Raw genomic sequence first — 56004 nt, 5'->3', positions numbered from 1 at the left:
TCCAGTAGGTGACCGCGTAGTCGGGCATACCAGGAGGCCCGTAGATCCCCCGCCAGTTCGACAGGGTGACGTCATAGCCCTGCTCCACCGAGGTGGGGACGTCGGGCAGTCCCTTGAGCCGCTTCTCGCCGACCACTGTCAGCGCCCTCAGCTTGCCGGACTCGATGAGCGGCAGGAACTCGCTCGTGCCGGCGATGGCCACCTTGATGTCACCGGAGAGCAGCGCGGCGCTCTGCTCGCCACCGCCGTCATAGGCGACAAAGTTGATCTTGGAGGCTTCGCCACCGGCCGCGTCGACGAGCAGGGCAAACGGCAGCTGGTCGTCCGACGCCGCCCCCACGGGCACCGACTTCGGGTCCTTGACCACGGCATCGAGCACCGACTTCAGGTCCTTGTACTTCGAGTCCGCGCTGGTGACGACCACGAAGTACTCGGACAGCAGCCGACAGATCATGGTGACGTCGTCGTAGTTGTACTTCGACTGCGCCCGCGCCTTGTTGGTCATCATCACCAGGGACGTGACCGACACCTGGTCGTCGGCCTCCTTCTTGCGTTCGACCATCTGCGCGAGCCAGACGGCCGACGCCGCGCCCGGGTGGTTCTCGATCGGCATGGGGGCATCGACGATCTTCTCCTTCTGCAGCACGTCGACGAGAGTGCGCATCGTGAGGTCGAAGCCGCTGCCGGGATCGGCACCAACACTCATCTGGACGGGTCCCTTGGGGTAGTCGTCGGTGCTGCCCTCGGCGGACGAGCTCGAGCAGCCGGAGAGCGCGAGGCCGCTCACGACCGCTGCTGCGAGGAATCGGGTCTTCAACACGGGTCATCTCCATGATCTGTGCCTGTGCCGGCACGGCTTGGTGGTGGGAGGTGGTGCGCACTGCCGAGACTCAGGAGACCTCCCTTCGCCTGCCGGTCGTGGGCATGGTCGGTCGGCGCCGGCTCTCGTAGTCGGCGATGCGGGCGGTGTGGTGCTCGGTGAGGGAGACGTCGTCCAGGCCGTGCATCAGCCGCCACCTGGCGTGGCTGTCGATCTCGAACGGCACGGCCAAGCTGGCGGCGCGAACCTGTTTGGCGCCCAGGTCGATCGTCACGGCGAGGGAGGGATCGCGCTCGATCAGCTCCCACAGAGCCTTCGTGGCCGCTTCGTCCACGGTGACCGGGAGCAAACCGTTGGACAAAGCGTTGCCGTAGAAGATGTCGCCGAATCTCGGGCTGAGCACCGCCTTGAACCCGCGGCCGGTGAGGGCCCACACTGCGGACTCGCGCGACGAACCGATGCCGAAGTCGGTGCCGGCGACCAGGATCGACGCATCGGTGAATCGGGGGTCGTTCAGCACGAAGTCGGGGTCGTCCCGCCAGTCGTTGAACAGGTTCTCCCCGTATCCGGCGATGCTGCTGCGGGTCAGGAAGCGGACCGGGAGGATCTGGTCGGTGTCGACGTTGGTCCGCCTCAACGGAACCGCGCGGCCCACGTGCACGGTGAACGGCTCCATCACGCCTCCAGGTCTTCCGGCGAACACAGCCGTCCGGCCACCGCACTGGCGGCCGCCACGGCAGGGGACACGACGTGGGTCCGGGATCCCTTGCCCTGTCTGCCTTCGAAGTTCCGGTTGTTGGTGGAGGCAGCACGTTGCCCGGCACGCAACCGGTCCTCGTTGACCGCCGCACACATCGAACAGCCGGAGTAGCGCAGCTGGATCCCGGCCTTCTCGAAGACGCGGTCCAGCCCCTCGTCCATGGCCTGCCGGCGCACCGATTCGGAGCCGGGCACCAGCACGACCTCGACGCCATCGGCGACCGAGCGTCCATCGAGCACTTCGGCAGCCGCCCGCAGGTCCTCGATCCGACCGTTGGTGCAGGAACCGATGAAGACGGCGTCGACGCCGATGTCGCGCATAGCGGTCCCGGGCGCCAGTCCCATGTAGTCCAGGGCTCGTCGAGCGGCCTGCCGGGCCGCGGGGTCATCCAGCTCCGCGGGATCGGGAACGACCCCGTCGAGGCGGACGCTCTGCGCAGGGTTGGTGCCCCAGGTGACGAAGGGGGACAACGTGCTGGCGTCGAACACCACCTCGCGGTCGAAGACAGCACCGGGATCAGTGCGGAAGGTGCGCCACTCGGCGAGCTCAACCTTCCAGTCCGCGCCGGTCGGTGCGTGCGGCCGTCCCTTCAGGTAGGCGAAGGTCGTCTCGTCCGGGGCGACCATGCCCGCGCGGGCCCCGGCCTCGACGGACATGTTGCAGACCGTCATCCGCCCCTCCATCGACAGTCCCTCGATGGCTGAGCCGCAGTACTCGATGACGTGCCCCTGTCCTCCGGCCGTGCCCACCTCGTGGATCAGGGCGAGGACGAGGTCCTTGGCGGAGACCCCAGCCGGCAACGCACCGTTCACCGTCACCCGCATGTTCTTCATCCGGCCCATGCGCAGTGTCTGCGTGGCCAGGACGTGCGCGACCTGCGACGTCCCGATGCCGAAGGCCAGCGCCCCGAAGGCTCCCTGGGTGGTGGTGTGCGAGTCGCAGCACACGATGGTCATCCCGGGTTGCGCCAGGCCGAGCTCGGGCGCGATGACGTGCACGATGCCCTGCCGCTCGTCGCCGAGTCGGTGCAACTCGATGCCGAACTGCTCGCAGTTGCTGCGCATCAGCTCGACCTGGTGCCGCGCCGCGTGGTCCTCGATGACCTTGGTGATGTCCTTGGTCGGCGTGTTGTGGTCTTCCGTGCCGAGCGTGAGGTCCGGCCGCCGGACCGTCCGCCCGGACTCACGCAGCAGGTCGAAGGCGACGGGCGTGTTGAGCTCGTGCAGCAGGTGCAGGTCGATGTAGAGGAGGTCCGGCTCACTCTCGGCCTGCCGGACGACGTGGCTGTCCCACACCTTGTCGGCGAGCGTCCTGGGCCCAGCAGAAGCCGTCACGAGGACGCTGCCTCGCGAAGGATCTGGCGCTCGGGAGCCTTGTGCAGGCGCCACGACGGGTCGGCCCTCTCGAAGGAGCTCTCCAGGCGGTGCTGGACCGCCGGCCGGACCTGGTCGCGGGCAATCCGGATCACGGCGTCGAGGTCGACACCGGTCTCGATCCCGAGGAGCGACAGCATGTGCACCAGCTCCTCGGTGGCGATGTTGCCGGTGGCGCCCGGCGCGTAGGGGCAGCCCCCCAGGCCACCGACGGAGGAGTCGAAGTCGGTGACGTCGGCAGCCAGGCCCGCGAGCACGTTGGCCATGCCGAGCCCGCGCGTATTGTGCAGGTGCAGCGTGATTCCCGTGTCTGGGAAGGCGGCTCGAAGCCGCTTCGACAGATCGAAGACGTGCGCCGGATCGGCCAGTCCGGCGGTGTCGGCGAGGGTCACGTGGTTGACACCTGCCTCGGCGAAGAGCTCGACGACCCATGCGACCCGCTCGAAGCTGGTGCGCCCCTCGAAGGGGCAGCCCAGGGCGGTCCCCATGCCGCCGACCAGCGAGATGCCATTTTCGTGACCGAGCTCGATGGCCGGTCGGAGCCGGTCCATGCACTCGGCGGTGGTGCAGTTGGCGTTGGCGAGACTGTGCGCGTCGGTGGAGGAGAGCATCAGCTCCCACACGGTCGCGTCGAACTCCAGCGCGCGTTGGGCCCCCTTCAGATTGGGGACCAGCACGGAGTAGGTGACGCCCACGGCCGGCGTGTACCGGGCCATCACCTCCGCAGCATCCGACAACTGTGGGACGGCATCGGGACGGACGAACGACGTGAGCTGCACCGCCGGGAGCCCGGCCGCTGACAGCGCGTCGATGATCGCCACCTTGTCGGAGGTCTCGATCGTCGTCGTCTCGAGCTGGAACCCGTCACGTGGTCCCACCTCCTGGATGCGCACACGCTCGGGCAGCTCGAAGGGCAGGGGGTCACGGCCCGCCGCCTCGCCGGCATACCGTTGCGCCTCGCTCAGCGTGGACATCAGACGATTCCTCTCTCGCGCAGGCTCTCGATCTCTTCCTGGGGGATTCCCAGCTCTTTGAGGACGGAGTCGGTGTGCTCTCCGAGGCCGGGCCCGGCACTCCGGACGTTGCCCGGGTTCTCGCTGAACTTGGGCACCACTCCGGGCAGCTTGATCTCGCCCAGCTGGGGATGCGTCACCTCGACGAGCATCTCCCGTGCCGCGTAGTGCGGGTCGGAGAAGATGTCCTCGGCGCTGTAGATCGGGGAGTGGGGGACGCTGAAGTCGTCCAGGACCTGCGTCAGCTCCGCCCTGGTCCGTTGCCCGGTCCACTCGGACAGGATGCGGTTCATCTCCTCGCGCCGGTCGAGCCGCGCGCGATTGGTGGAATACCGGGGGTCGGTCAGCATGTCCGCCCGGTCCATGGCCTCGGCCAGCCGACGGAAGGTGTGCTCGGTGCTCGTGACGATGACCAGCCACTGCCCGTCCTTGGTCTCGTAGATCCCGGCAGGCGAGGATGCGGCGAGCTCGTTGCCGGTGCGTTCGCGCACCTGGTGCAGCACGTCATACTCGGCCACGACGACCTCGAGCATCCGGAAGATCGACTCGTAGAGCGCGACATCCACCTCTTCAGGGGGTCCGCCGGCGACGCGCAGCTGGTAGATGGCCGCGAGCGCCCCCATCGCCGCATACATGCCGGTCAGGTAGTCGACCAAGGAGACCGAGGGCAGGACAGGGGGCCGGTCGGGGAATCCGCTGATGTGCGCATAGCCGCTGTATGCCGTTGCAGGAGTGCCGAACCCGGCCTTGCCCTTGTTGGGTCCGGTCTGTCCGTAGCCGCTCACGCGCACGATCACGAGGTCGGGGTTCGTCGACCGGAGCCGCTCGGTGGGCAGGCCCCACTTGTCTAGGGTGCCCGGGCGGAAGTTCTCGATGAGAACGTCCTGCTGGGCGAGCAACTGACAGAGGATCTCCTGGCCCGCCGGCGTCCGCAGGTCCAGGGTCATGCTGCGTTTGTTGCGCGCGGATGCCGCCCACGTCAGGGAGACGTCCCCCTTGAACGGGCCCAGGGCGCGGAGCGGGTCACCCGTGCCCGGCATCTCGACCTTCAGCACATCGGCCCCCATGTCGCCGAGCAGGGCGGCCGCGAACGGGCCGGCGAAGACGGTGGCGATGTCGAGGACCCGGAGGCCGCGGAGTGGCCCGGTCACCGTACGGTCTCCGCGGCATCGACCACTTCGTCGGAGAACCCGAGCGCGAGCGAGACTGCCGACCCACACTCGCGGGCGCGGGCGATCGCGTCGGATCGGTGCGCCTCCTCGGCGAATCGGGTCGCGGTGGACGACACGATGACAGCAGCCACAACATCACCTATTCGATCGAAGACGGGGACGGACACTGCGGACGTCTCAGGGTCGCGTTCGCCCCGGCTGAACTCCCAGCCCTGTCGGCGCACCACGCGAAGACGCCGGCGGTAGGCCTGGGGACTCCACGGGGGCCGTCCGGCGGGATGGTTCTCCTCCGAGCTTCGCCGGGCCAGCGCCATGGCCTCCTCCTCATCCATCCAGGCGAGGAGGACTCGGCTGGACGCGCCGACGTGGATCGGGAGCGGCACGCCGATCTCCCCCATGGTCCGGACGGTTCGGTGGCCCACGATCATCTCGATCGGGACGCGCGTGTAGCCGGTCCGGATCTGCAGTTCGACGGTTTCCCCTGTGGCATCGCGCAGTTCCTTCATGAAGGGCAGCGCGACCCGGCGTGCCTCGACGCCTTCGGTCGCCTTCGCACCGAGCCTGATCAGTCCGGCACCGAGTCGGTAGCCGCCTCGCCCGGGAGCGAGGAGCCGGTGTTCCGCCATCCCGGCCATGAGCCGGTAGGCCGTGGGGACCGATATCCCGAGCCGTTCAGCGATCTCGGAGGGTTCGAGCCGCGTCGTGCCGTCGGGGAAGGCAGCAAGGATCGCCATCACCTTGTCGAGGACGCCGACTCCACTCATGTTTCTCCATTATTTGGAAGGTGCTTCCAACTAGTGGAGGGGATAGTACATACTCACCTTTGCCAGCGCACCCCCTACCGGGCAGTTTCTTTGGTCCCCCCGGGAGCCGCTGCAGCGCCGGCGGCCGACAGTCACAGCCATTGCGGAGGGCGTGAGCGCCACCGCAGGAAGCGAGAAGTCCATGTCCAAGTCACACCCGCGCGAGTGGGAGATCCATCACGAGGTCCCGCGGCCTGATGCGGAGATCGTGAAACAGCTCAGCGCCTATCCGACGACGCAGATCGCCGACTCGGGAGGTCCGGTCAGCGTGCTGGGTCCCGGCATCGCCCACCGGTGCGGTGAGGTGGACGTCTGCGGGCCTGCAACCACGGTGTGGACCCGCCCGGGTGACATCCTCTTTCCGCTGAAGTCAACGGATCTCGTCCAGTCGGGAGATGTCCTGGTGATCGACGGCGGGGGGCGACTGGACGCTGCGCTGGTGGGCGACGTCGTCTCCGCCACGCTGCTCGCCGCGGGGTGTCGGGGGGTCGTCGTGGACGGCGTCATCCGCGACGTGGAGGGCATTGAGGAAGTGGGCTTGCCCGTGTATGCCCGGGGCGCCCATCCCGCGACAGGTTCGGGCGAGGGGCCGGGCGCCATCAACGTGCCCATCCAATGCGGTGGCGTCCTCGTGCGGCCTGGCGATGTGGTGCGGGCAGACCGCAGCGGAGTGGTGGTGATCCCCGGGGACAGGGTGGGGGAGGTCCTCGAGAAGACCCGAGCAGTGGACCAGCGGGAGGCGAAGTGGCGGGCCGCCATCAACGGCGGCGCCACCCTGCCCGCGGCCACGGGAATCGACGCACGGATCGCCGAGCTCCGCGATGTCACCAAGGCCCCGAGGGGCTGACGCGCCTACCGATCCCGCAGGTAGTCGAGCTGGGCGAGGACACTGAGCCGGGCGGCCGGCCAGACCTCGCGGGGCACATCGGCATACACCCGCTCCACGACGGCGTCGGCGACGTCGGGTGCCTGTGCGGCACCGGCCGCGAGCGCGTCCCGCACCTGGTCGAGTCGTTCCCGACGGTGGTCGAGGTACCACCGCACCGTGCCCGCCGCGTCCGGCACGGTGGGGCCGTGGCCCGGGGCGATCGAGGTCACCTCACCGCTGCCGGTCATCGCCTCGAGCCGCCCCAGCGACGAGAGGTATGCCGCGAGCTCGCCATCGGGGTGTGCCACCACCGTGCTCCCCCGGCCGAGCACCGTGTCACCGGTGAGCAGCAGGTTCTCCGCAGGCAACAGGAAGGACAGCGAGTCGGCGGTGTGACCCGGGGTGGCGACCACGACGATCTCCAGGCCTCCGACGCGCACCCGGTCGCCGTCGCGCAGGTCGTCGTGGCCGGCGCCGATGGCGCGCACCGGCGCCCGCGTCAGCTCGGCGAACCGGTCGGCCGACTCGGCGTGGTCCCAGTGCCAGTGGGTGAGCAGCGTCTGCACGACCCGGCCACCGCGCCCCGCCACGACCTCCAGCGTCCGTGCGAGGTGGGCCTCGTCGAGGGGGCCCGGGTCGATGATCACGTAGTTGTCGGAGCCGGGCTCGGCGAGCAGCCAGGTGTTGGTGCCGTCGAGCGTCATCGGGCCCGGGTTGGGACACAGCACACACGTGGCCCGGGTGGTGACGTCACCGCCGTGCCACGCGGCCGTCATACCGGCAACTCGCTGCGCATCATCACCACGCCGTCGACCTCGACCGGCCGGGGCATGACCGGCGCGACGGTGACTGGTGCGGCAAGGAACTCGGCCGCGGTCGGGGCAGCGGCCACCTGTTCGCAGCAGACCACGGTGGGCGGCAGGAGCAGCGCCTCCCCCTCGGCGTAGTGCCGCAGCAGCGTCATCGCCTCGGTCCAGTCGGCGTGGTCCGCCTCGGTGGTGAGGTCGTCGGGGAGCTGCCCCTCCGGCACGCGCGCGGCAAGGAAGCGCGTGTCGTAGCGGCGCGGCTCGAACTCGGGGGTGATCCAGTGCCCGCGGGCGACCAGGAGGTCGGAGCGGAGCACCAGGCCCCGGGCAATCAGCATCTGGGCGAACGACAGCTGGTGCGACAGCAACGCCTCCCGGTCGCGGGTCCAGCTCGGGTCGGAGCGCAGGTCGGCCACCACGGAGTCCTCGCCGGGCCCGGCGAGCAGCACACCGCACTCCTCGAAGACCTCGCGGACGGCAGCGATCACGAGCTCGCGGGCGGTCGCCTCGTCGGGGGCGCCGAGGGCACTCGCCCACTCGGCGGGGCTCGGTCCGGCCCAGGGCAGCTCGGGATCCGCGTCCCTGGGGTCGACGCTGCCGCCGGGAAACACCCACATCCGGGGCGCGAACTTCATCGACGCCACCCGGCGCAGCATGAAGACCTCGACTCCGTCGGCCGAGTCACGGACCAGCATCACCGTCGCGGCAGCTCGTGGCGCGGCCACGTCGGTCCAGGGCTCGGCCATCCAGGCCCTGGCTCGCTCGCTGAGTATGGCCGGCATCGGGAAGTCGCGCACCGAGCCGGCGCCGGCCTCGGCGATGGCTCAGTCCTCGACGGCGACGACGATCTCGACCTCGACGGGCGAGTCCAGCGGCAGGACAGCCACACCGACGGCCGAGCGTGCGTGGGCGCCGGCGTCGCCGAAGGCCTTGCCCAGCAGCTCGCTCGCGCCGTTGATCACTCCGGGCTGGCCGGTGAAGGTCGGGTCGCTGGCGACGAAGCCGACGACCTTGACCACTCGGGTCACCTTGTCGAGGTCTCCGACGACGCTCTTGACCGCGGCAATGGCATTGAGCGCGCAGGTCTGCGCGAGCTTCTTGGCGTCGTCGGCCGGCACCAGGCCGTGACCGTCGCCGACCTTGCCCGCCTGCACCAGCTCGCCCGACACCATGGGCAGCTGCCCCGAGGTGTGCACCAGGTTGCCCTCGCGCAGCGCCGGCACGTAGGCGGCCACCGGCGCGGTCACCTCGGGCACGGTGAGGCCCAGCTCGGACAGACGCGTCTCGACACCAGAGGTCATGGTCAGGCCTTCTCTCTCTTGAGGTATGCCACCAGGTTGGTGCTGTCGGGGCCGGTCAGGACCTGCACGAGCTCCCAACCGTCCTCGCCCCACTGGTCGAGGATCTGCTTGGTCGCGTGCACGATCAGCGGCACGGTCGCGTACTCCCACTTGGTCATGGCTCGCACTCTATCGCCGGGCTGTGGCGTCGCTCGGAGTGGTGGGTTCGGCGGCGGGGAAATGCCGGGACGTCCTGCGAACCGGCGGCCCCCACGACCACACCGCAGGACCTCACGCCAAGCCCGACCGGGACGTCCTGCGAACCGGCGGCCCCCACGACCACACCGCAGGACGTTGCGTGAGGCGGGAGCCGGGCCGTCAGCGCACGGGGTCGAAGGGGCGCAGCGCCTCCGGCACGACGCCGGTGACCATCTGCTCGGCGAGCAGCTCGCCGGTGATCGGGCCGAGCGTGACGCCCCACATGCCGTGGCCGCCGGCCACCCACACGCCGGGCGCCTTCGTGGCACCGACGAGAGGCAGCCCGTCCACCGTGACCGGGCGCGACCCGACCCAGACGTCCTTGCGGTCGTCCCAGTCGACGCCGGACAGCAGCGGCCGACCGGACTTGACGATCGCCTCGACCCGCTCGATGTGCATCGGCTCGTCGGGGCCGCGGAACTCCATCGTGCCGCCGATCCGCAGCCGGTCACCGATCGGCGTGCAGGCCACCCGCTCGAAGGGGAAGTAGACCGGGCAGGGCACCGGCGGGTTGTCGACCGAGACGCTGAACGAGTAGCCGCGGCCGGCACGCAACCTGGTGCGGACGCCATACGCCCTGGCCAGCTCGGGCAGCCACGCGCCCGTGGCGACGACCACGGCGTCGGCCCTGACCGGCGGGCCGGAGTGCATCTCGATCGTGATGCCGCCGGGGCCGTGGCGCAGGGTGCGGGCGTTGACGCCCACCTGCACGTCGCCGTCACGGTCGCGCACGGCGTCGGCGATGGCCGAGACGTACTCGCCGGGGTTGATGAAGCGCTGGCCAGCGATCCGGATCGCGGTCTCGACCTCCGGAGCGACGATCGGCAGCTCGGAGCGCAGCGCGGCGCCGTCGACGTCGGAGGTCTCCAGCTCGAGCCCCGCCTCGCGGATCAGCTCGACCTCGTGCCGCAGCCCGGCCGCGTCCTCCTCGCGCAGGAACGCCGCCATGATCGGCGCCTCGTGGCTCGTGGCCTTGACGCCCCCCGCCTCGAGCAGGTCATAACCCTCGATCGCGCGGCGGTTGACCGGCACGTAGGCGGCCATCGCCTTGCGCCACTGCCCCATCGTGCAGCGCCGGCCGAAGCCGACCAGGAACGACAGCAGCTCGGGGTCCGGCTTGACCGGCACGTAGAGCGGTGAGTCGGGGTCGAGCATCGCCTTGACGCCGTACTTGATGACCGACGGCTCGGCCAGCGGGATCGCGAGTCCCGGCGAGACCCATCCCGCGTTGCCCCACGAGGAACCGGCGGCAATCCCGTTGCGGTCGAGCACCGTCACGCGGACCCCGCGCTCCTGCAGGAACCAGGCCGTGGACAAGCCCACCATCCCGGCTCCGATGACGACGACGTGTGCGGGTCCCTGTCCCGACTCGGGACGAACTGGCGTGGCCATGAGCAGCGCTTCCCATCTCCGACGACTTCGATGTCGTAGTTCTGCTCCGGACGCTATCAGCCGACCCGCTACCGTCGACGGCGATGGTCACCAACGAGGCAGCACCGGTCCCCGCCGAGGCCGGGCCCGAGCACCCGATCCTCACGCGCGTCGCCCCACCGCCGGATCTCACCGGCCGCTACGGCACGGGGCCCGACCACCTGTATGACGTCCGCCTGCCGCCCGCACGCGAGCGCGGCACCACCGTGGTCATCCTGCACGGCGGGTTCTGGCGGGACCGGGTCGACCGCGCCCACGCCGGCTGCCAGGCGCAGGCCTACGCAAACGACGGGTTCCACGTGGCGGTGCCGGAGTACCGCCGCACGGGGTCGCCCGGGGGCGGCTGGCCCGGGACCTTCGAGGACGTGCGCAGTGCGCTCGGCGCGATCCGGGCCGACCCGCAGCTGCCCGAGGTGGTCGTCCTGGCGGGGCACTCCGCCGGGGGGCACCTCGCGGTCTGGCTGCTGAGCCAGCCGGAGGGTGCCGGCGTGCGCGGAGCGGTGGCGCTCGCCGGGTGCGTCGACCTCGGCCGCACCGCCCGGGACGGACTCGGCAACGGCGCCGCCGTCGACCTGATGGGCGGCCGCCCGGACGACCTCGACGACCGATACGCCAGAGCCGACCCCGCCCGGCTGGTGCCCGCACCGGCGCCGGTCCACCTGGTCCACGGGGAGGACGACACCGTCGTGCCGCTGTCGATCTCGCAGTCCTACCAACGGATCTCGGCCGCAGCCGGCCGCTCGGTGACTTTGGACGTCATACCGGGGGCCGGGCACTTCGAGCTCATCGACCCGGACGACCCCGCCTTCGCGGCAGGACTCGCGGCCGTGCGGGACCTGGCCGGGGCTGGTTAGGCTCCGTGGCATGAGCCCAGGGCAGGCAGCGGAGTGGGACGGCGTGCGGCTGCACGTGGTCACCGGCAAGGGCGGCACGGGCAAGACCACCGTCGCGGCCGCGCTCGCGCTGGCCCTGGCCGCCGGCGGCCGACGGGTGCTGCTCGCCGAGGTCGAGGGACGCCAGGGCATCAGCCAGGTGCTGGACGTGCCGCCGCTGTCCGACAAGGAGTCGCGGGTCGCCCACGCCGCGGGCGGCGGCGAGGTGTGGGGGCTGGCGGTCGACGCGAAGGCCGCGCTGCTCGAATACCTCCAGCTGTTCTACAAGCTCGGCCGGGCCGGCGGGGTGCTCGAACGGTTCGGCGCCATCGACTTCGCCACCACGATCGCCCCCGGGGTGCGCGACGTGCTGCTCATCGGCAAGGTCTACGAGGCCGTCCGGCGCCGGCGTGACCCGAAGTCCAAGGGCCCGAACCCAGCCCGCCTCTACGACGCCGTCGTGCTCGACGCACCGCCGACCGGTCGGGTGGTGCGCTTCCTCGGGGTCAACGAGGAGGTCGCGGGGCTGGCCAGGGTCGGCCCCATCCGTTCGCAGGCCGACTCGATCACCGCCCTGCTGCGGTCGCGGCAGGCAGCCGTGCACATCGTCACACTGCTCGAGGAGATGCCGGTGCAGGAGACCGTCGACGCGGCGGCCGAGCTGCCGACAGCCGGTTTCAACCGTGGCGCCGTCGTCGTCAACCAGGTCCGGGAGGCGGACCTCGACGAGACGGCCCTCGACGCCGCGCGATCGGGTGGCCTGGACAGCGACGCGGTGGCGGACGACCTGACCGCGGCCGGCGTGAAGGCCCGGCCTGCGTTGCTGCGCGGGCTGCTCGAGGAGACCGCGGAGCACGCCGCCCGGATCGCGCTCGAGCAGGCGCAGGCCGAGCGCCTCGAAGGGCTCGGCCGCACGCTCTACCGGCTGCCTCTGATGCCCGAGGGCGTCGACGCGGGCGGTGTGCGGGTGCTGGCCCGGTTGCTCACCGAGCAGGGTATGGCGTGATGGCCGCCAAGCAGGCACGTGGCGGCGCGCGCGCGGTCGCCGATGCGCCGGCCCTGGACGCGGACGCCCTGCTGGAGGACCGAGAGGTCCGCATCGTGGTCTGCTGCGGGTCCGGTGGCGTGGGCAAGACCACGACGGCCGCTGCCCTGGCGGTCCGCGCGGCAGAGGCGGGCCGGCAGGTGGTGGTGCTCACCATCGATCCCGCCCGCCGGCTCGCGCAGGCCCTCGGGCTCGAGGAACTCGACAACACCCCACGGCCGGTCGCCGGTCTCGACCTGTCCGCCGGCGGGTCGCTCGACGCGATGATGCTCGACATGAAGCGCACCTTCGACGAGGTGGTGCAGGCCCACGCCACGCCGGAGAAGGCGGAGCAGATCCTCGCCAACCCCTTCTACCAGGCCGTCTCCAGCTCCTTCGCCGGCACGCAGGAATACATGGCGATGGAGAAGCTCGGGCAGTTGCACGCCCAGCTCAGCGCGGGAGGCGATGCGCCGCGGTGGGACCTCATCGTCGTGGACACCCCGCCCTCGCGCTCCGCGCTGGACTTCCTCGACGCGCCCAGTCGCCTGGGGTCGTTCCTCGACGGCCGGTTCATCCGGATCCTCGCCGCTCCGGCCAGGGCGGGCAGCCGCGCCTACCTCAAGGTCTTCAGCGCGGGGGTCAACGTCGTGAGCAACACGCTGAGCAAGGTGCTGGGCGCCCGGTTGCTGCGCGACGTCCAGACCTTCGTGGCCGCGCTCGACACGATGTTCGGTGGGTTCCGGGAGCGGGCCGACCAGACCTATGCCCTGCTGCAGCAGCAGGGCACCCGGTTCCTGGTGGTCGCGACGCCGGAGCGCGACGCCCTGCGCGAGGCGGCGTTCTTCGTCGACCGGCTCGACCGGGACGACATGCCGCTGGCCGGGCTCGTCATCAACCGGGTGCAGCGGACCCGGGCGAACGGGCTGAGTGCCGGGCGGGCGATGGCGGCGGCGGAGACGCTGCCCGAGGGATCGGTCACCGCCGCCATCCTGCGGCTGCACGCCGACCTCGCCGAGACGGCCGCCCGACACGAGGCCCGGGCCCGTGCGTTCACCGCGGCCTACCCGGAGACCCCGGTGGTGGCGGTGCCGGCCGCCGCGGAGGACATCCACGACCTGACCGCGCTGCGCGAGATCGGCGTGGCCCTCGCCGACGGCTGAGGCCCAGACCCCCGCTGCCTGTTGCTGGGAGAGGGCGTCACCTGTGACGCCCTCTCCCAGCAACGAGCAGGGGAGCTCAACGAGCAGGGGGCTCAGGAGGCGGTCGGGTGGTGCCGCGCTCGGTCCATCTGGAAGAGCGCCTTCCACGACTTGACGTCCGGCCGCCGCTTGAGCAGGGCGCGCCGCTCACGCTCGGTCATCCCGCCCCAGACCCCGAACTCGGTGCGGTTGTCGAGCGCGTCGGCCAGACACTCCGCGATGACCGGGCACCCGATGCAGACCTGCTTGGCCACCTGCTGGGCCGCGCCGCGGACGAACAGGGCGTCCGGCTCCGAGGTCCGGCAGGCCGCCAGGGGCGCCCACTCCTCGACCCAGGCCGCGGGCTCGTCCGAGGAACTTCCGGGCCGTCGATTCGCGATCGCTGTCACTGTCTTCCCCTGTCTTTACCAAGACCAAGCCTGCACTTAGTCAAGAGACCTTCTGCAATAGGTAAAATCTCATCCGTTGAAGGCTATGGAGTGGTGTCGTAAGGCACCATGACCCCGCAGGACCGTTTCCGGGTAGTCACAAATGACTAGTCACTGCCGGCCGGGGTGATCGCAGGTCCCGCCGCACACCACAGTTCGGGCCCGCAGGACCACCCGCCACGGCGCCTCGCGGAGTCGGGTTCGCGGGCCTGCGCGGGTTACTCTGGCCACCATGCAGCGTCAAGCCACCAAACTTGCCAACGTCCTGAGCCTGCTCGGGGCGTTCCTCGCGACGGCGGTCGTCATCGGCCTGCTCGGCGCCGGGCTGGTCATCCCGGCTGTGGGTGCCACCGGAGCCGCCACCCGCGAGGGAGTGGGACTGTTCGACGGCCTGCCCGGCAACTTCTCGGCCAACCCGCTCGCCCAACAGTCCAAGATCTACGCCGCCGACGGTTCGCTGATCGCGACCCCGGCCGACGAGGACCGCACCGTCGTCCCGTTGAAGGAGATCGCCCCGGTCATGCGCAAGGCGCAGGTGGCCATCGAGGACTCCCGCTTCTATGAGCACGGCGGCATCGACCTGCGGGGCGTGGCCCGCGCGCTGGCGTTCAACGCCGTCAACCCCACGACCCAGGGCGCTTCGACGCTGACCCAGCAGTTCGTCAAGGTCTCGCTGCAGGAGAACGCCTTGGCCTCGGGCAACGAGCAGGCTGCCCAGGAGGCCACGGCACGGCACGGCTGGGCAGGCATCGCCCGCAAGGTCCAGGAGCTGAAGTACGCCGTCACCCTCGAGAAGAAGATGACGAAGGACCAGATCCTCGAGGGTTACCTCAACCTCGTCTACTACGGCGACCAGGCGTATGGCGTGGAGGCGGCCGCCCGACACTACTTCGGCATCCACGCGAGCCAGCTCAGCCTGCCCCAGGCCGCTCTGCTGGCCGGCGTCGTGAACCAACCGGGTGTCACGGACCCGATCCACTACCCGGAGGCGGCGGTCAAGCGCCGCAACGTGGTATTGGCCAAGATGCACCAGCAGCACATGATCAGCACCAAGGCGTGGAAGCAGGCCAAGACCAGCAAGCTCCAGTTGCACGTCACCAACCGGAAGAGCAACTGCGCCGCCTCGCCACACCCCTACTTCTGCTCCTACGTCATAGCCTGGCTCAAGCAGCAGCCAGCGCTGGGCAAGACGGTCGAGGAGCGCGACCGCCTGCTCAACCGCGGTGGCCTGACGATCAAGACGACCTTGGACCCGAAGATCGAGAAGATCGCCCGTCGGGAGCTGCTCAAGGCGGTCCCGATGCACAACAAGCTCAAGCTGGGCGCGGCGGCCGCCATGATCCAGCCGGGGACCGGCCACGTCCTGGCGATCGCCCAGAACACCAAGTACTCCCTGCAGCCCGGCGATGCCAACACGACCGTCAACTACGCCATCGACGAGCGCTACGGCTCCTCCGGCGGCTTCCAGATCGGGTCCACCGCCAAGCTGTTCACCATCACGACGGCGCTCGAGTCGGGCATGCCGATCGACTCCACGATCTATGTGCGGCCTCCGACCGCGGGCCGCGCCGCAGTCTTCACCCCGCAGGACTTCCCGAAGAACAAGTGCGGCGGCGGCATGGTGACCGACTGGGAGGTCGCCAACGACATCGGCACCTTCACCGGCCGGATCTCGCTGACCAAGATGACAGCGGAGTCGCTCAACACCGCCTTCGCCGAGCTGGTGTCCAAGCTGGGCACCTGCAAGATCCAGCGGACGATGACCAGGATGGGCCTGCACCAGGGCAACGGCGAGCCGGTCGACCCCGGACCGGCCTCGATCACGCTCGGCACCAGTGGGTCATCCCCCATGTCGGTCGCCTCGGCCTTCGCGACCATCGCTGCGCACGGGAAGTACTGCACCCCCACCCCTGTCCTGTCCATCACGACCCCGGACGGCAAGAAGCTGCCGATCCCGGGCGACAGGTGCAAGCAGGTCCTCGAGCCGGACGTGGCCAACGGCGTCACCTCGATCTTCACCCACGTCCTCGACGACAACGGGACCGCGCGTGGCAACAAGCTGGCCGACAAGCGCCCGGCGGCCGGCAAGACCGGGACCACGGACGGCGGCAACGAGAGCTGGTTCACCGGGTTCACCCCGCAGCTGGCCACCTCGGTCTGGGTCGGCACGCCGAAGACCAACAACGAGAAGGTCAAGGACTTCACCCTCGCCGGCAAGTTCCACGAGGGCTGGCTGTTCGGCTCCACCATCGCCGCACCCACGTGGAAGGCGATCATGGACGCCGCCCTCCAGGGCGAGCCGATCAAGAAGTTCGAGAAGCCCAGCCCGACGATGGTGCACGGCAAGCAGATCACCGTCCCCAGCGTGACCGGCATGCCGCTGGACGAGGCGCTGAAGACGCTGAAGAACGCCGGTTTCAACGGCCGCGAGGGCCATGACGTCTACTCCGACTACCCGCAGGGCACCGTCGCGGAGATGGACCCCACGGCAGGCACCAAGATGACCGAGGGTGACACGGTCTGGGTCTACCCGTCGACCGGGTACGTCCCCGCTCCCCCGCCCCCGCCGGCACCGTCGCCGACCTCCACTCCGGCACCGTCGCCGACCTCCACACCGGCACCGTCGCCGACCTCCACACCGGCACCGACGACGACCAAGCCCAGCACGAAGAAGACCAAGCCCGGCCCGAAGAAGCCGAAATAGCGAGCGACCGGCCCCGAGCCGAAGGAGCGGAGCCGGCGGTGCAGACCGCCGGGCTCAGCCGCCGCTGAGGCGGCGCTTGACGGCGGCGGCCACCCGGCCGCCCTCGGCCCGCCCGGCCACCCGGGGCTGGACCGCCTTCATGGCCTGCCCCATCTGCGCCATCCCGGTCGCACCGGTCTCCTGCACGGCGTCGGCCACCAGGTGGTCCAGCTCGTCGTCCGTGAGCTGGGCCGGCAGGTAGCCCTCGAGCACGGTGAGCTCCGCCCGCTCCTGTTCGGCGAGCTCGGGACGGGACGCACCGTCATACGCCTCCGCGGCCTCGCGGCGCTTCTTCGCCTCCTTGGCCACGACCCTGCGCACGTCGTCGTCGGAGAGCTCGCGTGACTCCTTACCCGCGACCTCCTCGTTGGTCACGGCGGTCAGCACCATCCGCAACGTCCCGGAGCGCACCTTGTCGCGCTCGCGCATGGCCTCGGTGAGGTCGGCCCGCAGGGTGGTCTTCAGCGACTGGCTCGGCGTCATGCGTGCAGTCTGTCACCGCCCGCGTGGCGAGCCACACCCTGTTTGGGAGGATGTCCCCGATGACCTCTCTCCTGCGCAGATCCGCGCTCGGCCTGCTCGGCAGCGCCGCCACCGGACTCGCCTACGCCTCCCTCGTCGAACGCCAGGCGTATGTCGTGCGCCGCGTCAGCGTGCCCGTGCTCCCTCCGGGCACCCGGCCGCTGCGGATCCTGCACCTCACTGACCTGCACCTGGTGCCGCGCCAACGGCGCAAGATCGACTGGGTCCGCGGCCTGGCCACACTCGAGCCGGACTTCGTCGTGGACACCGGCGACAACCTGGCCGACCTGCGGGCTGTGCCCTCCGCGGTCGAGGCGCTGGCACCGCTGATGGAGTTGCCGGGCGCCTTCGTGCTCGGGTCCAACGACTACTTCGGGCCGACCGCCAAGAACCCGCTGCGGTACTTCGACCTGAGCCACCGCAAGGCCCCGGAGACGCGTGCCAGGGGTCTGCCGACCGACGACCTGGTCCGCTCCTTCACCAGCGCGGGATGGCTCGACCTGGACAACGCGCGCACCACCACGACGGTGGCCGGCGTCCGCCTCGAGCTGGTCGGGGTGAACGACCCGCACATCCAGCTCGACGACTACCCGAGCGTCTCCGGGCCGGCCGACGGGCAGGTGGCGCTGACGCTGGGAGTGGTGCACGCGCCATACCAGCGGGTGCTCGACCCCATGGTTCGCGACGGCGCGGGCCTGGTCCTGGCCGGACACACGCACGGCGGGCAGCTCTGTCTGCCGTTCGCCGGTGCGCTGGTGACCAACTGCGACCTGCCGCTCGGGCGCGCCAAGGGCGTGTCCCGGTGGTGGCCGGGTGCGGGCTCCGCCGCCTCACCCCACAGTCCGGACGACGCCGCGTGGCTGCACGTGTCGGCCGGGCTCGGCACGTCGCCCTACGCTCCAGCCCGCTTCGCCTGCCGGCCGGAGGCGACCCTGCTGACGCTGACGAGTCGCTCGGCCTGACCCGATTCGGTCCGTGGCGAGGTGCTCGGCTATTGTGTGCTGGCGCTGCCTTGTGTGGCGCCAGCCACGGGGTGTGGCGCAGCTTGGTAGCGCGCTTCGTTCGGGACGAAGAGGCCGCAGGTTCAAATCCTGTCACCCCGACAGCAGCAGGTTCGCCCGAAACAGTCGGAGCGGACCTTTGCTGTCAGGGGACAAAATCTCCTCGCCGTCCGCCCGTGCCTCGGCGGCGTGGCCGACCTCACCGGGGAGGTCCTCCTCGGGCCCCGCGGGCCAGCCGACTGGCCGCCCGCGCGGCGATCGCCATGATCGTCAGTGCGGGATTGGCGCTGCCCTGGGTGGGCAGCACGCTGCCGTCGGTGAGGTAGAGGTTGGGGATCGCGAAGCTCTGGCAGTCGCCGCTCACCACGCCCTTGTCCTCGGTGGCCGCCATCCGGGCACCACCCACCAGGTGGGCAAATCGCTGGATCGTCATGGTCTCGTCCGCACCCGCCGCGTGCAGGATCTCCTCCATCTTCTGCTGCGCGGCCTGCAACAGCTGCTGGTCATTCTCGCCCTGGGAGTAGCTGAAGTGCGCGATCGGCATCCCGTGCCGGTCCTTCTCCTCATCGAGGGTGACCCGGTTCTCGGGACGGGGCAGGAACTCGCACAGGGCACCGAAGCAGGCCCAGTGCACGTAGTCACTCATGTACTCCCGCAGCGAAGCGCCCCAGTGGCCCTGGGCGATGACGTGCTCCGACCAGGTGATCGGCAAGGGCGAGACCGTCTGGATCGAAAAGCCGCGCTGGTAGGGAGCTTTCGGGTCGGTCTCGTAGAACTGCTCGCTGCTGACCTCCGGTGGCGGCGCCTTGTACATCCGGATCTCCCGGTCGAACCGGCCGGCCGTCTGCGGCGCGCCCTGCACCATGACATAGCGGCCGACGAGATCGTGGTCGTTGCACAGCCCGTTCGGCCACCGCTCGGTGGCGGAGTTCAGCAGCAGCCGAGGGGTCTCGATCGAGTATCCCGCGACCGCCACCATGCGCGCCCGCTGGAACCGTTCCCGGCCACGGCGTACGTAGTGCACGCCGGTCGCGCGGCCGGTGCGGTCGTCGACCCCGACCCTCGTGACCATTGAGTCCGCGCGCACCTCGGCACCGTGCGCCAGCGCGTCCGGGATGTGCGTGATCAGCGGCGACGCCTTCGCGTCGACCTTGCAGCCCTGCAGGCAGAAGCCGCGGTAGATGCAGTGCGGGCGGTTGCCGAAGCGGCCGTTGCTGATCGCGACCGGGCCGACCTTCGCCGTGATGCCTACCTTGCGGGCACCCTCGAGGAAGATCTCGCCGTTCCCGCCCACGGGGTGGGGGCTGTGCGGATAGCTGTGCGGGTCGCCCCAGGGCCAGTCTTCTCCCGCGACAGGCAGCTCCTCCTCGATGTCCTGGTAGTAGGGACGCAGATCTTCGTAGGCAAAGGGCCAGTCCGCGCCCACGCCGTCTTGGCTGTAGGTCCGGAAGTCGCTGGGATGGAACCGCGGCGTGTAGCCCGCATAGTGCACCATCGAGCCACCCACGCCCCGCCCGGAGTTGTTGGATCCCAACGGAACCGGATCGGAGCCGGCGATGACGCGGGGGTCGTTCCAGTAGAGGTGGTGTGAGCCCGCCTCGTCACTGACCCAGTCCCGCTCCGGCTCCCAGAACGGCCCCGCGTCCAGGGCCACGATGCGCCAGCCCAGACGTGCCAGCCGCTGCATGAGCGTCGATCCTCCCGCTCCACAGCCGACGATCACGAGATCGACCTCGTCATCGTCCTCGAACCGGCGCATGTCGTGGCGCAGCTGGTGGTTGGTGCCCGGATGGGGCGGCATCAGCCACGCCGACTCGTTGCGCTCGCGGACGTGGTCCAGCGACCCCGGCAGCAGGCGCATCAGCTCTTCCCCCGGTCCGCGTCGCCGATCCGCGTCGGATCCACCGGCTTCGCGTCGCGCACCTCGAAGGGCTCGAGCTTGTCGACGCCGATGTTCTTGTAGCCGCGCGGAAAGGCCGGCCCGGGAAACCCGATCTCGTCCCATGCCCAAGGATGCGAATAGAAGGCGGAGCAGGCGTAGCGGGTCCAGAGGCTCCACACCCGCTTGGCGATCATGCCGTGCCACTCGCCGCTGCCCCTGTCGACGATGGCCTGGATCACTCCGCGCTGCTCGCCGAGATCGCACTCGTGGAAGGGCCGGGACCACGCCTCGCGCGAGTCCTGGTCGAGCGCCGCCAAGGACTGCTTCCACGCCTCGGCGTCCTCCGGCATGTCCTCGTAGTGCCAGCCGTCGTACTGCTTCTCGGCGAGGCGCGCGTCGATGAGGTGCACCACGGGGACGCGCGGGTCTTCCTGCTGATCGAGGAGCTGGTCACACAGGGCGTTGGCTGTCGCCTCCTCCTCCCGGGTGAAGAAGCGGATGTTCGGCGGCATACCGAGCCGTTCGGCGACCACGGCCTTGGTGGCCATGTCCCAGTACTCGGCTTGAGAGGCGGTGTCGAACCCGGGGAACCGTCCTCGCGCGTTGGGGTCCTGGAGAGGCAGCTTCTGGTTCACTTCTCGCGCCTCAGGATGGAAGCGAGCAGGCCCATGCCCCCGACCATCGTCATCAGCAGCGGCGCCAGCAACGGCGGCCCCATCTCCATGTTGTACCGGAAGTTCGACCAGCCACCGGGCTTCTGCTTGATGCCCCGTGCGTGCAGCCAGGTCCCCTGGATCCCGTTCAGGACGATCACCGACGAGGTGAGCGGAAGCATCGTCTTGGCCATCCGTTTGCTGAAGACGCCTGCGACGCCCGCCGCGAAGCCGACCGGGCCCAGCGCGATCGGCGCCCACATCCAGGGGTCTCCGAAGCTGGCCTTGTCGTGCTCGAAGAAGATCTCGGTGCTCGTGATGACCGCGCCGGCCGCCGTGAGGCCGGAGAGGCTTCGTTCGAAGCGGCCCGTCTCGACGTCGCGGAGCACCCTGTCGATGCCGTGGAGCACCTCGCCCACGGGCTCGGAGCGCCCAACCGACGACCGCATGGGGATGGCTTGCTGCAGTGCACGCATTGCCGAAAGCACGAGAGGGTCCTCCTTGTCGATGGCCTTCCTCACTTCTACCCAGCAGTGGGCTGCACAATCGCCGCACCGCGCGGGCGGTGCGTCAGGCCGGTTGCTGCACGCGCTGGCTCCACCAGGCGATCGTGCGCGCCAAACCTTCCTTCCACGGCACGCGCGCCTCCCACCCGAGCAGCTCCCGGGCCAGCGTGGTGTCCGGGCGACGGACCTTGGGGTCGTCGACGGGCCGGTCGATGTGCACGATGGTGGATGTGGAGCCGGTTGCCGCGATGACGTCCTTCGCGATCTCGAGGATCGAGCGCTCGCTCGGGTTGCCGATGTTGACCGGACCGGGATGGTCACAGGCCGCCATCGCGAGCACGCCCTCGACAAGGTCGTCGATGTAGCAGACCGAACGGGTCTGGAGGCCGTCACCGGTCACGGTGACCGGCTCACCGGCCAGGGCCTGGGAGATGAACGTGGGAATGGCACGTCCGTCATCGGGGCGCATCCGCGGACCGAAGGTGTTGAAGATGCGCACGATGGCGGCGTCGACCCCTTCGGTCCCCCTGTATGCCGTCGCGAGCGCCTCGCCGTAGCGCTTCCCCTCGTCGTACACGCCCCGTGGACCCACGGGGTTGACGTGTCCCCAGTAGTCCTCCGGCTGCGGATGGACCTGGGGGTCGCCGTAGACCTCCGAGGTGGAGGCGAGCACGAACCGCGCGCCCTTCTCCTTGGCCAGACCCAGCGCGTGCCAGGTGCCGATCGCACCGACCTTGAGGGTGTGCAGCGGGAGTCGCAGGTAGTCGCTCGGCGACGCCGGAGAGGCGAAGTGCAGGACGAGGTCCACGTCTCCGGGAACGTGCATGAAGTCGGTGACGTCGCAGCGGACCAACCGGAAGCCCGGGTTGTCCATGAGATGGGCGACATTCGCCGGGCTGCCCGTCAGGAAGTTGTCGAGGCACACCACCTCGGCACCACGACGCAGCAGCTCCTCACACAGGTGGCTGCCCACGAAACCGGCGCCTCCTGTCACGACCGCTCGACGCGTGCGGAGCTCGGGTTGGCTGGTCCTCGGCATGCTTCCTCCTCATGCGATGGCGGTGCCCGGTGATGCTGTCCGGCCACGCTCGGAATCGTTCCTACCCGTGAAGTGCAGCGACAAACCGGTCCCCCGAACAGCCCACGAGAGCGCGCGGCAGCCGCGAGAAGCGCACCGGCCAAGGTCGAGCGACGGCCCTTCGGGAGAAGTGGTTCGAGAAGTGGTTCGAAGCGGTTCTGCTGGGTAGAGGGGGGCCATGCGGGTGCTCGGAGTCAACGCGCTCTTCCACGATCCTTCGGCCGCTCTCGTGGTCGACGGACGGATCGTCGCTGCCGCGGAGGAGGAGCGGTTCAGCCGGCGCAAGCACGGCAAGCGACCGGTGCCGTTCTCGGCGTGGGAACTGCCCGAACTGGCCATGCGCTGGTGCCTGGACGAGGCCGGGCTCTCCGCCGAGGATCTCGACGCGGTCGCCTACTCCTACGACCCACGTCTGGCCCGTCCTGCCGCGGAACTCGGCCTGCCGGACCCGTGGGACCACCTGCGCCAGGAGTATGCCGAGCGGGCACCGGAGTTCCTGGCCACCGCTCTCCCCGGCCTCAAGCCGGAGGCCGTCACCTTCGTCCCTCACCACGCGGCGCACGCCGCGTCGGCCGGCTTGGTCAGACCGCACCGCGACTCCCCATCAGGCGTGAGCGTGCTCGTGGTGGACGGCCGCGGTGAATCGGCGTCTCACCTGGCAGGTCGCTACGACTCGGGCCCGCTCGAGGTGCTCGGCACCCAACGCCTGCCCGACTCCCTCGGCCTGGTCTACGAGTCGCTCACCGAGCATCTCGGGTTCCTGCGCTCGAGCGATGAGTTCAAGGTGATGGCCCTGGCGTCGTACGGCGAGAACCGCTTTGCCTCGGCGCTGCGTGACAACGTCCATGCCCGAGGCGATGGCGGCTTCGTGGGACGCGTGCCGGACTGGGGTCGTTTTGCACCGGCCCGTCGGCGGGACGACACCGAGTGGCTTCCGGAGCACGCCGACCTCGCCTGCTCGCTGCAGTCCTGTCTCGAGGAGACCCTCGTGGAGATGGCCGGCTGGTTGCACGAGCAGACCGACGACCAGGCGCTCGCGATGGCCGGGGGAACAGCGCTCAACTGCGTTGCCAATTCACGCATCTGGGCCGAGAGCGGCTTTGACGACGTCTGGGTCCAACCCGCCGCGGGGGACGCGGGGACCTCACTCGGCGCGGCCCTGCACGTGCTGTCCGAGGCGGGAGACCTCCAGGCGGTGCCCTTCGGCACGGCGGCGCTGGGGCGGCGCTGGACCGACGAGCAGCTGGCGCAGTGCCTTCGCGACGCCCGCGTGCCCTTCACGACTCCGGATGACCTGGACACCCGCGTGGCACGGATCCTCGCCGACGACGGACTCATCGCCTGGTTCGACGGGCGCAGCGAGTTCGGGCCGAGGGCCCTGGGCCATCGGTCCCTCTTGGCCCATCCCGGCCGGCGAAGCAACCTGGAACGGCTGAACGACGTGAAGGGCCGAGAGCAGTTCCGCCCCGTGGCGCCGATGGTCCTGAGCGAGCGGGCCCCCGAGATCTTCAGCGCGGGCCCACTGCCCAGCCCCTACATGCTGTTCGTGCACCGTGTCGCGGAGACCTGGCGCGAACGGATCCCGGCGGTCACCCACGTGGACGGCACGGCCCGGGTGCAGACCGTCGACCGTGAGCAGCTGCCGAGGCTCACCGGCATGCTGGAGCAGTTCGCCGCGATGACCGGGTTGCCCGTGGTGGTCAATACCAGCCTGAACACGGCCGGTCGGCCCATGGTGGACACCCCGCGAGAGGCGTTGGAGCTGTTCGGGTCTTCGCCCGTCGACGCCTTGGTGCTCGGTCCCCACCTGGTGCAGCGCGGCGCGCTGTTCGCCGAGGAGCAGGTGTGACGAGCGGGCCGGCCCCCACGCGATACGGATCGTCCGGTTCCCCGCGAGCCCGGACGCACTCCCCGAGGAGGTAGTTCGATGAAGATTGCGATGGTGTCCGAGCACGCGAGCCCGCTCGCGACGCTCGCCGGTCGCGACGCAGGCGGGCAGAACGTGCACGTGGCCGCGCTGGCGGAGGGGCTGGTCCGACGTGGCCACGTCGTCGAGGTCTACACCCGGCGAGACGCGCCGGAGGCGCAGCAGCCAGAACGGATCCGGATGGATTGCGGAGTCACTGTCGTGCACGTCCCGGCGGGACCGCAGGCGCGGCTGCCCAAGGACGAGCTGCTCCCCTTGATGGACGACTTCTCCACCTGGATGCGTCAGGACTGGGCGACCCACGGACGACCGGACGTCGTGCACGCCCACTTCTGGATGTCCGGCATCGCGGCACTTCGTGCCTGCCAGGCGGTGGGTGTGCCGATGGTCCAGACCTTCCACGCCCTCGGCAGCGTCAAGCGGCGGCACCAGGGTGCTGCCGACACGAGTCCCCGGATCCGACCCGAGGTCGAGCGCTTGGTGGCCAGCGGAGCTGACATCGTCGTCGCGACGTGCTCGGACGAAGTCACGGAGCTGGAGCGGATGGGGGTCTCCACCGAGCACGTCCGGGTGGTGCCGTGCGGGGTCGACACGGACCTGTTCTGCCCGGGTGAGGAGACCGTGGCCGACGCCGGCCCGACTCTTCTGACGGTGGGACGGCTGGTGCCCCGCAAAGGGATCGACACCGCGGTGCGCGCGCTGGCACGGCTGGCCAGAGGTGAGCTGCTGGTGGTTGGTGGACCGGACGCCGGTGAGCTGCAGGATGATCCCGAGGTGAAGCGGCTGACCGAAGTGGCCCTCGAGCACCGGGTGAACGACCGGGTGCGCTTCGTCGGCTCTGTGCCGCACCACGAGATGCCCGCTCTCTACCGTGCTGCCGATGTCGTGCTCGCCACTCCGTGGTACGAGCCGTTCGGGATCACCCCCGTGGAGGCGGCGGGCTGCGGGGTCCCCGTGGTGGGCAGCGCGGTCGGCGGACTGTTGGACACCATCGTCGACGGTCGGACGGGTCGACTGGTGCCGCCCCACGACGACCGGGCCGTGGGCGAGGCCGTTGCCGCCCTGCTCGCCGAGCCGGAAACGGCGCGAAGCTGGGGCGGGCACGCACGCCGCCGAGCGGTGGAGAAGTACTCCTGGCACCAGGTTGCGGCACGGACCGAGGACGCGCTGCACGAGGCGGTTCGGCGCGCCGATCGCCGGAAGCGCCCGGGCCGGCAGCATGCGAGCCGCGACTGGGTCCGGCAGCACCGGCGCGAGCTCACGACCGGGATGGCCGCCCTCGAGGGCCAGGCAGACCTGCTGGAGTCCTGGGGAGCCCGGCTGGCCGACATCCTCGCCGACGGCGGACGGCTGCTCGCGGCGGGCAACGGCGGCAGCGCCGCGGAGGCGCAGCACCTCACGGGCGAGCTGGTGGGCCGCTTCCTGGACGAGCGACGGCCACTGTCCGCGGTGTGCCTGTGCTCCGACACGTCCTCGCTGACCGCGATCCTCAACGACTACGGCGCCGACGAGGTGTTCGCGCGGCAGGTGGAGGCGCACGGACGGCCCGGCGACGTGCTGATGCTCTTGTCGACCAGCGGCCGCAGCCCCAACATCCTGGAGGCCGCCCGCAGGGGCCGGAGCGCGGGATTGCAGGTGTGGGCGATGACGGGTGGCGCTCCCAACCCGTTGGCATCGCTCGCCTCCGAGGTGCTGGTCATCCCGGCCCGGTCGACGGCAGCGGTGCAGGAGGTGCAGCTCGCTGCCGTCCACGGCCTGTGCGCGGCTCTGGATGCCGCGCTGGAGCGAGACGCGGCCGGCAGTGCCCCTGCACGACTCGAGGTCTCGGCGTGAGCTCCCGCCCCGCCCAGCGCCGGATCGTGGTGGTGGGTGACCTGCTCCTCGACCGGGACGTCACCGGCAGTTGCGAGCGGCTGTGCCCGGACGCGCCGGCACCGGTCCTCGATGTCTCCGACACCTGCTCGGGCCCTGGCGGAGCGGGCCTGGCGGCGTTGCTCTGCCGGCGGTCCGGCGCAGCGGTGACCCTCGTGGCGCCTGTCGCCGACGACGCTGCCGGGGAGCAGCTGCGGCGCGCGCTCGAGGCTACGCAGGTCACGCTGCTCGGGCTAGGGCACCAGGGCCCGACGCGCACCAAGACCCGCATCCGGTCCGGAGCGAGCTCACTGGTCAGGATCGATGAGGGCGGCCCCGGGACTCCGACAGGCGTGGTGCCGCCGGCTGTCGCCGAGGCGATCACCGAGGCCGACGTCGTAGTCGTCTCGGACTACGGTGCCGGCACGACCGACTTCCCGGCGATCCGCGAGCTGCTGGCGGGCCGGACCGGCGCCGGGCAGCTGCATGGTCGGCAGACGACCACGATCTGGGACCCCCATCCCCGCGGCGCCCCGCCCGTGAGGGGGTGCACGGTACTCACCCCCAACCTCGCTGAGGCGCGTGCCGCCGCTGGGCACGAGGGCCACCCGGCTGACCTCGCGATGACTCTGCGCCGGACGTGGGGCGGCTCGGCGGTGTGCGTCACGGCCGGTGCCGATGGCGCGTGGTTGGCCACCGGCGCCGACCACGCGTGGTTCGTTCCCGCACCTGTCGTCCGGGACGGCGACTCCTGCGGCGCCGGCGACTGCTTCGCCGCCACGGCCGCCGTCTCACTGGCCGGTGGCAGCACGCTGAGCCAGGCGATCCAGATATCCGTTGAGGAGGCCAGCAGCTGGGTGAGGAAGGGCGGCACCGCGGCCTACCGCGACAGCACCCGCGACACCTCGAGCGGCGTCGCGACCGACGAGGAGGCCTCGGGAGTCGTGGGGACAGCGGCCTCGGGCCCGTCCCGGTTGGCCCGCGTGCGGCGGGAGGGCGGCACGATCGTCGCGACCGGTGGCTGCTTCGACGTGCTGCACGCCGGGCACGTCGGCGCGCTCGAGGCGGCGGGTCGGCTGGGCGACGCGCTCGTCGTGCTCCTCAACTCGGACGCGTCGGTGCGCCGGCTGAAGGGGCGCGGCCGGCCGGTCCAGTCCCAGGCGGACCGCGAGCGGGTGTTGCGGGGGCTGCGTGTGGTCGACGAGGTGCTCGTGTTCGACGAGGACGACCCACGGGTCGCGCTGGCGGACCTGCGGCCGGACGTCTGGGCCAAGGGCGGCGACTACGACGGCTCGTCGATGCCCGAGGTCGCCGTGATGAGGGAATGGGGCGGACGCGTCGTGCTCCTGCCCTACCTCGACGGCCGTTCGACCACCCAGTTGCTCCGACGCCACCACGAGGGTGAGCAACGCCCTCGCGTGCACACCTGAACGCCGGCGGCCGGCGCTCCCGTGATCGGAGCGGGCGACTGGCTCAGGCCGATCCGCGGGCCACCGCAGCGTTGAACCGGTCGGCGAAGGTGCGCACCACCTCGAGCAGCTCGGGGGAGTCGACGACGGTGAACTCGACGTCCAGCCGGGCAAGGGCAAGGGCCATTGTCTGCAGGCTCTCGGCGCCGAGGTGCAGGACGCAGCTGCGGTCGTCGATCGGCTCGACCGCCCCCTCCGCGGAGGTGATCTTGCCCTCGAGGTCTCGGGCCGGCGCCCGCAGACGGACGGTGGCGCGATGTCGCCACACGTGTCCCGGAAGGTGCTGCGCGACATACGCCGCGACGTCCTCGGTGGGGAGCTCACGAGGACTGAACCGTGGTCCGGTGGGCAACCGGGGGTCGATCCGGTCCACGCGGAAGACCCGCCAGTCACCCTCGTCCACGGCGAAGGCCAAGAGATACCAACGGTGCTGGCGGTTGACCAAGCGGTAGGGCTCGACGTCATAGGTGGTGCCGGCGCCCTGCTCATCGGCTCCCACGCGGTCCTCGGGATAGCGGAAGCGGAGCCGCTCGCGGCTGTCGCACAGCCCGACGAGCACCGTGAGCAGGGTCGGGTCCACCATCGGCATCGGATGGTTGCTGGGCAGCGGGACGGTGTAGCGGCCCAGGTTGTGCACCCGGATCCGCAGCCGCGAGGGGAGGGTCTGCTCCAGCTTCGCCAGCGCGCGGACCGACGTCTCCTCCATACCCCCGATGATGCAGTTGACCCCGGTGCGCAGGCCGACCGCGACGGCGATCGCCTCGTCCGGGTCCAGCAGCAGCGGTGGCAAGGAGGCACCCCCTGACCCGAGCCGGTAGCCCCCCTCGCCGCCTCGAGTGCCCTCGACGGCGTAGCCCAGCTCCCGCAGCCGCTCGATGTCGTGGCGCACCGTCCGCGCGCTGACCCCGAAACGCTTCGCCAGCTCACCTCCCGACCAGGCGCGCGGCGACTGGAGCAGTGACAACAGGGAGAGCAGGCGCACTGCGGTTTGCGACATGTTGACACTGTGGCATGCGTTGAGGAACCCATTGTGCCTAATCGGCTCCTAGCGTGGCGGAACAACACCTCTCGGGGAGTACCGCCATGCCTGACCACGCCACGTCATCGTTCGCCATCCCGCTCTACCCGCGCCGCCGCGGCCGATTACCCTGTCACGAGCAGGATCCGGAGATCTTCTTCGCCGAGCGCCCGGCCGTCCTCGACAGGGCCAAGCAGGTGTGTGCGTCCTGCCCGGTGCGCACGCCGTGCCTGGACGGCGCACTCGAACGCGGGGAGCCGTGGGGCGTGTGGGGTGGCGAGCTCTTCGAGCGCGGACGGGTGATCACCTTCAAGCGGGCCCGGGGCCGGCCACGCAAGTCCGACGTGGCCTGAGCCGGGCGAGCGCGCCGCCGGGGAGCGGCCGTCATACATCAATCCCGACCGACGGGGTAGAGCCCTATCGTGCCCACAAGTCGATCGGACCTGTCGTTCCCACCGCAGGTGTTGCGGGAGTACGCCCTGCTCGCCGACGGCGAGCGGGGAGCCGTCATCGGCCCGCGGGGCGACGTGGTGTGGATGTGCCTGCCGCAGTGGCACGACGACGCGGTGTTCTCGGCGCTCATGGCCGGCCCCGGCTCCTACGCGGTCACCCCGGCCGACCCGGACAACGTCTGGGGTGGCAGCTATGAGGACGGCACGCTGATCTGGCACAGCCGCTGGGTGACGCGGGACGCGGTCATCGAGTGCCGCGAGGCCCTCGCCCACCCGGGAGACCCGGACCACGCAGTGATCCTGCGCCAGATCCGTGCCCTGCACGGGCGAGCGGTCGTCGACGTGCAGCTCGACGTGCGTCCACACTTCGGCAAGGAGCACATGACCGACCTCCACCACGACTCTGGCGTGTGGGAAGGCCGTTGCGGCAGCATGCGATTCCGGTGGAGCGGGGCGTCTCACGCCCGGCGTGGCAAGGCTGGCGCGCTGCGGCAGACGATCGAGCTGGACGAAGGAGACCGGCACGACCTGGTGCTGGAGCTCGGGGAGTCGTTGTCGGACGAGCCGGTCGAAGCGTCGACGGCGTGGGCGGCCACGGAGCACGCGTGGACCCTGGACGTGCCCGACATGGACAGCAGCATCGCCCCCCGTGACTGTCGTCAGGCGTATGCCGTGCTGCGTGGCCTGACCAGCTCCACCGGCGCCATGGTCGCGGCGGCAACGATGGGCCTGCCCGAGCGCGCCGACGCGGGACGCAACTACGACTACCGCTATGCGTGGATCCGCGACCAGTGCTACGCCGGTCAGGCCGTCGGCTCGCTCGGCCCCCTGTCGCTGATGGACAAAGCGGTGCAGTTCGTCACCGAGCGGGTGCTGGCCGACGGCCCGAAGCTGCGGCCGGCCTACCGGATCGACGGAACGCACCTGCCCAAGGAACGCGACGTCGGCCTGCCCGGCTACCCGGGCGGCGTCGCCAGGGCCGGCAACTGGGTCAACAACCAGTTCCAGCTCGACTCCCTCGGCGAGGGGCTCCTGTTGCTCGCCACCGCCGCCGGACACGACCACCTCGACACCGAGCACTGGAAGGCCGTGCAGGTGCTCGTCGACGTCATGGAGAAGAAGTGGCGAGAGCCGGACAACGGCATCTGGGAGCTCGCGCCGAAGCGGTGGGCCCACTCCAGGCTGATCTGTGCCGCCGGTCTGCGGACCATGGCCCAGCACGCACCCCCGCCCGACGCTTCACGGTGGCTCGGGTTCGCCGACCAGATCGTGGCCGACGCGGCCTCGGACTGCGTCACCGACACGGGGCGATGGTGCCGGGCCCCGGACGACGACCGGGTCGACGCAGCCCTGCTGCTGCCGGCCCTGCGCGGCGCCGTGCCGTCGGACGACCCGCGCAGCGTCGCCACCTACGAGGCGGTCGGGCGTGAGCTCGGTCGTGAGGGGCTCATCTACCGGTTCAGCCAGGACGCGCGGCCCCTGGGTGACGCCGAGGGAGCCTTCATACTCTGCGGATTCGTCATGGCCATGTCCGCACAACAACAGGGCGACGAGCTCGCAGCGATGCGGTGGTTCGAGCGCAACCGCACCGCCTGCGGGTCGCCGGGACTGTTCACCGAGGAGTTCGACATCGAGCAACGTCAGCTGCGGGGCAACTTCCCCCAGGCCTTCGTCCATGCGCTCATGCTCGAGGCCGCGCACCGACTCAACACACCAGGAGGACGTCTTCCATGACGCAACACCAGCCCCAGACCATCGTCGTGACCGGTTCCAGCGGCGGCATCGGCCGCGCCAGCGCGATCGCGTTCGGCCGACGTGGCGACCGGGTGGCGCTGTTGGCCCGTGGACGCGCCGGGCTGGAGGGTGCGGCACGCGAGGTGGAGCAGGCCGGAGGCACTGCCCTGATCGTGCCCACTGACGTCGCGGACCACGACCAGGTCGAGGCCGCCGCCCGCACCGTCGAGGAGCACTTCGGAGAGATCGACGTGTGGGTCAACGTGGCGTTCACCTCGGTCTTCGCGCCGGTCTGGGAGATCACGCCCGAGGAGTTCACCCGGGTCACGCAGGTGACCTATCTCGGCTTCGTCTACGGCACCATGACGGCACTGCGCCGGTTCAAGCCACGAGATCGCGGCACGATCGTGCAGGTCGGTTCCGCGCTCGCCTACCGTGGCATCCCCCTCCAGTCGGCCTACTGCGGAGGCAAGCACGCCATCCAGGGCTTCAACGAGGCCCTGCGCTGCGAGCTGCTGCACGAAGGCAGCAACGTCCACACCACGATGGTCCAGATGCCCGGGACCAACACCCCGCAGTTCCGTTGGGTGCTCTCCCGGCTGCCGAAGAAGGCCCAGCCCGTCCCCCCGATCTACCAACCCGAGGTCACCGCCAAGGGAGTCCTGTATGCCGCGGACCACCCGAAGCGTCGCGAGTACTGGGTGGGTGGCAGCACGGTCGGCACGTTGATCGGCAACGCCATCGCCCCCGGCGTCCTCGACCGCTACCTCGGCAAGACCGGCTTCTCCTCCCAGCAGACGAAGGAGCCACGTGACGAGGACCGCCCGGTCAACCTGTGGAACGCCGCGGACGAGGAGCGTGACTACGGCACGCACGGTGCGTTCGACGACATCGCGAAGTCCCGGTCCTACCAGTTGCACGCCTCGCAACACCACGGGCTGCTCGGCGCGGCCGCCGCCGCCGGTGTGGCGGGGCTGACGACCGCGCTCGCCAGGAGGCGTTGATGGCGACGGCCGCGGGCGCGCTCGAGGGCGCGCGGACGGCATACGGGCTGTCGCTGCTCACTCGCCCAGGTGCGATGAACAAGGCGCTCGGCGGGCGGATGGTGCTGCAGGGAGGGGCAACCCTCTGGGCCGATGACGAACTGGCCCATGCTGGAGGCGGTCTCGTCGATGCCCTGCATGCGGTGAGCATGGTCGGCCTGGCCGCCGTCTCATCGACGCACCGACGCGAGGCCCTGCACGCCGCACTGACGGCCACGGGGTTCGCCGCAGCGGAGGCGTTCGTCTGGCTCCTGTCCCCCTGAGCCGGGGCTCAGGATGTCGAGCCTGCCCGGCAGGCACCGCACTGACCCGAGAGGGCGATGTGACCGGCGTCGAGGACGAAGCCCGACTCGTCCCGCAGCGACTCGGCGAGCGCCCGGAACGGCTGCTCCGGCAGGTCGATCACCCGACCACAGGTCAGGCAGTGGGCGTGCGGGTGCTCCTCGTCGACCAGGTGGTATGCCGTGGCGCCGTGACCCAGGTGGACGTGCTGCACCAGCCCCAGCCGGCTGAGGGTCTCCAGCGCCCGGTAGACGCTGGCCCGGTGCACGGTCGGGTCGATCGCCTTGACCTGTTCGACCACCGCCTCCGCGGAGAGGTGCCCGTCGCCGGCCAGTGCCTGCAGCACCACTCGCCGGGGTCCGGTCATCCGCTCGCCGGCATGGTGCAGCAGGTCGGCGGCGCGCTGCACCAGGACGTCGTGGCGCGAGGACTCGGCGGTCACCATGCCTCCAGTCTGCCCCAGTCCGCGGCCACCGACGCAGCCGCGGCTCGCGCCTCGGCCACTGCCCTTAGAGTGGCGCACGTGACCACTGAGTCGTCCGCACCGTCAGTCCATGCCACCGCAGTGGGCGACCCGGGCGACGCGCGCGCCACGATCGGCACGGTCGTGTTCCTGCACGGCCTCTTCGGCCGCGGCCGCAACTTCACCACGATCGCCAGAGCGCTGCAGCCGCAGTTCGGTTCGCTGCTCGTCGACCTCCCCGACCACGGCCGCTCGGCGTGGACCGACGACTTCAGCTACGAGAAGTTCGCCGACCTGGTCGCCGACCGACTGCGCGCCGACGTTGCCGCCGACCGTCCGGTGGACCTCGTGGGGCATTCGATGGGTGGCAAGGTGGCCATGGTGCTCGCCCTGCGCCACCCGGAGCTCGTCGACCGGCTCGTGGTGGTCGACATCTCGCCGGTGGCCGGCCGCGACCAGGGCGAGTTCGTGCACCTGTTGGACAGCCTCGCGGGCCTCGACCTGGCCAGGCTGGCCGAGCGGTCGGAGGCCGACCGGCTCCTGGCAGACCCGATCCCCGACGACCGGGTGCGCGGCTTCCTGCTGCAGAACCTCCGCCGCGGGACGGACGGCTTCAGCTGGCAGGCCAACCTGGATCTGCTGCGGCGCGACCTCCCTGAGATCGGAAGCTTCCCGGACGACCTCGACGGGCCCTTCGATCACCCGGTGCTGTGGGTGTCCGGTGAGCGGTCCCCCTACGTGCGGCCGGAGCACGAGTCGAGTATGCGACGGCTGTTCCCACGCACCTCGAAGGTGACGATCAAGGGTGCCGGCCACTGGGTGCACTCCGAGCAACCGCAGGTGTTCGCCTCCGTGCTCCGCGCCTTCCTGACCGACGGCCGCACCGTGCCGGCGTCCTGAGTCGAGAGCGACGACATGTCCACCGACGGCGCTCCGCTCTCGCTGCACCGGCCTCCACCCACGGTGAGCGACGTGTTGCCCTCGGAGCGCGTGCTCGACCTGTTCGCCGTCCCGGACGACCTGCGGTCGCTCCCCGGCGGTCAGGATGGGAGCGTCCTCGCGGGTGACCTGGTGCTCAGCCCTGGCCGGGACCCCCAGATCGCGGAGCAGCTCGACCCTCGACTGGCCCGGCTCGCCGCCCATCTCGACACCGCCTCGCGACGACGAAGCGTGCGCCTCGCGATGCCGATCCCCGCCCGCGACGGCACCTGGGTCGTGGAGGGCTGGTCGGCCAGCCGCTACGAGCCGGGAAGCCGCGACTGCGCCCACGTCGACGTCGTCCGCGCCACCGGCTCCCTCCTGCACGCCGAGCTCGCGCAGGCAGTCGCGGAGTGGCCCCTCGCGACGCAACCGCCGCGGCACCGATGGGACCGTGCGGAGCGGATCGCGTTCGGTGCCGGCTGCGTCGACCTTGCCGAATTCGCCGAAGCGCAAGCGGACCTGGCCCGCGAACTGCTCTCCGAGCGCACCGACGAGCCACTCGGGGCCAACCAGCTCGTCCACGGTGATCTGGCCGGCAAAGTCCTGCTGGACGCGGCCGACGCCCCGCTGGTGATCGACTTCGCGCCCTACTGGCGACCCGTGCTGTGGGCCGATGCCGTGTGCGTCCTCGATCTGGTCATGTGGGCGGGTGCGGACCCTCGCCTGATGCACGACTGGACGGGTGGAGCCCGCCTGCAGGCGATGCTGCGGGCGGCGCTCTTCCGGTTGCTGGCCGACGACGAGCCGGACGCGGCCCACGTGGACGCCTACCGCCGCGTGCTCCGTCCACTGCTGTGAGGGGACGACCGCCGCGGATGCCCGGTGACCGCGACGCTCACCGAAGCTCGCGCAGCAACGGCATGACGTCCTGGGTGAACTGGGTCAGGAACCGCTCCTGGTCGCCCCCGGGACCGTGGAAGACCAGGTGGTTCAACCCCGCGTCGACATACGGCTTGATCTGCGCCACGGCGTCCTGCGGGTCGGACGCCACGATCCATCGCTTGGCCACCTGCTCGATCGGCAGCTCGTCGGCAAGCCGCTCCATCTCGATCGGACTGTCCACCGTGTGCTTCTGCTCTGCCGTCAACGACAACGGCGCCCAGAACCGGCAGTTCTCCAACGCCCCCGACCGATCCCGGTCATACGACAGCTTCACCTCGAGCATCCGGTCGAAACCCTCCCCCGAACGGCCGCCGGCCACGAGACCCTCCTCCACCGCCGGCAGCAGCTTGTCGGTGTAGAGCTCCATCCCCTTGCCGCTGGTGCAGATCATCCCGTCCCCCGAACGGCCCGCGTACTTGGCCACCACCGGCCCACCCGCCGCCACATAGACCGGCACCGGTTGCTCGGGACGGTCGAAGATCGACGCATCCACCGTCTGGTAGAACTCCCCCTCGAAGCTCACGTGCTCCTCGGTCCACAACGCCCGCATCAGCCGCACCGACTCCCGCAGCCGGGCGAACCGCTCCTTGAACCCCGGCCACTCCCGACCCGAGACCGCGACCTCGTTCAGCGCCTCCCCGGTGCCCACACCCAGAAACACCCGACCCCGCGTCAGCAGCGACATCGTCGCGAACGCCTGCGCCACCACCGCCGGGTTGTAACGGAACGTCGGCGTCAACACGCTCGTGCCCAGCTGGATCCGGCTGGTCCGCTCCCCCACCGCCGCCATCCACGCCAACGAGAACGGCGCGTGCCCACCCTCGGCCCGCCACGGCAGGAAGTGGTCACTGACCGTCACGCTGTCCAGACCCAGCTCCTCGGCCCGCACCGCGAACTCCACCAGATCCCGCGGACCGAACTGCTCCGCCGACGCCTTGTAACCAATTCGCAGGCCCACCATGCTCCTTCGTCGTCGTTGAAGTCGACCGTATGCCGAGTGGCCCGGCGCGTCTAGCCGACCGCCACCTGCTCGGGCGCCTCCACCGTCGGCGCCGGACGACGTTCCCGCAGGCCCAGCAAGGTGATCGAGGCCACCACCACGGCGAAGCCGACCCACTGCGACCACGACAGGTCGGCCCCGAGGAAGGCCACGCCCACGAAGGCGGCGGTCGCCGGAAACGCCAGCTCCGCCAGCGTCGCTCGCGCCGCGGCAGTGGCCCGCAACCCGACGTAGTAGAGCCCGAGCGCGAACAGGCCCGGGACGAGCGCGAGCAGGATCAGGGCCGGGATGTTGCCCCAGCCCGGGGTGAGCGGCGCGCGCACCAGTGTTGCGACCACCAGAGCCGCCGGAAGTCCCCAGCCGAACCGCAGTGCGGTCAGCTCTCTCGGCCCGATGCTGTCGCTGACCATCCGGCCCAGCACGGTCCCGGCGCCCCACAGCGCCGCCGCGCCGATCGCCAGCAGCGCCGCCTGCAATGCCGCGACGCGCACCTGGAACGGGTCGGCGAAGGTCAGCAGCCACGCACCCACGAGCGCGGGCACGGCATACATCCAGTAGCCCGGCCGCAGCCGCTCGCCGAGCAACCACACCGCGAGCGCGATCGCAAACAGCGGCTGCAGCTTCTGCAGCACCAAGGGCGTCACGAAGTCGCCCGTCGCCGACGACACCTTGAACGCCTCGGTGAACAGTGCAGTCGCCACCGCCGAGGCCCCGATCCCGATCAGCGCGACCGCTACCCGGTCGCGCCACGAACAACGCGCGAACGCGCGCAGTGCCCCCGGCAGGAAGGGCAGCAGCACCAGCACCACGATCAGGTGTTCCCACAGCACCACCGTGGCGGGGTTGATCCGCTCCGCCAACGGCTGGCGCAACAACCCGTCGAGGCCCCACATCGCGGCGGCCAGCGCCACGAGCCAGGTGCGGTCGGTGCGGGCTGTGCTGTTCATCGGCGGTCCGTTCCGTGAGCTGGTGCAGAGAGGGACATGCCGAGACTACGCACCCGGGGCGGTGCGCAGGGCGCGGGGCGTGCTGGCTCTCAGCCTGCCGTGAGCTCGCGGGCGACCAGCTCGGCGATCTGCGCGGTGTTGAGCGCGGCGCCCTTGCGCAGGTTGTCACCGCAGACGAACAGGTCGATCGTGTTCGGAAAGTCGAGCGCCTGACGGACCCGTCCGACGAACGTCGGGTCGGAGCCGACCACGTCTGCGGGAGTGGGCCACTCGCCCTCGTCCGGGTTGTCGAGCACGACCACGCTCGGAGCCTCGACCATCGCGCGCTGGGCCTCCTTGACGCTCAGCGGCCGTTCGAAGGTCGCGTGCACCGCCAGCGAGTGGGTCGTGACCACCGGCACCCGCACGCAGGTCGCCGAGACCTTGAGGTGGGGCAGCCCGAGGATCTTGCGGGACTCGTTGCGCACCTTGAGCTCCTCCGAGCTCCAGCCGTCCTCCTTCGGCGACCCGGCCCACGGCACCACGTTGAAGGCGATGGGGGCGGGGAAGGGTGAGTCCTCGCCCAGCTTGTCGGACAGCAGCGCCCGGACGTCACCGGTGTGCTGCCCCACCTCGCGGTTGCCGGAGAGCACCTCCACCTCGTCGTAGAGCCGGTTGATGCCTGCCGTCCCCGCCCCCGAAACCGCTTGGTATGACGCGACAACCAGTTCGGTGAGCCCCCACCCCGCGTGCAGGGCACCCAGCGCATCCATCATGGTCAACGTCGTGCAGTTGGGGTTGGAGATGATGCCCTTCGGGCGGTTGCCCGCCTGGGCGGGGTTGACCTCGGGCACCACCAGGGGCACGTCGGGGTCCATCCGGAAGGCACCCGAGTTGTCCACGACCACCGCGCCGTGCTCGACGGCGATCGGCGCCCACTTTTTGGAGACCTCGTCCGGGACGTCGAACATGGCCACGTCGACGCCGTCGAAGACCTCGGCGGTCAGCTCCTGCACCACGACGTCCTCGCCGCGCACGCGCAGCATGCGGCCCGCTGACCGGGCCGAGGCGACCAGCCGGATCTCACCCCACAGGTCGGCGCGCTGAGACAGGATCGAGAGCATCACCGTCCCGACGGCGCCGGTCGCGCCCACCACGGCGAGGGTCGGCTTGGACTGCTCCTTGTCGTTCATCGTCCTGTTCCTCCGTAGACGACGGCCTGCCCCTCGGAGGAGTCGAGGCCGAATGCGGTGTGCACCGCGCGCACCGCGGTGTCGAGCTGGTCGTCGCGCGTGACCACCGAGATCCGGATCTCCGAGGTGGAGATCATCTCGATGTTGACGCCGGCGTCCGCCAGGGCGCGGAAGAACTGCGCGCTGACTCCGGGGTGGCTGCGCATGCCGGCGCCGACGAGCGAGATCTTGCCGATCTGGTCGTCATACAGCAGTGAGGCGTAGCCGATGGACTCCTCGTTGCGCTTGAGCGCCTGCACGGCCAGCTGCCCGTCGGCCTGCGGACAGGTGAAGGAGATGTCGGTGAGCCCGGTCTCGACCGCGGACACGTTCTGCACGATCATGTCGATGTTCAGCTCGGCCCCCGCGAGGACGTCGAACACCTCTGCCGCCTTGCCGGGGTGGTCGGGCACTCCGACCACGGTGATCTTGGCCTGGCTGCGGTCGTGCGCCACACCCGAGATGATGGGGTCTTCCACGGCTCCTCCTTCGCTGTCGTCGACGATCCGCGTGCCCTCGTGGTAGGAGAAGGACGAGCGGACGTGGAGCGGGACGTTGAATCGGCGGGCGTACTCGACGCACCGGAGCATCAGGATCTTGGCCCCGGACGCGGCCATCTCCAGCATCTCCTCGTTGGTGAGGCGGTCGAGCTTGCGCGCGGTCGGCACGATGCGCGGATCGGCGGTGAAGACCCCGTCGACGTCGGTGTAGATCTCGCACACGTCGGCCGAGAGCGCCGCCGCGAGCGCCACGGCCGTGGTGTCGGAGCCGCCGCGCCCCAGCGTGGTGATGTCCTTGCTGTCCTGGCTGACGCCCTGGAAGCCGGCCACGATCGCGATGTGCCCGTTCGCGATCGCGTCGGTGATCCGTCCGGGCGTCACGTCGATGATCCGGGCCTTGCCGTGGGTGGAGTCGGTGAGCACACCGGCCTGCGAGCCGGTGAAGGACCGGGCGCTGTCGCCCAGGTTGGCGATCGCCATGCTCACCAGGGCCATCGACATCCGCTCACCGGCCGTGAGCAGCATGTCCATCTCGCGGGCGGGCGGCAGCGGGCTGACCTGGTCGGCCAGTTCGAGCAGCTCGTCGGTCGTGTCCCCCATCGCCGAGACGACGACCACCACGTCATTGCCGGCCTTGCGGGTCTCGACGATCCGGCGGGCCACCCGCTTGATGCTGTCGGCGTCGGCGAGCGAGGAGCCGCCGTACTTCTGGACGACCAAGCTCACTCGGGGTCCTCGCGAAGTATCGGAGGCGGGGTGGCAGCGGAGCGGAGAACTTCGTGGGGTGTGGTCACGGGCGACGCTCCGGAGGGGATGACTGGTGGGGCGTCACCAGTGTAGGAGGAGTCCATGATCTGGTACTCCTCGCCCGCATGACGAGATGACAACGATGGGGCCGACCGCTCCACTCAGCTCGGGGCGTGTTGCGCGGGAGCGGCTGCGGCTGCGGCGATCCGGCCGCAGGACGCGACACCCGGCTCAAGGGTGGAGCGCGTCGAACTCGGCGTCCGAGACCACCTCGTCGTCGGCATCGAGCCGCAGGTGCGCCAGCACGGTCTGCAGCACGCGCAGCGCGCTCGCGGCGCGCTCGCCCCAGGACGACAGGTAGCTGAACTGCCACCACCACAGGGCCTCGACGGTCCGGCCCTCCTGCAGGTGACGCAGCCCGTGCGACAGTGCTGCCGCGACGTCGGCGATGTCGTTGGACAGGGCGCCTTTGGTCATCTCCAGCGACGTGACCGGGTCGACCAGGTCGGCATACTCGTCGATCCCCTCGAACAGGTTGGCCAGTCCCTGCCGCAGCGGGTCGATGTCGTCGTCCGGGCCGGGGTCGGCCTCGAAGCGGTCCTCCGGCACGACGTCGGTGATCGCGCCCAGCCGCGCCCCGGTGACCAGGACCTGTGAGATGGCCAGCAGCAGCAGCGGGATCGCCGACTCCGGCTCGGAGCCCGAGGCGACCTCCCGGACGGCCACCAGGTAGCTGCGGGCCTCCGCGCCGGTCTCGTGCGCGAGGATCGTCAACTCGTCAGGCATCGAGCAACCTCCTGCCCTCGAAGGCTCGCCCGAGGGTGACCTCATCGGCATACTCCAGGTCTCCCCCGACGGGCAGGCCGGACGCCAGACGGGTGATCCGCAGGCCCATCGGGCGCAGCAACCGCGCGAGGTAGGTGGCGGTCGCCTCACCCTCGAGGTTGGGATCGGTGGCGATGATGACCTCGACGACCTCACCGTCGGCGAGCCGCGGCATCAGCTCCTTGATCCGCAGGTCGTCGGGCCCGATCCCCTCGATGGGGCTGATCGCTCCGCCGAGCACGTGGTAGCGGCCGCGGAACTCGCGGGTCCGCTCGATCGCGACGACGTCCTTGGGCTCCTCCACGACACACAGGTGCGAGGGGTCGCGGCGGGGGTCCAGGCAGATCCGGCACTGTTCCGCCTCGGCCACGTTGCCGCACGTGTCGCAGAAGCGGACCTTGTCCTTGACCTCGGTCAGCGAGGTGACCAGCCGCTGGACGTCCACCGGGTCGGCCTGCAGCAGGTGAAAGGCGATCCGCTGCGCGCTCTTAGGCCCGACGCCGGGCAACCGGCCGAGCTCGTCGATCAGGTCCTGGACCACACCTTCGTACACCCCCCGAGCCTATGCCCTCGGGCGGCTGCCAAGGATCCTGCGGGCGCACTTCCCGGTCCGTGCCGCCCGTGCCGCCCTTGCCGTGGCTCTGGTTCCCTGCCGCGAGTCAGGGGTCGGTGGGGTGCGAGTTGTACTGACCGGCCAGCTCCTGCCCGGACATCGCGTGGATCGCGGACATGACCTCGTCGGTGAGCTGGCGGCGCGCCCGACCGGTCGGCACACCCTCGAACCGGGAGCCCATGACGATCGGCTCGCCGAAGCGGACGGAGACCTTGCGGATGCGGGGGACCCGCGTGTCGCCGGGCTGGATGTGCTCGGTGCCGGCCAGGGCGACGGGGACGATCGGGGCACCCGACTTCATCGCCAGCCAGGCCACCCCGGTCCGGCCGCGGTAGAGGCGGCCGTCGCGGCTGCGCGTCCCCTCGGGGTAGATGCCGAAGCCCTCGCCGGTCGCCAGGATCTCCAGGGCACGGTCGAGGGAGGCTTGCGCCGAGCGCGTGTCGTCACGGTCGACCGGCACCATGCCGGTCGCGGTGAACCACCACTTGACCAGCAGTCCACGGACGCCCGGCCCGTGGAAGTAGTCGTCCTTTGCGAGGAAGACGACCCGGCGAGGGCAGACGAAGGGGATCACGGCGCTGTCGGCGAAGGCGAGGTGGTTGCTCGCGATGATGAAGGGCCCGTGCCTGGGGATGTTCTCCCGACCGGTCACCTTGGGCCGGTAGACGACCCGCGCCAGCGGAGCAAGGATCAGCTTGGCGAAGAGGTAGATCACGGGGCCTCCTCGGCTGATCATCGATCGCTCGGCTGGCGGTCCGCGGTCGGTGAGCGCGGAGGTGTGCGCACCCAAGATACGACCATGCCGGCGCGTGAGGCACCAGCCGTGTGTCGTGCGGACCGCCCTCATCACCGCCCACGCGCCCATCCCCGTCGGCCATCCGGCTGCCTCGCAGGGCCGCGCGCTGTCGACGCACGGCGAGCGAGCTCAGGCGCCCGAGGTGAGCAGCAGGCTGCGTTCGCGGGCCGCAGTGAGGGCGGAGGTGCGGTCGTGGGCGTCGAGCTTTCGGTACGCGCGTTCGAGGTGCTTGTGGACGGTCCGCGGAGAGACGAGGAGACGTGCGGCGATCCCCGCCGGGCTCAGGCCGTCGTCGAGCAGGTGAAGCACCAGGCTTTCGCGGTCGGTGAGTGCCGGGAGGAGCCGGGCGCGGGAGACGAGGCGCAGCTCACGCCACAGCTCGTGGCGTGAGATCGCTCCCAAGAGCGGCGCCAAGGCGGTGGCGACAGCGCGATCGTGGGGAGTGAAGTCGCGATCGAGCCTGCCCAGCACCCAGACCCGCGACTCGCGGGCCCCCGGAAGAATCGGCACCGGGATCGCCAGCTGGTAGTTCCGACCCCAGTCGGGACGCATCAGCGAACCGAGCTCGGAGGACAGCCAAGCGCGCTCACTGACCAGATCGGTGAGCGCGAACGGCCCCGCAGCACCCGGATGCGCGACGCTGTGCCGGATGCCCGGGTGAAGTGCGGCCGCCTGGGCGGTCGGCATGCGCGCGTTCGGGACCCGTGGCCACACATCGTCCGGGGCGATGGCCAAGGCCGTCGTCCAACCCCGCCACTCGTGCACGTAGTAGCCGGCCGCGTCCGCTCCAAAGGTGCGCACCAGCTCGTGGAGCGCGGACGGGACCAAGGGGCCACCCGGCGGTTCGCACAACGCCGCCACCGCAACATCGGAGATGGCCTGCGCCACTCGATCGACATGGTTCATGTCGACTCCTCGCGCCACTGCTGTTGGTCGAAATCTACTCCGACCCGGCGGGTTGTCCATCCACCTCGGAAACGGCTCGGCGACCGGCAGCCCCCTACGCAGGATGCGTACAGACGGATGCGGGGGTCCGCTCCTACCGTGAGCACGAGCGGTGCGGTCCGTGCAGCAGCGAGCCGTCGCGAGGGCCCGGCGACACATCGGAGCGGGGCCCGGCCGTCGGCCGCGCATCGAGAGGAGCGGTCGTGATGCGGCGCAATCGGATGGGTGTGACGGGCACCGGTGCCCACGTTCTCAACCGGGACTCGGTCGCCATGAACCCGGCAGCCACGGAGCATGAGCGCGACCAGCACACGGCCTCGTGGCTGGCCGTCGTCCGGGGCGCGGCCTACCTGTCGGCAGGAACGCTCGTGGCCACCACCGTGCTGTACCTGCTCGATGCGACCAACGTGCTGGACACTGCCCCCACGTTCCGGCGCTCCGGCCGAGGCCCGCTGGTGGACGAGGCGACGTTCTTCGCGGCGTTCTTCAACCACCAGCACGCCCTCTGGTGGGACATCGCCCTGCGTGACGTCCTTGGTCCGGTTGCCTTCCTCAGCCTCGCGTGCCTCGGGCTCGGTCTGGCCAACCTGTGGGGCTCCCGGCGACCCTCGATGCAGCTGACCGTCGCGCTGCTGTCCTTCGGGGCCGTGTTCAGCGCCATCAACAGCCTGCTGTACCTGGGCGAACTCAACTACTGGCGGTACGGCGGCTGGACGGCGACTCCGGCCGAGGGGATGCAGGCGATCGGTCGCTCCGCCGAGAGCATCGACCACCTCACCCAATACCCGGAGGCCTTCGGGTTCACTCTCGTGGCCATCGCGCTCATCGTGCTCACCCGGGCGGGCCGGGCGCATCTCAACCTCGCCACAGCCGCCCTGGGGTATGCCGCGGGGGCGTGCCTTCTCGGACTGGTCGCCTGCGCCGTGGGAAACCTGGACACGGGCTACGACCTGTTCGCCTTCGCCGCTGGCATCGTGGTCGGGCCGGCGTTCCTCATCGTTCTCGCGGGCACGATGCGGCCTCGCTCTGGCTAGGACCGGTCCTCGGCGTGCTCGCTGACCCACTGGGCCATCCCCGGCACGAGGAAGCGCAGCGCACGCCCCTCCGGGAAGATCGTGCCCTTCTTGATGAGGCGGTGCCGCAGGTAGGAGACCTGCGCCGGCGCCTTGCCGAGGGCACGCGCCACGTCGCCGCCGCCCGAGCCCTCCGGCAGCGAGGCGAGCGCGGCCAGGTAGTCCTGCTCCGCGAGAGCCGAGTCGTTCCAGCGTGCGGCGTAGAGCCCGGCGGACAAGTCCTTCGCGGCAGCGGTGACCGCGGCGGACGCGTGCTCTGCCGTGATCGTGCGCCGACCGTGCGACGCCCGCCACGCGTGGTGTCCCAGCACCTGCACGGCATACGGGTAGCCACCGGAGGCCTCGGCGAGCACGTCCGCGGCGGCCGCGCTCATCAGGCGGCCGGCTGCGAGCGCCGGTTCGGTGAGCGCCGCGATGGTGTCGGCCGGCGACAGGAGTCCGAGCTCGTGCCACTCGCCGCGCTCGAGGTAGGTGACCGACCGCCCCGGGTCGCGCAGGCTGGGCAGTCCGGCGGCGGCCACCACGAGCGGCCAGTCGTCGGGGACGTGCTGCTGCAGCGTCGAGGTGAGCTCGCCCAGCTCCGCGCGGTCGGCCAGCTGCAGCTCGTCGACGGTGAGGACCAGCCCGGCGTCGCAGGCGAGCGCGGCCTCCATCGCCTGCGCGAGTGACCGGTCGAGGCGCGCGGCGGGGCGCCGTGGTGGGCGCCGGCGCACGTCGACCTCGCCTCCGACGCCGAACACGTGGGCGGAGACCTTGCCGCCCGAGACGGTGGCGCGGCCGCGGTCCCGACGCGTGGTCTGGCGCAGCAGCGCGGTCGCCTCCTCCAGGCGCTCCACGAGGACGGGCACGAAGGAGGTCTGCGGGCTGACCTCGACGTGGACGGTCGGCCAGGAGCGCTCGGCGGCGAGCGACGAGATCTCCCCCAGCGACACGGTCTTGCCGACGCCGCGGGGGCCGACCAGGATCAGCGGCCGCGGGGTGCGACCGTCGAGGGCTGCCACCTCGAGCGCCTCCCTGGCCGCCGCCAGCACGGCGTCCCGGCCGACGAGGCGTGCCGGCGCCTGGTTGAAGCCGGGGCGGTAGGGGTTCTGCTGCCGGGCGGGCGAAGGCATGAGCAGATTATAGCGGCTATAGCAGAAAGAGGCCGTTTATAGCGCCCTATAGCAATGCGGGTTCGGCGGTCTCGAGCGGCTCCGATCTACCCGTTGCCGGATCCTCGACCTGGTGCCGGCCCGCCGTCAGGTGTCGAGCTCGGCGATGACCTTGCCGCCGAGCACGCTCTCGATCACCGGCTGGCCGACTCCCCCGGCATCCTCGATGTCCTCGTCGTCCTCGCTCACCTGGCTGTCGTCCACGCGCGCCTCGGGGCCGGAACGCCGGTCGCCGCCCTCTGTCGCGACGAGACGCAGGGCACGCTTCATCGGGCTCGACGCTGAGGCGGCAGGCTCCGCGGGCGCGGTGGAGTCGGCAGACGCTCGCGCCGTGGTCTGGTCGGCAGGCTCCCTCGGGGCGGTCGGCTCCGGCCGGGTTCCGCCCTGCGGGTCGCCCCGCGACTCCCCCGCCGGCTCACTGCGGGACTCGCGCCGGGACTCCTTCGCGGTCGGGGCGCCCGAACTGGCCTGGTCCGCACCGGCGTCCTGGCCGTCGCCGCCCTGGGCCCAGGCTGGCGGCGGTGTGCTGGCGGCGACCTCGCCCCAGTCACTGCGTTCCTGCCCGGCCCAATCTCCGGAGCCCGGGCTCAGCCCGGAGGCCTGCGCCGACGTGGTCCCTCTCCGCCCAGCAGCTCCCTGACCCTTCTGCGTCGGGGGGTCACCCGGAGCGGTCGTCGACCAATCCGGCCGCGAGCTGCCGGACGGGGGTGCCGTCGCCTCGGCGACGGACTCCCCCGGCGCAGCCTGTCCGGGGGTGGGCGGCTGCCCCTCGACGGTGGTGTCGAGGCCGAGGACCTCGATCAGGGCCTGGCGCACGATCTCGGCGTGCTGGCCCCGGCGGAACGTCTCGGCGATGCCCACCGTGCCGATGCCCAGCAGCAGTCGCTGGCCGTTGTAGTCGAGCACCTGCGCGTGCTGGCTGAGCAGGGTCCAGGTCACCCGCTTGATGCTGAAGATCTTGTCGAGGACGTCGGGCCACGAGCGACGGATCGCCTCGGTGTCGAGTCCTCCCGGCGCCGAGGCGGCGGGCCGGTCGTCCGCCGTGGGCGCACCTGGTCCGGGGTCCGCAACGGGCGCGGACGCCCCGGACCGCTGGTCGGGGGCCGGCCGCTCCTCGGGGGTGGAGCGCTCCACCGCAACCGGTCGCTCCACGGGAGCCGCTCGGCCGGGTTCTTCGGGCCAGTCGTGCTCGTCGCCGGAAGTGGACGACGCGGCCGCCTCCGAGGTCGGTGTCGAGGATGCGGACCCGGCCGGCACCGGAGCCGGTGTGGGTGCCTGGGCGGCCGGGCCGGCCGGGGGACGCTGGTGAGGCGGCTCGGCCGCCGCCGGTGGGCGGGCGCCCCCCATGTCGAGGCGACGTTCGAGGCGGTCGAGGCGCACGGCATACCCGCTCTCCCCCGCGGCGCCGGGCAGCAGCATCCGCGCGCAGATGAGCTCGAGCTGGAGCCGCGGCGCGGTGGCGCCGGTCATCTCGGTGAGGCCGGCGTTGACGATGTCGGCGGCGCGCGACAGCGAACCGGCTCCGAACGCGGCCGCCTGCTGGCGCATCCGCTCCAGCTGGTCCTCGGGGACGTTGCGCAGGACCGAGGAGGCACCGCCCTGCACCGCCGCGATGATGATCAGGTCTCGCAGCCGCTCAAGCAGGTCCTCGACGAAGCGGCGGGGGTCGTGGCCCGACTCGATCACCCGGTCGACCTGGCGGAAGACCGACCCACCGTCGCCTGCGGCCAGCGCGTCGATGGTGGCGTCGAGCAGCTCACCGTCGGTGAAGCCGAGCAGCGCGGCCGCGCCCTCGTAGGTCAGCCCGCGCTCGTCCGACCCCGCGATCAGCTGGTCGAGCACCGACAGGGAGTCGCGCACCGACCCGCCACCGGCGCGGACGACGAAGGACAGCACACCCGGCTCGACCGCGACACCCTCCGACTCACACAGCTGCTGGAGGTAGTCCTGCAACCGCGCGGGTGGCACCAGCCGGAACGGGTAGTGGTGGGTGCGCGAGCGGATGGTGCCGATGACCTTCTCGGGCTCGGTGGTCGCGAAGACGAACTTCACGTGCTCGGGCGGCTCCTCGACGATCTTGAGCAGCGCGTTGAAGCCCTGCGGCGTCACCATGTGCGCCTCGTCGATGATGTAGACCTTGTAGCGCGACTGAGCGGGCCCGTAGGACGCGCGCTCGCGCAGGTCGCGTGCATCGTCCACGCCGCCGTGGCTGGCCGCGTCGATCTCGATGACGTCCACGGAACCGGTGCCTCCGCGGGCGAGGGCGACGCAGGACTCGCACGTGCCGCACGGCTCGGGAGTCGGCCCCTGCTCGCAGTTGAGGCAGCGCGCGAGGATGCGGGCGCTCGTGGTCTTGCCGCAGCCGCGAGGACCGCTGAACAGGTAGGCGTGGCCCACCCGGCCGGTGCGCAGGGCCTGCATCAGCGGCTCGGTGACGTGCTCCTGGCCGATGACGTCGGCGAAGGTCTCGGGCCGGTAGCGGCGGTACAGCGCGGTGGTCACAGCACGACAGTAGTCGGCCCTGGGGACACCCCGGCAGGCCCTGTGGGCGACACTTGGCCTGTGGCAACGATCCGCGCGACCGACGTGAGCAAGCTGCTGGGCGAGACGATGCTACTCACCCCGGTCGACCTCGAGGCGCGCCCCGGCGAGTGCCTCGTGCTGCGCGGGCCGAACGGCAGCGGCAAGACCACCCTGCTGCGGATCCTGGCCGGCACCCTGCCCGCGACGACCGGTGAGGCGCAGCTCGACGGGCACGCACTGGACGAGCGCACCCCGCACACCCGCTCGCAGGTCGCGGCGCTGCTCGGGCCCTCGACCACCTACCGCGACCTCACCCTCGGCGACCACCTGGTCCTCATCGACTCCACCTGGGGCGGCGAACCGGGCGACGCGTGGGCGCGGGCGGAGGCGATGCTCGAGCTACTCGAGATCGGCCACCTCGCGAAGCGCTTCCCGCACGAGCTCTCGTCCGGTCAGCAGCAGCTCTTCCAGCTGGCGCTGGTGCTCTTCCGCCCGGCGACGGTGCTGTTGCTCGACGAGCCGGAACAGCGGTTGGACACCCACAAGCGCGACCTGCTCACCCGCGTCCTGGCCGCGCGCAAGGACGCCGGCGACACCTTGGTCATCGCCTGCCACGATCCGGTGATGACCGACGTGCTGGCTGACGCCGTGCTCGACCTCGGGGAGGAGTGATCGCGCTCCCGGACGCCGCCGAGGGCCGGGCACGCCTGGACCGCGCCCGAGACGTGATCTTCGGCGAGCACGAGGACCAGTCGGGCAGCAACGCGGTGTATGCCGTCTACGTCGCCGTCATCGCCGGCGCCACCTACGGCGTCCCGGCGGTGCACGCGCTGCTGACGTTCGTGGACCCGGGGTGGTTCGCGGCCCACGTCACGCCGGTGGCGGGTGGCCTGGTCGCGGGCGGCACGCTGGTGGCGCTGCTCCTCCTCGTCTTCTGGCTGGGACGCGTCCGCGGGCCGGTGGTGCCGGCGTTGCCCTATCTCGACCTCGTGGCGACGAGCTCGATCGACCGCTCGACCAGTCTCGCGAAACCGTGGCGGCTCAGCCTCTTCGGCACGGTGGCCGGTGGAGCGGTCCTGGGTCTGGTGGTCAGCGTCGCCATGCTCGCCGCCGACCTCGCCGGCCCGGCCTCGCTGGTCATCGGGTTGGTCGGCGGGGCCGCGTTCGGCCTCCTCGTGGCGCGGTCGTGGCTGTGGGGGCAGGTGCGGTCCTGGCCCACCGGGCGCCGCGGCCCGTCGACCTTGCTGGCCGCACGAACCTCCTTGCGGCAGCTGCACATCAGCGGTCTGCGGGAACAGGCTGCCAGCTCGGTCGCCAATGGTGGTTCGGTCCTCGCGGGTGACCTGCGGGCGGTCCGCCTGAACATCGCCGCACGGTCGGCGCGTGCGCCCCGGGCCCGGGGCGTCCGGCTGCGCCCGGGTGGTCCGACCGCCGTGGTGGTGCGGCGCGACCTGCTGGGCCTCCGGCGCGCACCCCGCGCGATCGTGCCCGGCGTCCTGGCCTGCGCGGTCGGCGTCGCCGCCCTGGCCGCGACCGTGGACCACCCGGGAGCACCCAGTCTGCTCGCGTTGCTGAGCTCGGTCGTCGCCTACCTCGGCTTCGGCGTCTTCGCGGAGGGGCTGCGGATGCAGGCGGACAACGTCGGCACGGTGCCGCTGCTGGGCATCGACCCGCAGCGCGAGGCGCTGGCCCACCTCGTCGTCCCCGTGACGATGTATGCCGCCACGACCGTGGTCGTCGGCGTCGCCCTCGTCGTCGGCGCGGGCGTGCAGGTCGCCGCGGTGGTCTGGGCCTTGCTGGCGGCAGGGGTGTTGGCGGGAGGCCACCTCCTCGCGGCCTTCCGCGGTCGGGCTCCGTCCGCCACCCTGCACCGGCAGGCCGGCGTGCCGGTGCTCATCCTCTGGCTGCTCTACCCCCTGCTGGCCGTGGCGATCGCCGTGACCGCGGCGACCGCCGTCACGCACCGGTCCAGCGTCGGCGGCGGCTCGTTCGCGCTGGTGCTGGCGTTCGCGTTCGCGCTGGTGTCCTTCGGCCGCAGCCGGGTGCGCTCCCTCACCGAGGCGCATCGAGGCTGAGCCGGCCGCGCGGGCTGCCGGTGCTCTCCCGGCACGAGAGGACCCCCCGCGCACCTGGAAGAGCTCACCTGCCCTTGCTGCATTCCTGCCCTGGGGGAGTTCGGAGAGGTACCACCACGCGGGGGGCCGGCTCACACTCTAGAGCAGGCTCGGCCGGAGACGAAAACCGTGGCTGCCCACCGATTGGGTACTGGCCCGCACCCTCGGGTAACCTCGCCCGCGGAGGATTCGCATAGTGGCCTAGTGCGCACGCTTGGAAAGCGTGTTGAGTGAAAGCTCTCAGGGGTTCGAATCCCCTATCCTCCGCCAGACGCACCGAGGGACCCCACATGCTTTTCGTGGGGTCCTCATGCTTTTCGTGGGGTCCTCCTTGCGTCTGGCTGGATCCCCGGATTCGGGAGGAGGAGCGGAGCGACGACGGCTCCCCTATCCTCCGCCAGACGCACCGAGGGACCCCCACACGCGCCGTGTGGGGGTCCCTCTGCGGTCGGACTTGTCGTCAGGCCGGCATGGCGCCGAGCTCCTCCTCCTCGATCTCGGCCTCGCGCCGGGACTCGGCGATGTGCTCCTCGACCTCCGCGGGAGTGAGCCGCACCCGGTAGGCGATGTAGTAGATGACCGCGGAGAAGACCACGAGCACCGGGATCGCGTCCGCGAAGTGCAGCCATCCCTTGCCGCCGTAGTCGCTCATCCAGGACCACAGCGCCAGACCACCGAGCCAGGGGAGGTACCACGCGGCACCGGCGGTCCAGTTCCAGTCGGGCTCCTCCTGTCCGCGGGCCCGGTTGACCAGCATCATCACGCCGAGCAGCACGAAGCCGAGGATCACGGCGAGGAACAGCTTGTAGTTGGTCTCCCAACCCGTCCAGTAGACGATCAGGTTGGACGACAGGAAGCCGAGGAACGGGATGACGTGCCCGCCGGGCAGGCGGAACGGACGCTCCTGGTCGGGGATCTGCCGCCTCATGGCCGCGAGCACGAGTGGGCCGGACCCGAACGACAGCACCGTCGCCGAGGTGATGAACCCGACCAGCTGCTGCCAGCTCGGGAACGGCAGGAAGAGGATCAGACCCACCACGAAGCTGACCAGCATGCTGACCAGCGGGACACCGCGGTTGGTCGTCTTCGCCAGCGATCGGGGAGCGTTGCCGTTGCGTCCCATCGCGTAGGAGATCCGGGAGGTGACGGTGATGTAGATGAGACCCGTGTCGGCCGGGGAGATGATCGCGTCGATGTAGAGCAGCACGGCCAGCCACCCGAGACCGAGGATGGTCGCCATCGCCGCGAGCGGACCGAAGTCGTCGGCGAAGCTCAGCTTGGACCAGCCGTCCGCCAGGTCGCTCGGGTTGAGGCTGCCGATGAACGCGACCTGCAGCAGGACGTAGATGATGCCCGTGATGACGACCGACCCGATGACCGCGAGCGGCACGTTCTTGCGTGGGTTGTCGGTCTCACCCGCGAGCTCGATGCCCTGCCGGAACCCCAGGTAGGAGAACACGACTCCGGAGGTGGCGATGGCGGTGAAGACACCGTGCCAGCCGGCCGGCATGAAGCCCTGCGAGGTGAAGTTGTCGGTGTTGAACTCGGTGAACAGGAAGGCGAGGATCACCAGGATGATGATGAACAGCTTCCACCACACCAACACGTTGTTGACCCGGGCAAACCACCGGATGCCGACGTAGTTGATGACCACGAAGACCGCCATGGCGATCACCGCGACGACCAGGCCGAGGGCCGTCAGCGTGTGTGCGGTGCCGCCCGAGAGCTCGTGCGCCTCGGTGAACGGTGCGTACTTCGTGGCGTACTGGAGCGCACCCTCGACCTCGATCGGCGCCACGCTCATGCACGCGACCCAGGTGATCCAACCGGTGGTGTAGCTCGCGAACGAGCCGTAGGACATGTGCGGGAAGCGCACGACTCCGCCGGACAGCGGGAACATCGTGCCGAGCTCGGCGTAGCAGAGGCCGATGAACAGGATCATGATGGCGCCGATGGCCCAGGAGAAGATCGCGGCCGGGCCGGCGGTCTGCGAGGCGTTCAGGGCGCCGAACAGCCACCCCGATCCGATGATCGAACCGACGCTGGCGAAGAGCAGTCCCACGCGTCCGATGTGTCTTCGGAGATCGTGCCCGCCGGAGCCAGCCTCGCCCCGTGGTTCTGTCTGTGTCGCCATGGCGTCTCCTTCACTCTGTTACGTGATGCAGCACAAATGAGCGTTGCTCAACGTACGCCCGTGCGCACACGCGATTTCGCACCTCGCCCCCGCGTGTCTTTCCGGGTTCGCGCCTCGGCGGTCACCGCAGGGGACGGCTCAGCAGCCCGCCGGCTCCCCCGTCGTGGCGTCGTGGCCCTTCATCGCCTCCGCGACCGAGCCTCGGTGCTCCTCGAGCAGCACCCGGGCCTCGGCGGCGGTGATCTCGGCCAGGAGCGAGAGCAGCGCCGGCTTGAGCTCCCCGTCGGCCGCCTGGAGCGCCTCGCGCGCCGACGCCTCGTCCACTCCGCTGGCCTCGCGCAGGATCCGCAGCACACGACCACGCAGCTTGGCGTTGGTCGCGACCACGTCGACCATGAGGTTGGACCAGGTCCTGCCGAGGCGGACCATCACGGCCGTCGAGTAGCTGTTGAGCAGGAGCTTCTGTGCGGTGCCGGCCTTGAGCCGGGTGGAGCCGGTGATGACCTCCGGACCGGTGTCGGCGGCGAGCAGGTAGTCCGCGAGCGGCGCGAGTTGCGCCTGCGGGTTGGCGGTCAGCAGCAGGGTGAGCGCGCCGTTGGCACGAGCCGTCTGCAATGCCCCCCGCACGTAGGGCGTCCGACCGGAGGCGGTGAGCCCGACGGCGACGTCTGCCGCCATGACCAGGGCGGCCTCGCTGGCCCCGGATCCCTCGTCGTCCTCGACGTTCTCGACGGCCTCCACGAGCGCCTCGGCGCCGCCGGCGTGGTGGGCGACGAAGAGCCCCTCCGGAGCGTTGAAGGTCGGCCTGAGCTCGGCCGCGTCGATGACGGCCAGCCGACCCGACGTGCCCGCGCCGAAGTAGTGGACCGAGCCCCCGGCCCGGATCCGGGCCACGGTCTCTTCCACGGCCTCCGCGAGCACTGGTAGGACGGCGCCGACCGCCGGGGCCACCGTTGCGTCCTCGCGGTTGAGCACTGTGAGGAGCTCCAGGGTGGACATCGAGTCGATCCGGCGCGTGTCCGGGTGCCGCTCCTCGGTCGGCGCACTGACCGAGACCTCGGGGGCTGGGTCAGGAGTCACCGGGCCGATGTTAGTTTCCCCCGTTGATCCGGTCAACGAGGTCAACGATTCACGACTTGAGGTGCATCAGGACCCACCGTCGTCCACCTGGTGTGAGGCGACCGCGTCCCTGGTGGTCCGCACCGCCCGCGTCGCCGAGCTGAGGTCGGTCCGGGCGACCGACACGTAGAGGCAGTCGACGACGGTCAGTGCGGCGATCCGGCTCGCCGTGGCGCCCGACCGCAGTGGGGTCTCGCGCGCGGCCGTGGTCAGCAGCAGGTCCGCTGCCTGTGCCAGCGGAGACAGGGGGAAGTTGGTGATCGCCACCGTCGTGGCCCCACGCTCCTTCGCCAGCGCAAGGGACTCGTTGGTCTCACGGGTCGCGCCACTGTGCGACACACCGATCGCGACGTCCCGCTCGGTCAACAGCGCGGCACTGGTCAGCGCGATGTGCGGGTCGTTCCACGCGAAGGCCAGGCACCCGATGCGGTGCAGCTTCTGCTGCAGGTCGAGGCCGACCACGGCGCTGGCACCGACTCCGTAGATGTCGACCCTCCCGCAGACGGCGATCGCCTGGGCGGCCGCGGTGAGCGCCTCGCGGTCGAGCTGCAGGGCCGTCTCCTCGACCGCGCTGGCATCGTTGAACGCGATCTTGCGGATGACGTCGTCGACGCTGTCCTCGGCGTTGATGTCGCTGACGGCGGTGGGCAGGCTGCGCGGTTGGGCCGACTCCTCAGCCAGTCCGAGCCGCAGGCGGGGATAGCCGGGCAGGCCGAGCCGCTTGCAGAACCGCAGGACGGTCGTCTCCGAGGTGTCCGCGGCCCCGGCGAGCTGGCTGATCGTGAGGCCGGCCGCGGCCCGGGGGTCGGCCAGGACCTTGTCGGCCACCCTGCCCTCGGCGCTGGAGAGGGTGGGCCGCAGCGCCCGGATCTGCACCAGGAGGGACGGCTGGCCACCGTTCGTCCGCACGCCATCTTCGCCGCCGCTCATGGCAGGCACGGTAGCGCCCTTCATCGCCTCCGGCGTGCGGTACCGAACAGACTGCGCGTGATCTCTCGCCCGATGACGGTGCCCGCCGAGCGCAGGACCGACCGGAAGGCACTGGAGTGGATCACCTTTTCGACCGTGGAGGGCTCGGGCTCCTTGCCGGTCGCCGCCGGGGTGGTCGCCGGCGCGGAGGCACCGTCGTCCACCGGCGCCTTCTCGAGCCTGGCCTGCAGCTTCTCGTAGGCCGACTCGCGATCCAGCGCCTCGGCATACTTCGCCTTCAGCGGCGACGCGTCGATGGCCGCCCGCACCACCTGGTCCGGGGAGGGCGCCATCAGCGATTCCGGCGCGCGCATCCTCGTCCAGGCCACGGGTGTCGGCGCCCCGCGCTCGGACAACACGGTGATGACCGCCTCGCCCGTGCCCAGCTGGGTCAGCAGCTCATCCAGGTCGTAGGCGCTGTGCGGGAAGGTCGAGACGGTGGCCTTGAGCGCCTTCGCGTCCTCCGGGGTGAAGGCGCGCAGCGCGTGCTGGACGCGGTTGCCCAGCTGGGCGAGCACCCCGGACGGGACGTCCTTGGGCGTCTGGGTGACGAAGAAGACGCCGACCCCCTTGGACCGGATCAGGCGGACGGTCTGCTCGATCGCGTCGAGAAAGGCGTCGGACGCGTCGTCGAAGAGCAGGTGCGCCTCGTCGAAGAAGAAGACCAGCTTGGGCTTGTCGACGTCGCCGACCTCGGGCAGGTCGTGGTAGAGGTCGGCGAGCATCCACATCAGGAACGTCGAGAAGAGAGCCGGCCGGTCCTGCACCTCGGGCAGCTCGAGGCAGGTCACGATCCCGCGCCCGTCCTCCGCCGAACGCATCAGGTCGGCGGTGTCGAACTCCGGCTCGCCGAAGAACACGTCGGCGCCCTTGTCGGAGAAGGCGATCAGCTCGCGCAGGATCACACCGGCGGTGGATGACGACAGACCTCCGAGCGCCTTGAGCTCGTCCTTGCCCTCGTCGGAGGTGAGGTACTGGATGACCGCGCGCAGGTCCTTCAGGTCCAGCAGCGGCAGCCCGAACTTGTCGGCGAAGTGGAAGACGAGGCCCAGGCTCGACTCCTGGGTCGAGTTGAGTCCGAGCACCTTGGACAGCAGGGTCGGCCCGAACGAGGTCACCGTCGCGCGGATCGGTGTGCCGTGCCCCAGCCCACCGAGCGAGAGGAACTCGACGGGGTATGCCGTGCCCTTCCACTCCTGCCCGACGTCAGTCGCGCGGGAGGTGATCTTGTCGTTGCTCTCTGCGGCGGACGCCATACCGGACAGGTCACCTTTGATGTCGGCCAGGAACACCGGGACCCCTTGCCCGGAGAGCTGCTCGGCCATGACCTGCAGGGTCTTGGTCTTGCCCGTGCCCGTCGCGCCGGCCACCAGACCGTGCCGGCTGAGGACGGCGAGCGGGACCCGCACGGGCACGTCGGGATGGGACGTGCCGTCCACCACCGCGGCACCGAAGTCGAGGGCCGGACCCTCGAAGGTGTATCCGGTCCGGATCGCGGACAGGGTGCCCTCGTCAGTGTTCGATTCGCTCACGCAGGGCACTCTAGTCGCGCCACTCACCGGCATCCTGCCTACACTGCGCGCGTGATCTTCAAGGCCGCGGGCGACCGACGCCCCTATCCCGACCACGGCTTGGACAGCCCGCGCGACTGGGCCCACCTGGCCCCGCGGATGATCCGGCTGGACGAGCTCGTGACCACCAAGAGCACGCTCGACCTCGAGACGCTGCTCACGACCGACTCGACCTTCTTCGGCGACATCTTCGCCCACGTGGTGGGCTGGCAAGGCACGCTCTACCTCGAGGACGGGCTGCACCGGGCACTACGCGCCGCGCTGCAGCAGCGACCTGTCCTGCACGCGCGCCTGCTGGTGCTTGACTAGTGCTGGACCGACCACCGATGAGGGGAACCCGGGGATGAGCTACGTGAAGGAGTCGGCCGCCGGCGCCGCGCGCCGCCGGAGGCGCCGTCGCTCCGCGGTGGTCCTGACCCTCTGCGTCCTGCTGCTGCTCGGTGCCTTCGGGTATGCCGTGGCCTACTACCAGCGCTGGATCGGCAGCGAGGCCTCCGCCACCCCGCAGTGCACCACCGCTCCCCTCTCCCCCGTGAAGGACCCGCTCGCTCCCGAGAACATCCGGGTCAACGTCTACAACTCCACGAAGCGGTCCGGCCTGGCCGGTGACACGGCGCGTGATCTGCGCGACCGCGACTTCGACGTCGACGTCGTGAGCAACGACCCGCTGCACCAGGACGTCCGGGGCCCGGCCGTCATCCGCCACGGCAAGGCCGGGGTGAAGCAGGCGAAGGTGCTGGCGCGGCAGCTCAAGGGCGCCAAACTGGTCCTCGACGCCCGCACCGACAGCTCGGTGGACCTGGTGCTCGGCCAGAAGTACACCAAGCTCGGCCCCGCACCCAAGGCGACGGAGCCGAGCAACGATACGGCCACGACCTCGGGCTGCTGAGCCGGCGCGGCGGGGCCGAGCAGCAACGAGAGCCGCGACCCGGCCGCGCGCACGTTCTGTGACCGGGCCGATACCACTTCGTTGCCTGTCGCTCATGCGAAATGACTTCGTGGGAGAGATGATGGTGCGTGGACAGACCGCTGGTACAGGGGCAGGTGGATCGTGGCTGAAGCAGGCGAGTTCGAGGAGGGGCCAGTGCCTCGCCGCGGGAGGATTCGGCATGGCCTGACCCTGGTCCTCGTGGCGGCGCTGTTGGGGGGTGGCTTCTACGGCGCCTACA

The 56004-nt window shown here is 70.7% G+C and carries 54 protein-coding genes, 2 tRNA genes and 1 other RNA gene (2 of these 57 running past the window's edge); 23 read left to right on the top strand and 34 right to left on the bottom strand.

From position 1 onward, the window contains the following. The 6 genes from FCN22_RS04710 to FCN22_RS04685 form a co-directional block, all read right to left on the bottom strand. Window positions 1-820: the 5' portion of a Bug family tripartite tricarboxylate transporter substrate binding protein gene (locus tag FCN22_RS04710; protein ID WP_137120380.1), read on the bottom strand. 161 nt of this gene lie to the left of the window's left edge; 820 of the gene's 981 nt are visible here — the first part of the coding sequence; the start codon lies at window positions 818-820; its stop codon lies off the left edge, out of view. Window positions 821-890: 70 nt separating this feature from the next. Continuing rightward, complete coding sequence (gene leuD, locus FCN22_RS04705) at window positions 891-1496, bottom strand: 3-isopropylmalate dehydratase small subunit (protein WP_137120379.1); 606 nt, start codon at window positions 1494-1496, stop codon at window positions 891-893. Beyond that, complete coding sequence (gene leuC, locus FCN22_RS04700) at window positions 1496-2914, bottom strand: 3-isopropylmalate dehydratase large subunit (RefSeq protein ID WP_137120378.1); 1419 nt, start codon at window positions 2912-2914, stop codon at window positions 1496-1498. The genes leuD and leuC overlap by 1 nt, the downstream gene beginning before the upstream one ends. Further along, complete coding sequence (locus FCN22_RS04695) at window positions 2911-3927, bottom strand: hydroxymethylglutaryl-CoA lyase (protein ID WP_137120377.1); 1017 nt, start codon at window positions 3925-3927, stop codon at window positions 2911-2913. The genes leuC and FCN22_RS04695 overlap by 4 nt, the downstream gene beginning before the upstream one ends. Beyond that, on the bottom strand, window positions 3927-5117 hold the full coding sequence (locus FCN22_RS04690; protein ID WP_137120376.1) for a CaiB/BaiF CoA transferase family protein: 1191 nt from the start codon (window positions 5115-5117) through the stop codon (window positions 3927-3929). The genes FCN22_RS04695 and FCN22_RS04690 overlap by 1 nt, the downstream gene beginning before the upstream one ends. Continuing rightward, complete coding sequence (locus FCN22_RS04685) at window positions 5114-5902, bottom strand: IclR family transcriptional regulator (RefSeq protein WP_137120375.1); 789 nt, start codon at window positions 5900-5902, stop codon at window positions 5114-5116. Before FCN22_RS04685 ends, FCN22_RS04690 begins: the two co-directional genes overlap by 4 nt. 181 nt (window positions 5903-6083) lie before the next feature. On the opposite strand from FCN22_RS04685, the gene FCN22_RS04680 reads away from it, so the two are divergent. Beyond that, window positions 6084-6788 carry an RraA family protein gene (locus tag FCN22_RS04680; RefSeq protein ID WP_137120374.1) on the top strand — a complete coding sequence of 235 codons (705 nt, stop codon included), beginning with the start codon at window positions 6084-6086 and terminating at the stop codon, window positions 6786-6788. Between the two features lie 5 nt (window positions 6789-6793). On the opposite strand, the gene FCN22_RS04675 is transcribed toward FCN22_RS04680, so the two are convergent. The 5 genes from FCN22_RS04675 to FCN22_RS04655 all read right to left on the bottom strand — a co-directional run bounded on the left by FCN22_RS04675 (window position 6794) and on the right by FCN22_RS04655 (window position 10545). After that, window positions 6794-7585, bottom strand: a complete 792-nt coding sequence (locus FCN22_RS04675; protein ID WP_137120373.1) for an MBL fold metallo-hydrolase — start codon at window positions 7583-7585, stop codon at window positions 6794-6796. Continuing rightward, window positions 7582-8361, bottom strand: coding sequence for an NUDIX hydrolase (locus tag FCN22_RS04670; protein WP_137120372.1), 780 nt, complete (start codon window positions 8359-8361; stop codon window positions 7582-7584). The genes FCN22_RS04675 and FCN22_RS04670 overlap by 4 nt, the downstream gene beginning before the upstream one ends. A 78-nt stretch (window positions 8362-8439) precedes the next feature. Next, the gene (locus FCN22_RS04665) at window positions 8440-8916 is read right to left on the bottom strand and encodes a RidA family protein (protein ID WP_137120371.1); all 477 of its coding nucleotides are present in this window, start codon (window positions 8914-8916) and stop codon (window positions 8440-8442) included. Between the two features lie 2 nt (window positions 8917-8918). Further along, entirely contained in the window at window positions 8919-9074 is a 156-nt protein-coding gene (sp36, locus tag FCN22_RS04660; protein ID WP_137120370.1) for a Sp36 family protein, read from the bottom strand. 199 nt (window positions 9075-9273) lie between these two features. Further along, a complete protein-coding gene (locus FCN22_RS04655) occupies window positions 9274-10545 on the bottom strand; it encodes an NAD(P)/FAD-dependent oxidoreductase (protein ID WP_137120369.1) in 1272 nt (423 codons plus the stop codon). 83 nt (window positions 10546-10628) lie between these two features. On the opposite strand from FCN22_RS04655, the gene FCN22_RS04650 reads away from it, so the two are divergent. From FCN22_RS04650 to bagB, 3 genes are read left to right on the top strand one after another with little or no spacing between them, the layout of a single operon-like run. Continuing rightward, window positions 10629-11438: an alpha/beta hydrolase family protein gene (locus tag FCN22_RS04650; protein ID WP_137120368.1), complete on the top strand. Its 810-nt coding sequence runs from the start codon at window positions 10629-10631 to the stop codon at window positions 11436-11438. Window positions 11439-11448: 10 nt separating this feature from the next. After that, the gene (bagA, locus tag FCN22_RS04645; RefSeq protein ID WP_137120367.1) at window positions 11449-12462 is read left to right on the top strand and encodes an ATPase BagA; all 1014 of its coding nucleotides are present in this window, start codon (window positions 11449-11451) and stop codon (window positions 12460-12462) included. Continuing rightward, window positions 12462-13643, top strand: a complete 1182-nt coding sequence (gene bagB, locus FCN22_RS04640; protein WP_137120366.1) for an ArsA family ATPase — start codon at window positions 12462-12464, stop codon at window positions 13641-13643. The genes bagA and bagB overlap by 1 nt, the downstream gene beginning before the upstream one ends. Window positions 13644-13735: 92 nt before the next feature. On the opposite strand, the gene FCN22_RS04635 is transcribed toward bagB, so the two are convergent. Then, complete coding sequence (locus tag FCN22_RS04635) at window positions 13736-14062, bottom strand: WhiB family transcriptional regulator (RefSeq protein ID WP_137120508.1); 327 nt, start codon at window positions 14060-14062, stop codon at window positions 13736-13738. Window positions 14063-14342: 280 nt separating this feature from the next. Here FCN22_RS04635 and FCN22_RS04630 point away from each other — a divergent pair, with 280 nt between their 5' ends. Beyond that, on the top strand, window positions 14343-16814 hold the full coding sequence (locus FCN22_RS04630) for a penicillin-binding protein (RefSeq protein ID WP_137120365.1): 2472 nt from the start codon (window positions 14343-14345) through the stop codon (window positions 16812-16814). 54 nt (window positions 16815-16868) lie between these two features. Here FCN22_RS04630 and FCN22_RS04625 read toward each other — a convergent pair whose 3' ends face one another. Continuing rightward, window positions 16869-17336, bottom strand: a complete 468-nt coding sequence (locus tag FCN22_RS04625) for a GatB/YqeY domain-containing protein (RefSeq protein WP_137120364.1) — start codon at window positions 17334-17336, stop codon at window positions 16869-16871. Window positions 17337-17395: 59 nt separating this feature from the next. On the opposite strand from FCN22_RS04625, the gene FCN22_RS04620 reads away from it, so the two are divergent. Together FCN22_RS04620 and FCN22_RS04615 are read left to right on the top strand one after the other, a co-directional pair. Continuing rightward, the gene (locus tag FCN22_RS04620; RefSeq protein ID WP_238384521.1) at window positions 17396-18337 is read left to right on the top strand and encodes a metallophosphoesterase; all 942 of its coding nucleotides are present in this window, start codon (window positions 17396-17398) and stop codon (window positions 18335-18337) included. 67 nt (window positions 18338-18404) lie between these two features. Then, window positions 18405-18478 (top strand) — tRNA-Pro (locus FCN22_RS04615). A 97-nt stretch (window positions 18479-18575) separates the two neighbouring features. Here FCN22_RS04615 and FCN22_RS04610 read toward each other — a convergent pair. The 4 genes from FCN22_RS04610 to FCN22_RS04595 all read right to left on the bottom strand — a co-directional run bounded on the left by FCN22_RS04610 (window position 18576) and on the right by FCN22_RS04595 (window position 22456). Further along, a complete protein-coding gene (locus FCN22_RS04610) occupies window positions 18576-20237 on the bottom strand; it encodes a GMC family oxidoreductase (RefSeq protein ID WP_137120362.1) in 1662 nt (553 codons plus the stop codon). Next, window positions 20237-20893, bottom strand: a complete 657-nt coding sequence (locus FCN22_RS04605; RefSeq protein WP_238384520.1) for a gluconate 2-dehydrogenase subunit 3 family protein — start codon at window positions 20891-20893, stop codon at window positions 20237-20239. The genes FCN22_RS04610 and FCN22_RS04605 overlap by 1 nt, the downstream gene beginning before the upstream one ends. After that, a complete protein-coding gene (locus FCN22_RS04600; RefSeq protein ID WP_137120506.1) occupies window positions 20890-21387 on the bottom strand; it encodes a hypothetical protein in 498 nt (165 codons plus the stop codon). The genes FCN22_RS04605 and FCN22_RS04600 overlap by 4 nt, the downstream gene beginning before the upstream one ends. Before the next feature lie 94 nt (window positions 21388-21481). Continuing rightward, complete coding sequence (locus tag FCN22_RS04595) at window positions 21482-22456, bottom strand: UDP-glucuronic acid decarboxylase family protein (protein ID WP_137120361.1); 975 nt, start codon at window positions 22454-22456, stop codon at window positions 21482-21484. Between the two features lie 217 nt (window positions 22457-22673). On the opposite strand from FCN22_RS04595, the gene FCN22_RS04590 reads away from it, so the two are divergent. From FCN22_RS04590 to FCN22_RS04580, 3 genes are all read left to right on the top strand, one after another. After that, complete coding sequence (locus FCN22_RS04590; protein ID WP_137120360.1) at window positions 22674-24344, top strand: carbamoyltransferase family protein; 1671 nt, start codon at window positions 22674-22676, stop codon at window positions 24342-24344. A 78-nt stretch (window positions 24345-24422) separates the two neighbouring features. Then, the gene (locus FCN22_RS22085) at window positions 24423-26255 is read left to right on the top strand and encodes a glycosyltransferase (RefSeq protein WP_137120359.1); all 1833 of its coding nucleotides are present in this window, start codon (window positions 24423-24425) and stop codon (window positions 26253-26255) included. After that, complete coding sequence (locus tag FCN22_RS04580; RefSeq protein WP_137120358.1) at window positions 26252-27703, top strand: PfkB family carbohydrate kinase; 1452 nt, start codon at window positions 26252-26254, stop codon at window positions 27701-27703. Before FCN22_RS22085 ends, FCN22_RS04580 begins: the two co-directional genes overlap by 4 nt. Window positions 27704-27746: 43 nt before the next feature. On the opposite strand, the gene FCN22_RS04575 is transcribed toward FCN22_RS04580, so the two are convergent. Beyond that, window positions 27747-28739: a helix-turn-helix transcriptional regulator gene (locus FCN22_RS04575; protein WP_137120357.1), complete on the bottom strand. Its 993-nt coding sequence runs from the start codon at window positions 28737-28739 to the stop codon at window positions 27747-27749. Window positions 28740-28825: 86 nt separating this feature from the next. Between FCN22_RS04575 and FCN22_RS04570 the strand changes: the two genes are divergently transcribed. The 4 genes from FCN22_RS04570 (at window position 28826) to FCN22_RS04555 (ending at window position 32252) form a co-directional block, all read left to right on the top strand. Next, complete coding sequence (locus FCN22_RS04570; protein WP_137120356.1) at window positions 28826-29113, top strand: WhiB family transcriptional regulator; 288 nt, start codon at window positions 28826-28828, stop codon at window positions 29111-29113. A gap of 69 nt (window positions 29114-29182) precedes the next feature. Beyond that, the gene (locus FCN22_RS04565; protein ID WP_202911396.1) at window positions 29183-30946 is read left to right on the top strand and encodes a glycoside hydrolase family 15 protein; all 1764 of its coding nucleotides are present in this window, start codon (window positions 29183-29185) and stop codon (window positions 30944-30946) included. Next, the gene (locus FCN22_RS04560; RefSeq protein ID WP_137120355.1) at window positions 30943-31950 is read left to right on the top strand and encodes an SDR family oxidoreductase; all 1008 of its coding nucleotides are present in this window, start codon (window positions 30943-30945) and stop codon (window positions 31948-31950) included. Before FCN22_RS04565 ends, FCN22_RS04560 begins: the two co-directional genes overlap by 4 nt. Further along, complete coding sequence (locus FCN22_RS04555; RefSeq protein WP_137120354.1) at window positions 31950-32252, top strand: hypothetical protein; 303 nt, start codon at window positions 31950-31952, stop codon at window positions 32250-32252. Before FCN22_RS04560 ends, FCN22_RS04555 begins: the two co-directional genes overlap by 1 nt. Window positions 32253-32260: 8 nt before the next feature. Here the strand turns inward: FCN22_RS04555 and FCN22_RS04550 are convergent, their stop codons facing one another. Next, window positions 32261-32716, bottom strand: a complete 456-nt coding sequence (locus FCN22_RS04550) for a Fur family transcriptional regulator (protein WP_137120353.1) — start codon at window positions 32714-32716, stop codon at window positions 32261-32263. Window positions 32717-32794: 78 nt separating this feature from the next. On the opposite strand from FCN22_RS04550, the gene FCN22_RS04545 reads away from it, so the two are divergent. Together FCN22_RS04545 and FCN22_RS04540 are read left to right on the top strand one after the other, a co-directional pair. Next, window positions 32795-33634 carry an alpha/beta fold hydrolase gene (locus tag FCN22_RS04545; RefSeq protein WP_238384519.1) on the top strand — a complete coding sequence of 280 codons (840 nt, stop codon included), beginning with the start codon at window positions 32795-32797 and terminating at the stop codon, window positions 33632-33634. A gap of 15 nt (window positions 33635-33649) precedes the next feature. Then, on the top strand, window positions 33650-34513 hold the full coding sequence (locus tag FCN22_RS04540; RefSeq protein WP_137120351.1) for an aminoglycoside phosphotransferase: 864 nt from the start codon (window positions 33650-33652) through the stop codon (window positions 34511-34513). 37 nt (window positions 34514-34550) lie between these two features. Here the strand turns inward: FCN22_RS04540 and fgd are convergent, their stop codons facing one another. From fgd to FCN22_RS04500, 8 genes are all read right to left on the bottom strand, one after another. Then, window positions 34551-35555, bottom strand: coding sequence for a glucose-6-phosphate dehydrogenase (coenzyme-F420) (gene fgd, locus FCN22_RS04535; protein ID WP_162308135.1), 1005 nt, complete (start codon window positions 35553-35555; stop codon window positions 34551-34553). Between the two features lie 53 nt (window positions 35556-35608). Then, the gene (locus FCN22_RS04530; protein WP_202911395.1) at window positions 35609-36544 is read right to left on the bottom strand and encodes a DMT family transporter; all 936 of its coding nucleotides are present in this window, start codon (window positions 36542-36544) and stop codon (window positions 35609-35611) included. A gap of 89 nt (window positions 36545-36633) precedes the next feature. After that, on the bottom strand, window positions 36634-37716 hold the full coding sequence (locus FCN22_RS04525) for an aspartate-semialdehyde dehydrogenase (RefSeq protein WP_137120349.1): 1083 nt from the start codon (window positions 37714-37716) through the stop codon (window positions 36634-36636). After that, on the bottom strand, window positions 37713-38981 hold the full coding sequence (locus FCN22_RS04520) for an aspartate kinase (RefSeq protein WP_137120348.1): 1269 nt from the start codon (window positions 38979-38981) through the stop codon (window positions 37713-37715). The genes FCN22_RS04525 and FCN22_RS04520 overlap by 4 nt, the downstream gene beginning before the upstream one ends. Before the next feature lie 252 nt (window positions 38982-39233). Then, window positions 39234-39788, bottom strand: coding sequence for a DUF5063 domain-containing protein (locus FCN22_RS04515; protein ID WP_137120347.1), 555 nt, complete (start codon window positions 39786-39788; stop codon window positions 39234-39236). Next, the gene (recR, locus tag FCN22_RS04510) at window positions 39781-40380 is read right to left on the bottom strand and encodes a recombination mediator RecR (protein ID WP_137120346.1); all 600 of its coding nucleotides are present in this window, start codon (window positions 40378-40380) and stop codon (window positions 39781-39783) included. The genes FCN22_RS04515 and recR overlap by 8 nt, the downstream gene beginning before the upstream one ends. A 106-nt stretch (window positions 40381-40486) precedes the next feature. Then, window positions 40487-41155 carry a lysophospholipid acyltransferase family protein gene (locus FCN22_RS04505; RefSeq protein ID WP_238384518.1) on the bottom strand — a complete coding sequence of 223 codons (669 nt, stop codon included), beginning with the start codon at window positions 41153-41155 and terminating at the stop codon, window positions 40487-40489. A gap of 210 nt (window positions 41156-41365) precedes the next feature. Beyond that, window positions 41366-42142, bottom strand: coding sequence for a helix-turn-helix transcriptional regulator (locus FCN22_RS04500; protein ID WP_162308134.1), 777 nt, complete (start codon window positions 42140-42142; stop codon window positions 41366-41368). Window positions 42143-42384: 242 nt separating this feature from the next. Between FCN22_RS04500 and FCN22_RS04495 the strand changes: the two genes are divergently transcribed. Beyond that, window positions 42385-43215 (top strand): hypothetical protein, encoded by an 831-nt coding sequence (locus FCN22_RS04495; protein WP_137120344.1) that lies wholly within the window; start codon window positions 42385-42387, stop codon window positions 43213-43215. Here the strand turns inward: FCN22_RS04495 and FCN22_RS04490 are convergent. Continuing rightward, entirely contained in the window at window positions 43212-44366 is a 1155-nt protein-coding gene (locus tag FCN22_RS04490; RefSeq protein WP_137120343.1) for an ATP-binding protein, read from the bottom strand. The two genes, FCN22_RS04495 and FCN22_RS04490, sit on opposite strands and share 4 nt — an antisense overlap. Before the next feature lie 126 nt (window positions 44367-44492). After that, complete coding sequence (locus FCN22_RS04485) at window positions 44493-46907, bottom strand: DNA polymerase III subunit gamma and tau (protein WP_137120342.1); 2415 nt, start codon at window positions 46905-46907, stop codon at window positions 44493-44495. A gap of 60 nt (window positions 46908-46967) precedes the next feature. Here FCN22_RS04485 and FCN22_RS04480 point away from each other — a divergent pair, with 60 nt between their 5' ends. Together FCN22_RS04480 and FCN22_RS04475 are read left to right on the top strand one after the other, a co-directional pair. Beyond that, window positions 46968-47600 carry an ABC transporter ATP-binding protein gene (locus FCN22_RS04480; RefSeq protein ID WP_238384517.1) on the top strand — a complete coding sequence of 211 codons (633 nt, stop codon included), beginning with the start codon at window positions 46968-46970 and terminating at the stop codon, window positions 47598-47600. Next, window positions 47597-49003, top strand: a complete 1407-nt coding sequence (locus FCN22_RS04475; RefSeq protein WP_137120341.1) for a hypothetical protein — start codon at window positions 47597-47599, stop codon at window positions 49001-49003. Before FCN22_RS04480 ends, FCN22_RS04475 begins: the two co-directional genes overlap by 4 nt. Before the next feature lie 34 nt (window positions 49004-49037). Here FCN22_RS04475 and ffs read toward each other — a convergent pair. Further along, an RNA gene (ffs, locus tag FCN22_RS04470) (signal recognition particle sRNA small type) lies at window positions 49038-49134 on the bottom strand. A 90-nt stretch (window positions 49135-49224) separates the two neighbouring features. On the opposite strand from ffs, the gene FCN22_RS04465 reads away from it, so the two are divergent. Further along, window positions 49225-49312 (top strand) — tRNA-Ser (locus FCN22_RS04465). A gap of 190 nt (window positions 49313-49502) precedes the next feature. Here FCN22_RS04465 and FCN22_RS04460 read toward each other — a convergent pair. From FCN22_RS04460 to FCN22_RS04445, 4 genes are all read right to left on the bottom strand, one after another. Beyond that, on the bottom strand, window positions 49503-51176 hold the full coding sequence (locus FCN22_RS04460) for an APC family permease (RefSeq protein ID WP_137120340.1): 1674 nt from the start codon (window positions 51174-51176) through the stop codon (window positions 49503-49505). A gap of 138 nt (window positions 51177-51314) precedes the next feature. After that, on the bottom strand, window positions 51315-52256 hold the full coding sequence (locus tag FCN22_RS04455) for an N-acetylmuramic acid 6-phosphate etherase (protein WP_238384516.1): 942 nt from the start codon (window positions 52254-52256) through the stop codon (window positions 51315-51317). A 66-nt stretch (window positions 52257-52322) separates the two neighbouring features. Beyond that, window positions 52323-53225 (bottom strand): MurR/RpiR family transcriptional regulator, encoded by a 903-nt coding sequence (locus FCN22_RS04450; RefSeq protein WP_137120339.1) that lies wholly within the window; start codon window positions 53223-53225, stop codon window positions 52323-52325. A 20-nt stretch (window positions 53226-53245) separates the two neighbouring features. Next, window positions 53246-54829: a helicase HerA-like domain-containing protein gene (locus FCN22_RS04445; protein ID WP_137120338.1), complete on the bottom strand. Its 1584-nt coding sequence runs from the start codon at window positions 54827-54829 to the stop codon at window positions 53246-53248. 18 nt (window positions 54830-54847) lie between these two features. On the opposite strand from FCN22_RS04445, the gene FCN22_RS04440 reads away from it, so the two are divergent. From FCN22_RS04440 to FCN22_RS04430, 3 genes are all read left to right on the top strand, one after another. After that, window positions 54848-55144: a type II toxin-antitoxin system VapB family antitoxin gene (locus FCN22_RS04440; RefSeq protein WP_137120337.1), complete on the top strand. Its 297-nt coding sequence runs from the start codon at window positions 54848-54850 to the stop codon at window positions 55142-55144. Window positions 55145-55178: 34 nt separating this feature from the next. After that, window positions 55179-55724, top strand: a complete 546-nt coding sequence (locus FCN22_RS04435) for a LytR C-terminal domain-containing protein (RefSeq protein ID WP_137120336.1) — start codon at window positions 55179-55181, stop codon at window positions 55722-55724. 162 nt (window positions 55725-55886) lie between these two features. Continuing rightward, window positions 55887-56004 carry the 5' end (the start) of a LytR C-terminal domain-containing protein gene (locus tag FCN22_RS04430; RefSeq protein ID WP_137120335.1) on the top strand. Its footprint extends 743 nt past the window's final position, so 118 of the gene's 861 nt are visible here — the first part of the coding sequence; it begins with the start codon at window positions 55887-55889; its stop codon lies beyond the right edge, outside the window.

Source organism: Segeticoccus rhizosphaerae (genome assembly GCF_005222685.1).
Taxonomy (GTDB): Bacteria; Actinomycetota; Actinomycetes; order Actinomycetales; family Dermatophilaceae; genus Segeticoccus; species Segeticoccus rhizosphaerae.
The sequence above is the reverse complement of the archived record's forward strand: the minus strand, read 5'-3'. Positions and strand labels throughout refer to the sequence as shown.

Coding starts and splice junctions, on each gene's coding strand:
- FCN22_RS04610 (WP_137120362.1), bottom strand. CDS start 20,237: ATGCGCCTGCTGCCGGGGTCGCTGGACCACGTCCGCGAGCGCAACGAG.
- FCN22_RS04680 (WP_137120374.1), top strand. CDS start 6,084: ATGTCCAAGTCACACCCGCGCGAGTGGGAGATCCATCACGAGGTCCCG.
- FCN22_RS04525 (WP_137120349.1), bottom strand. CDS start 37,716: ATGAACGACAAGGAGCAGTCCAAGCCGACCCTCGCCGTGGTGGGCGCG.
- FCN22_RS04620 (WP_238384521.1), top strand. CDS start 17,396: ATGACCTCTCTCCTGCGCAGATCCGCGCTCGGCCTGCTCGGCAGCGCC.
- FCN22_RS04595 (WP_137120361.1), bottom strand. CDS start 22,456: ATGCCGAGGACCAGCCAACCCGAGCTCCGCACGCGTCGAGCGGTCGTG.
- FCN22_RS04590 (WP_137120360.1), top strand. CDS start 22,674: ATGCGGGTGCTCGGAGTCAACGCGCTCTTCCACGATCCTTCGGCCGCT.
- FCN22_RS04560 (WP_137120355.1), top strand. CDS start 30,943: ATGACGCAACACCAGCCCCAGACCATCGTCGTGACCGGTTCCAGCGGC.
- FCN22_RS04530 (WP_202911395.1), bottom strand. CDS start 36,544: ATGAACAGCACAGCCCGCACCGACCGCACCTGGCTCGTGGCGCTGGCC.
- FCN22_RS04655 (WP_137120369.1), bottom strand. CDS start 10,545: ATGGCCACGCCAGTTCGTCCCGAGTCGGGACAGGGACCCGCACACGTC.
- FCN22_RS04570 (WP_137120356.1), top strand. CDS start 28,826: ATGCCTGACCACGCCACGTCATCGTTCGCCATCCCGCTCTACCCGCGC.
- FCN22_RS04675 (WP_137120373.1), bottom strand. CDS start 7,585: ATGACGGCCGCGTGGCACGGCGGTGACGTCACCACCCGGGCCACGTGT.
- bagA (WP_137120367.1), top strand. CDS start 11,449: ATGAGCCCAGGGCAGGCAGCGGAGTGGGACGGCGTGCGGCTGCACGTG.
- FCN22_RS04500 (WP_162308134.1), bottom strand. CDS start 42,142: ATGAACCATGTCGATCGAGTGGCGCAGGCCATCTCCGATGTTGCGGTG.
- FCN22_RS22085 (WP_137120359.1), top strand. CDS start 24,423: ATGAAGATTGCGATGGTGTCCGAGCACGCGAGCCCGCTCGCGACGCTC.
- FCN22_RS04685 (WP_137120375.1), bottom strand. CDS start 5,902: ATGAGTGGAGTCGGCGTCCTCGACAAGGTGATGGCGATCCTTGCTGCC.
- FCN22_RS04695 (WP_137120377.1), bottom strand. CDS start 3,927: ATGTCCACGCTGAGCGAGGCGCAACGGTATGCCGGCGAGGCGGCGGGC.
- FCN22_RS04630 (WP_137120365.1), top strand. CDS start 14,343: ATGCAGCGTCAAGCCACCAAACTTGCCAACGTCCTGAGCCTGCTCGGG.
- FCN22_RS04550 (WP_137120353.1), bottom strand. CDS start 32,716: ATGGTGACCGCCGAGTCCTCGCGCCACGACGTCCTGGTGCAGCGCGCC.
- FCN22_RS04670 (WP_137120372.1), bottom strand. CDS start 8,361: ATGGCCGAGCCCTGGACCGACGTGGCCGCGCCACGAGCTGCCGCGACG.
- bagB (WP_137120366.1), top strand. CDS start 12,462: ATGGCCGCCAAGCAGGCACGTGGCGGCGCGCGCGCGGTCGCCGATGCG.
- FCN22_RS04435 (WP_137120336.1), top strand. CDS start 55,179: ATGAGCTACGTGAAGGAGTCGGCCGCCGGCGCCGCGCGCCGCCGGAGG.
- FCN22_RS04600 (WP_137120506.1), bottom strand. CDS start 21,387: ATGCGTGCACTGCAGCAAGCCATCCCCATGCGGTCGTCGGTTGGGCGC.
- FCN22_RS04665 (WP_137120371.1), bottom strand. CDS start 8,916: ATGACCTCTGGTGTCGAGACGCGTCTGTCCGAGCTGGGCCTCACCGTG.
- FCN22_RS04555 (WP_137120354.1), top strand. CDS start 31,950: ATGGCGACGGCCGCGGGCGCGCTCGAGGGCGCGCGGACGGCATACGGG.
- FCN22_RS04490 (WP_137120343.1), bottom strand. CDS start 44,366: ATGCCTTCGCCCGCCCGGCAGCAGAACCCCTACCGCCCCGGCTTCAAC.
- FCN22_RS04540 (WP_137120351.1), top strand. CDS start 33,650: ATGTCCACCGACGGCGCTCCGCTCTCGCTGCACCGGCCTCCACCCACG.
- sp36 (WP_137120370.1), bottom strand. CDS start 9,074: ATGACCAAGTGGGAGTACGCGACCGTGCCGCTGATCGTGCACGCGACC.
- FCN22_RS04450 (WP_137120339.1), bottom strand. CDS start 53,225: ATGAGCGGCGGCGAAGATGGCGTGCGGACGAACGGTGGCCAGCCGTCC.
- FCN22_RS04650 (WP_137120368.1), top strand. CDS start 10,629: ATGGTCACCAACGAGGCAGCACCGGTCCCCGCCGAGGCCGGGCCCGAG.
- FCN22_RS04575 (WP_137120357.1), bottom strand. CDS start 28,739: ATGTCGCAAACCGCAGTGCGCCTGCTCTCCCTGTTGTCACTGCTCCAG.
- FCN22_RS04460 (WP_137120340.1), bottom strand. CDS start 51,176: ATGGCGACACAGACAGAACCACGGGGCGAGGCTGGCTCCGGCGGGCAC.
- FCN22_RS04445 (WP_137120338.1), bottom strand. CDS start 54,829: ATGCCGGTGAGTGGCGCGACTAGAGTGCCCTGCGTGAGCGAATCGAAC.
- leuD (WP_137120379.1), bottom strand. CDS start 1,496: ATGGAGCCGTTCACCGTGCACGTGGGCCGCGCGGTTCCGTTGAGGCGG.
- FCN22_RS04515 (WP_137120347.1), bottom strand. CDS start 39,788: ATGCCTGACGAGTTGACGATCCTCGCGCACGAGACCGGCGCGGAGGCC.
- FCN22_RS04625 (WP_137120364.1), bottom strand. CDS start 17,336: ATGACGCCGAGCCAGTCGCTGAAGACCACCCTGCGGGCCGACCTCACC.